Origin of the sequence: Pseudomonas maumuensis (assembly GCF_019139675.1) — a bacterium.
Lineage (GTDB): Bacteria > Pseudomonadota > Gammaproteobacteria > Pseudomonadales > Pseudomonadaceae > Aquipseudomonas > Aquipseudomonas maumuensis.
Window position 1 is genome coordinate 3976425 of sequence record NZ_CP077077.1, and the last position, 57671, is coordinate 4034095.

Consider the following 57671-nt stretch of genomic DNA (forward strand, 5'->3'; position numbering starts at 1 on the left):
AACTACAGGCGCATGCCCCGGAAGTCCTGCACAGCGTGACCCACTGCCTGGAGCAAAGCCAGGTCAAGGAGGGTCCAGGGGGCCTGCAGGTGGAGCTCGACCCCGAGCGCTTCGCCCTGGCCCCCGATATCTCCATCGACTACGCCCTCATGGAAGCGTCCGCCAAGGTGGCCGTGGTGCCGTGCGACCTCGGCTGGAGCGACATCGGCTGCTGGGAAGCGGTACGTGAACTGCGCCCGGCCGATGGGCAGGGCAACCACTGCAATGGCGAAACCGTGCTGCTAGACGTGCGCAACTGCTACATCGACTCGCCACGGCGCCTGGTCGGCGCGGTCGGCCTGGACAACCTGATCGTCATCGACACCCCCGACGCCCTGCTGATCGCCGATGCCGCGCGCAGCCAGGAGGTCAAGGTGATCGCCCAGCAGCTCAAGCGCCAGGGCCATGACGCCTACCGCCTGCACCGCACCGTGACCCGCCCCTGGGGCCTGTACACCGTGCTCGAGGAAGGGCCACGGTTCAAGATCAAGCGCATCATGGTGCGCCCTGGCGAATCGCTGTCGCTGCAGATGCATCATCACCGCAGCGAACATTGGATCGTGGTCAGCGGCATGGCCTGCGTGACCAATGGCCAGGAAGAGTTCCTGCTCGACACCAACGAGTCCACCTTCATCAAGCCTGGGCGCAGCCACCGCCTGACCAATCCCGGGGTCATCGACCTGGTGATGATCGAAGTACAGAGCGGCGAATACCTGGGCGAAGACGACATCGTACGCTTTACTGATATCTATGGACGCGCCCCGGCAGCAGCACCTGCTTGACTGCCAGAGGGCGCGTTTTGCCATCCAGGGCCGACACCCGGCCAACCGCGAGGATTCGGGCTCATGCGCATACTCTGGACCCTGCCCTACCTGCCCTGGCCCACCACCAGTGGCAGCAAGACCCGGCAATACCACCTGCTGCGCGCCCTGGCGCAGCATGGCCACCGGATCACCTTGCTGGTGCAGTCGAAGGTCCCCTTGAGCGACACCGCGCGCGAAGCCCTGGAGCCCCTGGTGGAGCGCCTGATCGTACTGCCCAGGCGAGCACTGAACAGCCCGCTCAACCTGCTCGCCTCACCTATCATCGACTATCCCATGCGGGCCATCATCAATGGCCTGGCGCCTTGCCTGCGGCATCGCTTCGAGCAACTGCTGGACGAACCCTGGGATGTGATCCAGATCGAGCACAGCTACAGCTTCCAGCCATTCGAGAGGGCCCTGCAGGCCCGCGGCCTGCCCTACATGCTCAGCGAGCATTACCTGGAATCCGTGATGGGTGCCGCCTGCCACGATCGCCTGCCGCTGTGGCTGCGGCCACTGAACGCCTTCGACCGCTGGCGCTATCGGCGCTGGGAACAACGGGTACTGCGCCAACCCAGCGAAGTGGTGGCGGTCAGCGCTCACGATGCCGACCTGATCGGCCGGATCAGCGGTCGCCCGGTGAATGTGGTGGTCAATGGCGTGGACTGCGACCACTACCAGGACGTGCGTCCTACCCCACACAGTCAGCGCCTGCTGTTCGTCGGCAACTTCGAGTACGGCGCCAACCTGGAGGCCATCGAGTGGGCGCTGGAGGAAATCCTGCCACAGGTGTGGATGAGCAATCCGGCGGTGCGCCTGGCCATCGCCGGGCACGCGCTGCCGGCCAGCTGGAAACTGCACTGGAACGACCCGCGCATCGAGTGGGTGGGTTATCGCCCCGACCTGCGCGAGCTGCAACGGCGCTCGGCGCTATTCTTCGCGCCGCTGCGCCATGCCGGCGGCTCCAAGGTGAAGATCCTTGAGGCCATGGCCGCCGGGCTTCCGGTAATCACCACCAGCAACGGCGCCTCGGGCCTGGCCATGAACAATGGCGAACACTACCTGGGCAGCGACGACAGCGGCCAGCTGGCGCTGCTGGTCAACCAATTGCTCAACCAGCCGTGGCGCATGTGCCAGCTCAGCGAAGCCGGGCGCCAGTTCGCCCGCCAGCGCCATGACTGGAGCGTCGCCGCCCAGCAACTGGAGAACGTGCATATGCGCCTGACCCAGCTGGCCCCGGCAGGCGCAGGCGCCAGCGGCGGTGTGCTAGCCAAGTAGCTCGCTGAACGGGATGAACCTGACCGCATCGCCCTGCCTTGGTGTGCTGCCCTCCAGCACCTCCACCACTCCGTCGGCCCAGGCCGCGCTGCGCAGCACACCGGAACTCTGGTTCTTGTAGATGCGCACCCGGCCCTCCTCGATGCGCGCACGCAGGTACTCGCGACGGGTTCCGGCCTTGGGCCAGTCGAATCCCGCCGGCACACTGAAACTCAGGGGTGCGACATTGCCCACACCCAGCCGGCGCAGCAGGTAAGGCCGAGTCAACAGGCCGAAGGTGACCAGGGTCGACGCCGGATTGCCCGGCAAACCGATTACCGGCACGCCCTGGTAATGGCCGAAGGTCAGCGGCTTGCCCGGTTTGATCGCCAGCTTCCACAGCGCCAGCTCGCCCGCTTCACGCAGGGCCAGGCCTAGAAAATCTGCCTCGCCCACCGACACACCGCCCGTGGACAGGATCAGGTCGACATCACCCAGCCCACCCAGGCACTGGCGAGTGCGCTCGAGGTCATCCGGGAGGATGCCGGCATCGACCACCCTGCAGCCCAGGCGTTGCAGCCAACTGACCAGCAGGCGCCGGTTGCTGTTGTAGATCTGCCCGGGGCCCAGTGGCAAACCCGGTTCGACCAGTTCATCACCAGTCGACAGCACCGCCACCCGTGGTTGGCGCCGCACTTCAAGGGTGCCGAACCCCAGGGTCGCAGCCAGGCCGAGCTGGATCGGGCCCAGCCGCGTGCCGGCGCTCATCACCGATTCGCCGACGCGGGTTTCCTGGCCCTTGGGGCGAACGTTCTGTGACAGCGCCAAAGGCTCGAGGAACCGCACCCGGCCATCCGCGAGCACCTCGGTATTTTCCTGCATCTCGACGCAATCGGCGCCTTCGGGCAGCGGCGCACCAGTGAAGATCCGGGCGCAGGTGCCAGGCTCCAGGGGCTGTGGCGCGTGGCCGGCAAAGATGCGCTGGGTTACCCGCAGCGGTTCGCCCTGCCAGTCGGCCAGGCACAGGGCGTAGCCGTCCATGGCGCTGTTGGGCCACGGCGGCAGGTCGAGGCCGGCCACCAGCTCATGGGCCAGGACCCGCCCTTCGGCCTCGGCCAGCGCGACGTGTTCGGTCTCGGTGATCGGCGCCTTTTCGGCCAGCGCCAGCAGGCGCTCCAAGGCCTCTTCCACCGGCATCAACGGCCGGGCCAACTCAGCCACGGCTGTCACAGGCCGCTGCCTGCTTCAGGTGTGGCACGAAGTTGCATGGGCGATGGCGGGCATCGAGCTGCTCGGCGAGGATGCCGTCCCAGCCCGTGCGCACGGCGTTGGTCGAGCCCGGCAGGCAGCAGACCAGGGTGCCGTTAGCCAGCCCCGCCAGGGCGCGAGACTGCACGGTGGAGGTGCCGATGTCGGCCACCGAGATCTGCCGGAACAGCTCGCCAAAACCTTCGACTTGCTTGTCCAGCAGGCACGCCACGGCCTCCGGGGTGCTGTCGCGCCCGGTAAAACCGGTGCCACCGGTGATCAGCACCACCTGCACCTGGTCATCGGCGATCCAGGTCGCGACCTGGGCGCGGATCTTGTACAGGTCGTCCTTGAGCAGCACGCGCTCGGCCAGGCGGTGGCCGGCGGCGCTCAGGCGATCGACGAACAGCTGGCCGGAGGTGTCGGTGTCGAAGGTACGGGTATCGCTGACCGTCAGCACGGCGATGTTCAGCGCTACGAAAGGGGTATCTGCCTTGGCTTTCATGGGAGTCCGTCGCAGGGGAATACAGGGTGTGCGCTGTTATATCACACGCCGCCGTGGCCCGAGCCCGACGTTGTTCTTGGTCAATGCCGGCGCGATGGCGCTATGCTGCACTGTGCAAGGAACTTGCGTGGACGCCCTGCGTCTTAATGACATCTAGCACCATCGCACTGGAGAAACACGATGATCCAACGGACCCTTCCCGCCTTTCTGCTTGCCCTGGGCCTGGGCGCCCTCGCCGGCTGCGCCTCGCCAACCGTCATCACCTTGAACGACGGCCGCGAGATCCAGGCGGTGGACACCCCGTCGTATGACGACGACTCCGGCTTCTACGAATTCGAACAGCTCGACGGCAAGCGCACGCGCATCAACAAAGACCAGATCCGTACCGTCAAGGAGCTGTGATCCAGCCCTGCTTTTTTCGCGCAACTCCTTTTTGCAACAAGGGGTTGCGTTGAAAAAATCGATGCAGTAGCATTTCGGCCATCGGAGTGTAGCGCAGCCAGGTAGCGCGTCTCGTTCGGGACGAGAAGGCCGCAGGTTCGAATCCTGTCTCTCCGACCAGATCCTGCAAAAAACCCGCCTTGCGCGGGTTTTTTGTTGCCTGCGAAAAGGCAAGCCACCGATGGGTGCGGGACAAGCCCGCTCCCACGCTTGCGCGATTACTCCGGCAACACCGGCACATGCAGCAGTTGCAGGCGCGCACTGCTCCATTCACGAGTCTTGTTGGTCAACTCGAGGTCGTTGTTCAGCTTCTGGCCGTAGGTCGGCACGATTTCCTTGAGCTTGGCCTGCCATTCGCTGGACTTGATACGGTCCTTGAAGGTCTTCTCCAGCACGGTCAGCATGATCGGCGCGGCAGTCGAGGCGCCGGGCGAGGCACCCAGCAACGCGGCGATGCTGCCATCCTCGGCAGCCACCACTTCGGTACCGAACTGCAGGACGCCACCGTGCTCTGGATCCTTCTTGATCACCTGCACGCGCTGACCGGCCTGGAGCAACTGCCAGTCTTCGTTCTTGGCGTTGGGGAAGTACTCGCGCAGGGCCGCCATGCGATCATCGAAACTGAGCATCAGTTGGCCCATCAGGTAGGTGCTCAGATCGATGTTGTCGATGCCGGCATGCATCATCGGGCTGATGTTGTGGGTGGTCAGCGAACTGAACATGTCCAGCAACGAACCATGCTTGAGGTACTTGGTGGAGAAGGTCGCGAACGGGCCGAACAGCAGCACCTCCTTGCCATCAATTACCCGGGTGTCCAGGTGCGGTACCGACATCGGCGGCGCGCCGACCGAAGCCTTGCCGTACAGCTTGGCCTTGTGGCGGGCGACCAGGTCGGCGTTGTCGGTCATCAGGAACTGGCCACCGACCGGGAAGCCGGCATAGCCCTCGGCTTCCGGGATGCCGGACTTCTGCAGCAGCTTGAGCGCGCCGCCACCAGCGCCGATGAAGACGAACTTGGCCTTGACCGTAGACGCCTTGCCACCCTGGGCCAGATCGGCCACCACCACGTTCCAGCTGCCGTCGTCGTTACGCACGATGTCGCGCACTTCGTGGCCCAGGTGCAGTTGCACATTCGGGTTGCGGGTCATGGCGGCGAACAGCTGGCGGGTAATCTCGCCGAAGTTCACGTCGGTACCGATGGCCATGCGGGTCGCGGCCACCTTCTGCTCGGGGTCGCGCCCTTCCATCACCAGCGGCACCCACTGGCGGATCTGCTCGTGGTCCTCGGTGATCTGCATGCCGCGGAACAGCGAGCTGTGCTGCAGGGCCTCGACGCGCTTGTGCAGGAACGCGACGTTCTCCTCACCCCAGACGAAGCTCATATGCGCCACGTTGTTGATGAACGAAGGCGGGTTGCTCAGCACGCCCTGCTCGACCTGGTAGGCCCAGAACTGCTTGGACACCTCGAACTGTTCGTTGACGTTGACCGCCTTGCTGATGTCGATGCTGCCGTCCTTGCCGACGCTGGTGTAGTTCAGCTCGCAGAACGCCGAATGGCCGGTGCCGGCGTTGTTCCAGGCATTGGAACTCTCTTCGGCGACCTGGTCCATGCGCTCGTAGACGTCGATTTTCCAGTTCGGTTCCAGTTCGGTGAGGTAGGTCCCCAGGCTCGCACTCATGATGCCGCCGCCGATCAGCAGCACATCGACGGACTTTTGTGGCTCCGCGGGCTTGGAGCAACCGATGACGCCCAGGCACAGGAACGTCAGCAGGATTTTTTTCATTAGCTCAATCCAATTGAAGTGAAGGATTGGCAGTCGGTGCCCCCGGTATGCACGCCCGGTTGTTGTTGTGGTTGGCAGGAGTTTCGCGAAATCGGGGCACGATCGCCTCGGGCCTTGGCCCGGGGCGCCGTAAAGCAGGGAGTGTGCCAGATTGCTCTGGGCCAGTGGTTCAGGGTTGTCGCAGCGGGATTTGCCGGGTTGGTGGCGGCAATCCGCCAACTAAACAGGCGTTTTACCTGGCTGGGTGGCGGAATTCCCCCAAAGGGCCGCTTCGCGCCCCATCGCCGGCAAGCCGGCTCCCACAGACGATCTCTATTCCCTGTGGGAGCCGGCTTGCCGGCGATGGGGCGCGAAGCGGCCCCGCACTACCGTCAGGCGGTCAGGCGGGAAGTGACTTCGCCCAGTTGCCCCGACAAGCCATGCAGGCGCTGCCCGGCCTGCTCGGTGTGCTGTACCGCCTGCTGGTTGGCGGTGGCAATGCGGGTGATCTCCACCAGGTTGCGCGAAATATCCTCGGCGACGCTGGTCTGCTCCTCGGCAGCGGTGGCGATCTGCCGGTTCATGTCGCGGATCGCCTCCACCGCCGTGGTGATGCGCTGCAGCATCTGCCCGGCCTGCTGCACCTGCTCGGCGCCCTCCTCGCTGCGTTGCTGGCCGCTCTCGATGGCCTTGACCGCCTCCACCGCGCCCGACTGCACCGCCTCGATGATCTGGTGAATCTCGGCGATCGATGCCGCAGTACGCTGGGCCAGGCTGCGCACCTCATCGGCCACCACCGCGAAACCACGCCCAGCCTCGCCGGCACGGGCAGCCTCGATGGCGGCATTGAGCGCCAACAGGTTGGTTTGCTCGGCGATGCCGCGAATCACTTCGAGCACCTTGCCGATGCGCGTGCTGTCGTTTTCCAGGTGGCGAATCACCGCTGCGGTGCCGGCGATCTCGCGGTTGACCACGGCAATGGTGTCGATGGTGCGCTGCATGACCTGCTCGCCCGCCTGGGCGCTGTGGTCGGCCTCGTCCGCCGCGAGGGCGGCATCGGCGGCATGGCGCGCGACCTCCTGGGCGGTGGCGGACATTTCGTGCATCGCCGTGGCGACCTGGTCGGTGCGCTGGAACTGATCATGGGTGCCGTGGGCCATGTCGCCGGCGATACGGCTGAGCTGGCCGCTGGCATTTTCCAACTCTTCGGCGTTGTCCTTGAGCCGCCCGACAGTGTCGGCAAGAAAATCACGCAAAGTGTTGGCAGCCAGCGCCAGGCGCCCAAGTTCATCCTCGCGACGGCTGTCGACCCGGGCGGCGAAACGCCCCTGGCTGAGCTGGGCGACGTAGTCGATCAACTGGCGGATCGGCTCGACCAGGCTGCGGTTGACCAGCCACAGACTGAACAACCCGACCAGCACCGCCGAAGCCAGCATCACCAGCACACCCAACCACACCGTGCGCTCGGCGTTGGCGCTGATGGCGCCGGCACGCCCGTGGGCGTCGGCGCGCAGTTGCTCCACCAATGCACTCATCTGGTCGCTGGTGGCGCGATCCACGCCCTTGACCGCCTGGTCGCCGGCCACCGGGTCGCCACCGGCGGCCAGGAATGCCTGACGACCTTGCTGGTAGGCCGAACCCAGCTGTCGGTGGCTGGTCTTGAGCTGCTCCAGGCGCGCCTTGAGGGCTGGATCGCTGCTATCGATCAATTGCCCCAACAATTGCTGCACCTGCTGCTCGCGGGCCTGGAACTGCTGCCAATACTTGTCCAGCTCCGCCGGCTGGCGACCACGCAGCAGCACGTTCTTCCATTCCTGCACCTGGATCTTGAACTGCAGGTTGGCTTCGTCGATCAGCTGCGAGGCACGCAACGGCCCGTCCACCAGCTCGGCGTAGCCGCGCACGCTGGACGACAGGAACTGGAAGCACACCAGGGCGATCAACAGGATCGCCACCAGGCTGCCACCGAGCAGGGAGAGAATTTGCACTCTGAGGGATTTACGCAAGATTGCGGATCTCGGAACAAGGAAGAGGGAAACGGCGCACGCCGGCACCGCCAAAAGAGGCGTCCTTGTCCTCGTTCGCTGCCCCATCAGCGCCGCCATCGGACGATGGCAACCAGGGCAGGCACCTGCGCAACAGCCGAAGCAGATAGTCTCAGGCAATTGCTACAGATTTGTTACAAAACAGCGACAGCAAGACACTCAGCCCGAGCTGAATTGCAGCGCTGCCAGGCGCGCGTAGAGTGGGCTTTGCTCGATCAATTGTCGATGGCTGCCAACTGCCGTCAGTCGGCCTTTGTCGATCACCGCGATGCGGTCGGCATGCTGCACCGTCGCCAGACGGTGGGCGATGACCAGTGTGGTGCGCCCGGCCATCAGTTGTGGCAACGCTTGCTGGATAAGGTGCTCGCTCTGCGCGTCCAGGGCGCTGGTGGCCTCGTCCAGTAGCAGAATCGGTGCATCCACCAGCAGCGCCCGGGCAATCGCCAGGCGCTGGCGCTGGCCGCCGGACAAGCCCACGCCACCCTCGCCCAAGGGTGTCTGGTAGCCCTGGGGCAGCTGGACGATGAACTCATGGGCATGGGCACCGCGCGCCGCCGCCTCGACCTCGGCCAGGCTGGCCTCGGGCCGACCGTAGCGGATATTGGCCTCGACCGTGCCGCGGAACAACGCCGGCTGCTGGGCCACCAGGGCAAACTGACGACGCAGGTCGGCAGGCGTCAGCCCGGTGATCGGCTGGCCATCGAGCAGAATCGCGCCACCTTGCGGGTCGTAGAACCGCAGCAGCAGGTCGAACAAGGTCGACTTGCCGGCTCCCGACGGTCCGACCAGGGCCACCGTCTCGCCAGGACGAATATGCAGGCTCAGACCATCGATGGCCTGGGCCGAAGGGCGTGACGGGTAGGCGAAGCGCACTTCGCGCAGTTCGATGTCGCCACTGGCGCGCCCGTTCGCCAACTCCGCCGGCCGTGTCGGTGCCAGGATTGCCGTCTGCGCCGCCAGCAGCTCGGCGATGCGCTCGGCCGCGCCAGCCGCCCGCTGCAGTTCGCCGAGCACCTCGCTCAGGGTGCCGAAGGCGCTGCCGACGATCAGGCTATAGAACACGAACGCAGCGAGCTCGCCGCCGGAGATGCGCCCGGCGATCACATCCATGCCGCCGACCCAGAGCATCACCCCCACTGCGCCAAGCACCAGCACGATCACCAGGGTAATCAGCCAGGCACGCTGGGCGATGCGCCGCCGCGCCACCTCGAACGCCGCCTCCACGGTATCGCCGAACAGCGCCTGGTCACGCGCCTGGTGGTTGTAGGCCTGCACCGTCTTGATCTGGCCAAGGGTCTCGGCGACATAGCTGCCCACATCGGCCACCCGGTCCTGGCTCTGCCGCGACAGGCTGCGCACGCGCCGGCCGAACAGCAGGATCGGCGCCAGCACCAGGGGCAGGGCCAGCACCACGATGCTGGTCAGCTTGGGGTTGGTGACGAACAGCAGGATCACCCCGCCGACCACCATCAGCGCATTGCGCAGGAACATCGACAGCGACGAGCCGATCACCGACTGTAACAAGGTGGTATCGGCGGTCAGCCGCGACTGGATCTCCGAACTGCGATTGTCCTCGAAGAAGCCTGGGTGCAGGCCGACCAAGTGATCGAACACCGCTCGCCGAATATCGGCCACACAGCGCTCGCCGATCCACGACACCAGGTAGAAACGGGCGAACGTCCCCACTGCCAGTGCCACCACCAGCAGCAAGAACAGGCCGATGGTCTGGTTGAGCTGGTGCGCCGAACCCGTCATGAAACCCTGGTCGACCAACAGGCGGATGCCCTGCCCCATGGACAGGGTGATGGCAGCGGTGACCACCAGCGCCAACAAGGCCAGCAGGGCCTGGCGACGATACGGGCGCACGAACCGCCACCCCAGGTGCAGGGCCCGGCGCTGGCGAGGAGAGATCGGATCAGGCATGGCAAGGTCTTTCGGCTGGAAGATGGCACAAGACTACCACTCGTCGATCCTGTGCAACCCCTGGGAATGCGACGCCGTCCCATGATCGGACGGGGCATCAGTGGCTATGCCCATTCGTTCTAACCACGGACTGGAGCTTTAACGCGCTTTCTGTTGGACTGATCCGGCACAACGCCGAACAAGCTGTCACAGACCAGTCACGGCAAAGCACTACCTTGAGCTTGAACCTGATAGAGGAGACAGGACATGAGCTTGCAGCACACCGATACGGCCAACAAGCAGACGCACCCGCAACCTCAGGTCTGCGGCTCGATCATCGATGCCCAGGGCCGCGAAGTTCCGATCACCGAACAAATGATCCAGAAGGCTTGCAAGGATCTGGAAGACAGTCGGGTAGAGAAAGTCCGCAAGGGCTGACCCCTGAATTGCGTGCAACCCGGCGCCTGCGCCGGGTTTTTCTTTGTGCGCGAACCTCTTCTCAGCCGTGGAAGCGGGCTGGCTCCGCAACGGCCATCAAACCAGAACCGCCCCCAGCGCACTGACCACCTGCGCCAGTTGCGGTGAATCCCCCCGCACCCGCACTGCCACCCCCTCGATCTCGCGGCGTATCGGATAATGCTTGCGCAGTAGGTCGAACGCCGTGCGCTGCTCGGCTGGGTCGTCGCTGAGGCTACGACGAAAATCCGCATCATCGCGACGTGGGTCGTATACCGCACGGCACAGGGTGGCTAAGGCCCATGCCGGGTCCGCGCCGGCATCGAACTCGATCTGCGCCAAGCCCGTCGCCGGCAACAGGTCGGCCAGACGCACCTGCTCGGGCAAGCCTTGCCAGCGGCAGAACGCCTGGTAGATCTGCGCCGTGCCACGTTGCTTGCCATCCAGGCTGTAACCGGCGATATGCGGCGTGGCCAGGGTACACAGGTCGGCCAGCGCCAGGTCCACCTGCGGCTCGCCCTCCCAGACGTCGAGCACCGCATGCACGTCCTCTCGGTCGAGCAGCAGTTCGCGCAGGGCCGCGTTATCCACTACCGGTCCGCGGCTGGCGTTGATCAGCCAGGCGCCGGCACGCAGGCGCGCCAGGCTAGGCTGGTCGAGCAGGTGCCAGGTCGAGTGCTCGCCGCCGCGTTGCAGCGGCGTGTGCAGGCTGATCACGTCGCATTGTTCGAGGATCGTCTCGAGATCGACAAAGTCGCCGCCCTCGCTGGCCTGGCGCACCGGGTCGCACACCAGCACCTTCCAGCCGAGCCCGCGCAGCACGCGCACCAGACGCCCACCGACTTCACCTGCGCCGACCACGCCATAGACGCGCTTGGCCAGGTCGGCGCCTTCGAGCTCGGCCAGGGTCAGCAGGCTGCCCAGCACGTAGTCCACCACGCCACGGGCGTTGCAGCCCGGCGCGCTGCTCCAGTGGATACCGGCTTCGGCGAAATGCTCGAGGTCGAGGTGGTCGGTGCCGATGGTGCAGGTGCCGACGAAGCGTACCCGACTGCCCTCGAGCAGTTGCCGATCCACGCGAGTCACCGAGCGTACCAGCAGCACGTCGGCATCCTTGACACAGGCGGCGTCGATGGCGCGACCGGGATAACGGCGGATTTCACCGAAATCGGCAAAGAAGGCATCGAGTAGCGGGATGTTCTCGTCGGCAACTATCAGCATGGCGCTCTCCTGTCAGGGGAGCGCAGTGTAGCGCGATCGCGGCGGGCTCAGTCGGCCTTCTTGCGGATCCAGTACAGGTAGGTTCCGGCGTCTTCTTGCTGACCGAGCAACTCGTGGCCGAGGAAGATGCAGAACTTGGGGATGTCACGGCGGGTCGACGGGTCGGTGGCGATGACCTTGAGCACGCCGCCGGAAACCAGCTCGCGCACGTGCTTGTGCAGCATCATCACCGGCTCCGGGCAGTTCAGGCCGGTGGCGTCGAGGATCGCGTCGTGGGTGAAATCGGTCATGGAAGGCTCCGCAAAATGATCGTCATTGTGGCGCATGAAGCGGGGCTGTCACAGCCCCGCGATGGCCTCAGCGCGGCTTGAGATCCAGCCGACGCAGGTGGCAGGTCACTTCCTCACGGTCGTGATACAGCTGCTTGCAGGCGATCGACACCTTTACCTTGCGTGCCTTGAACCCGGCCTCGATACGCTCCAGCAGCTTGCGAACCTCGGCATGGCGTTGCTTCATCGGCAGCTTCAGGTTGACCACCGCTTCGCGGCACAGCCCTTCGCCCAGCCAGGTCTCGATCAGCGAAGCGGTGCGCGCCGGCTTCTCGACGATATCGCAGACCATCCAGTCCACCGTCTGCTTCGGCTGCCAGGCGAAACCGTCGGCCATCAGATGGGTGACCAGGCCGGTGTCCATCAGGCTCTCGGCCATCGGCCCGTTGTCGATGGCGGTGACCAGCATGCCACGCTTGACCAGCTGGTAGGTCCAGCCGCCGGGCGAGGCGCCCAGGTCGACACCGCTCATGTCGTCGTTCAGGCGCGCATCCCATTGCTCGCGCGGGATGAACTGGTGCCAGGCTTCCTCGAGCTTGAGGGTCGAGCGGCTCGGGGCCTCGCGGGGGAACTTCAGGCGTGGGATGCCCATGGGCCACAGCGCCGAGTTGTCGGCCTCGGCCAGGCCGAGGAACACCCGGCGGCCGCTGATGAAGGTCAGCAGCAGGCGCGGACGGCGGGCGTCATCGACCAGGCGGCCGGCCTTCTCCAGGGCCTTGCGCAGCGGCACCTCGAACTTGCGGCAGAAGGTCGACAGCTCTTTACCATCGTTACTGTCGAGCACTTCCAGCCACAGGCTGCCGCACACCGGCAGCGCGGCCAGGTGCTCGAGCAGCACGCTGATGCGGTCGGTTTCCGGCAGCTCGACGTACGTGCCGCGGGCCCACTGACGCGGGAAGATCAACTGCGCGAAGCGCAGCGCCTGCATCATGCGTTCGGCGCCGCCGGGCTCGGTGCAGACGAACTCGGCGCAGGCACTCTGCGGCTTGCCCTTGGCATAGCCGGGCACGCCCAGATGGGCGGCGTGTTCGCTGATTTCGGCGCAGACCTCGCCCTCGAAGCCGGGCCGGCAATGCATGAACAGGGTATTCATTTCTCACTCCACATCACTGGCGCAGACGGCGCCAGGGCGGCGAATGATAAAGGAAGTCGGGAACCAGCGACACGCCCCATCGGTCCAGAAAAGGGTCGGGGCCGGCAAACCGGTCTAACCTGACTGTTCAGCCAGGTCCGTGCCGTGCGGACTGGTCCAGAGCGGTGACACCGGCGAGCGACCCGCAGTCGCCGGGCACCGGAGCACAAGGAGTTGTAAATGCCCTCGCTCGATAGCCTGAAAACCCTCAAGACTCTCCAGGTGGCCGACCGCGCCTACCACTATTTCAGCTTGCCCGACGCCGCCCGCCAGCTCGGCGACCTGCAGCGCCTGCCCATGTCGCTCAAGGTACTGCTGGAGAACCTGCTGCGCTGGGAAGACGGCAAGACCGTCACCGGCGACGACCTCAAGGCCCTGGCCGCCTGGCTGCAGGAGCGCCGCTCCGACCGCGAGATCCAGTACCGCCCGGCGCGTGTGCTGATGCAGGACTTCACCGGCGTGCCGGCGGTGGTCGACCTGGCCGCCATGCGGGCGGCCATGGCCAAGGCCGGCGGCGACCCGCAGCGGATCAACCCGCTGTCGCCGGTGGACCTGGTGATCGACCACTCGGTAATGGTCGACCGTTATGCCACCCCGGCCGCGTTCGCCCAGAACGTCGACATCGAAATGCAGCGCAACGGCGAACGCTACGCCTTCCTGCGCTGGGGCCAGAGCGCCTTCGACAACTTCCGGGTGGTGCCGCCGGGCACCGGTATCTGCCACCAGGTCAACCTCGAGTACCTGGGCCGCACGGTATGGACCCGCGAGGAGCAAGGCCGCACCTATGCCTTCCCCGACACTCTGGTCGGCACCGATTCGCACACCACCATGATCAATGGCCTCGGCGTGCTCGGCTGGGGCGTGGGTGGCATCGAAGCCGAGGCGGCCATGCTCGGCCAGCCGGTATCGATGCTGATCCCCGAGGTGATCGGCTTCAAGCTCACCGGCAAACTGCGCGAAGGCATCACCGCCACCGACCTGGTCCTGACGGTCACGCAGATGCTGCGCAAGAAGGGCGTGGTGGGCAAGTTCGTCGAGTTCTATGGCGACGGCCTGGCCGACCTGCCGCTGGCCGATCGCGCCACCATCGCCAACATGGCCCCCGAGTATGGCGCCACCTGTGGCTTCTTCCCGGTCGACCAGGTGACCCTCGACTACCTGCGCTTGTCCGGCCGCCCCGAGGCGACCGTGCAACTGGTCGAGGCCTACTGCAAGGCCCAGGGCCTGTGGCGCCTACCCGGCCAGGAGCCGCTGTTCAGCGACACCCTGGCGCTGGACATGAATGATGTGGAAGCCAGCCTGGCCGGGCCAAAGCGCCCGCAGGACCGCGTCGCCCTGGGCCAGGTGCGCCAGGCCTTCGACCACTTCATCGAGTTGCAACCCAAACCGCTGGCCAAGGAAGTCGGCCGGCTGGAAAGCGAAGGCGGCGGTGGCGTGGCGGTGGGCAACGCCGACCAGGCTGGCGAGATCGACTACACCCACGAAAACCAGACCCACACCCTGCGCGACGGCGCGGTGGTGATCGCCGCCATCACCTCCTGCACCAACACCTCCAACCCCAGCGTGATGATGGCCGCCGGGCTGGTGGCGAAGAAAGCCGTGGAGAAAGGCCTGCAACGCAAGCCCTGGGTGAAGAGTTCGCTCGCCCCCGGCTCCAAGGTGGTCACCGACTACTACAAGGCCGCAGGCCTGACCCCCTACCTCGATCAGCTCGGTTTCGACCTGGTCGGCTATGGCTGCACCACCTGTATCGGCAACTCGGGCCCTCTGGACGAGGCGATCGAGAAGGCCATCGGCAGCGCCGACCTCACCGTCGCCTCGGTGCTGTCGGGCAACCGCAACTTCGAAGGCCGGGTACACCCGCTGGTCAAGACCAACTGGCTGGCTTCGCCGCCGCTGGTCGTGGCCTACGCCCTGGCCGGCAGCGTGCGCGTCGACCTCAGCCAGGACCCGCTCGGTACCGGCAAGGACGGCAAGCCCGTGTACCTGCGCGACATCTGGCCAAGCCAGCAGGAAATCGCCGAGGCGGTCAGCAATGTCGACACCCGCATGTTCCACAAGGAATATGCCGAGGTGTTCGCCGGTGACGCCCAATGGCAGGCGATCGAGGTGCCCCAGGCCGCAACCTATGTCTGGCAGGACGACTCCACCTATATCCAGCACCCACCCTTCTTCGATGACATCGGCGGCCCGCTGCCGGAGATCGGTGATGTGCGCAACGCACGCATCCTCGCCCTGCTCGGCGACTCGGTGACCACCGACCACATCTCCCCGGCCGGCAACATCAAGGCCGACAGCCCCGCCGGGCGCTACTTGCGCGGCAAGGGCGTGGAACCGCGCGACTTCAACTCCTACGGCTCACGGCGCGGTAACCATGAGGTGATGATGCGCGGCACCTTCGCCAACATCCGCATCCGCAACGAAATGCTCGGTGGCGAGGAAGGCGGCAACACCTTGTATGTACCCACGGGCGAGAAACTGTCGATCTACGACGCCGCCATGCGCTACCAGCAGGATGGCACGCCGCTGGTGGTGATCGCCGGGCAGGAATACGGCACCGGCTCCAGCCGCGACTGGGCGGCCAAGGGCACCAATCTGCTGGGGGTCAAGGCGGTGCTGGCGGAGAGTTTCGAACGCATCCACCGCTCCAACCTGGTGGGCATGGGCGTGCTGCCGCTGCAGTTCAAGGCCGGGGACGACCGCAAGCGCCTGGGGCTGACCGGCAGCGAGCGCATCGATGTGCTGGGGCTGACCGATGCGCAGATCCGCCCGGGCATGAGCCTACCGCTGCGCATTACCCGCGAGGATGGGCGCCAGGAGCAGATCGAGGTGCTGTGCCGGATCGATACGCTCAATGAGGTGGAGTACTTCAAATCGGGGGGGATCCTGCATTATGTGCTGCGGCAATTGATCGCAGGCTAAGGCCCCATCGCGGGGCAAGCCCGCTCCCACGCGATGTGGGGGCTTGCCCCGCACGGGTGGTTTCAGGTGTCCTGAAGGCCAAACGAGGAGTCCTACCCTCCTCGGATTCACCGGCACTAAGGAAACGTCATGCCCCCTCTCCACTGGATCGCCCTGCTCCTGCTCGGCCTCGGCTACACCCTCGCACTGATCCACGGCAGTATCGACCTGGTCGCCCTGCCCGCCTTGCTCGCACTGCTGTGCAGCGCATTGCTCGCCCGACGCCCGGTACGCTGGCAACAAAGCCTCGGCCATCTACTGTTCATCGTTCTCGCCGTCGCCCTGGCGCTGCACTGGCTGCCCGGTTTCCATGGCGCTCGCGTCATCGACAAGGCCGTCCTGAGCGAAGGCGCGGTGCCCTTCTCGATGTATCTGAACCTCGACAAACCGCTGATCGGCCTGTGGCTGCTGCTGGCCTGCCCTTGGCTGGTAATGCTGCGCGGTCGCGGCCTGGCCATAAGCCTGGCGCTGATCCTGCCGCTTACCCTGCTCGCCTGCCTGGGCGGCGCCTGGGTCTTGGGGATGGTGGCCTGGGCACCGAAATGGCCGGACCAGGCCTGGCTGTGGCTGGCCAACAACCTGCTGCTGGTGAGCCTGACCGAGGAATTGCTGTTCCGGGGCTACATCCAGGGCAGCCTGCAACGTCTGTTCAAACATGAGGGGCTGGCGCTGCTGGTGGCCGCGCTGTTGTTCGGCCTCGCGCACCTGGGCGGTGGCTGGCAGTGGTTCTACCTGGCCACGCTGGCCGGGGTGGGATATGGTCTGGCCTATCGCCATGGCGGGTTGGCAGCGGCGGTCGTGTGCCATACCTGCGTCAACCTGGCGCACTTCGCCCTGTTCAGCTACCCGATGCTGGCTCCAAGTTGAACAATCGGTCATGATCAGACCTATTCGTCATCATTTATAAAGAAAACTGCAATATTGAAGGCAATGGTTGCGATCAGGTCGGCTGCGATAGCTCAACCGAACTGATGGCACATTGCCCCAGATCAAGGCAGTCAAATATTCATTCAATAAAACCAGAGGCTTGCCGATACTCGTCGAAAGCCTTGCGGATTGAACAGCCAATGCGTAACAACCAGCCGATTACCCAGAGAGAACGGACTTTCCCTGCCCAGCAGCGGTTGATCTCCACCACCAACGCCAAGGGCGTGATCACTTACTGCAACGATGCCTTCATCGAGATCAGCGGTTTTTCCCGCGATGAGCTGATGGGCGCACCGCACAACCTTGTGCGCCACCCCGACGTACCACCAGCCGTGTTCGCCCATATGTGGCAAACCCTGAAGCAGGGCCTGCCGTGGATGGGCATCGTCAAGAACCGCTGCAAGTCGGGCGACCACTACTGGGTCAATGCCTACGTCACGCCGATCTTCGACAGCAACCAGGTAGTCGGCTACGAGTCGGTGCGGGTCAAGCCCACCGCCGAGCAGATTCGCCGCGCCGAGGCGCTGTACCAGCGCATCAACCAGGGCAAGTCGGCCATCCCGAAACGTGACAAATGGCTGCCCGTGCTGCAGGACTGGCTGCCGTTCATCCTGATCAGCCAGGTCGGTTTCCTGATCGGCAACTGGCTGGGCCACTCCTGGGGCTTCGCCCTGGCCGCCGGCCTGTCGGTGCCGCTCGGCCTGCTTGGACTGAGCTGGCAGCAACGTGGCCTCAAGCGCCTGCTGCGCCTGGCAGAACAGACCACCTCCGACCCGCTGATCGCGCAAATGTATACCGACAGCCGCGGCGTCCAGGCACGCCTGGAAATGGCCATGCTCAGCCAGGACGCACGGATGAAGACCTGCCTGACCCGCCTGCAGGACAGCGCCGAGCAGCTCAGCGACCAGGCCCGCCAGTCCGACACCCTGGCCCACCAGAGCTCGTCGGGCCTGGAGCGCCAGCGCGTGGAAACCGAGCAGGTCGCCGCCGCCGTCAACCAGATGGCCGCCACCACCCAGGAAGTGGCCAACCATGTCCAGCGCACCGCCGACGCGACGCAGGAGGCCAATCGCCTGACCAGCCAGGGTCGCGATATCGCTGGTGAAACCCGTGACGCCATCGAGCGACTGTCGGCCGCGGTGGGCGAGACCGGGCTGACCGTCACCCAGCTGGCCAAGGACAGCGACGAGATTGGCGGCGTGGTCGATGTGATCAAGGGCATCGCCGACCAGACCAACCTGCTGGCGCTCAACGCAGCCATCGAAGCGGCGCGTGCCGGTGAGATGGGCCGCGGCTTCGCCGTGGTGGCCGACGAGGTTCGCCAGTTGGCCCAGCGCACCGCCGAGTCCACCGGGCAGATCCACACCCTGATCGCCAAGCTGCAGCAGACCGCCAACAACGCGGTGCAGACCATGGAGACCGGCCATCGCCAGGCCCAGGAAGGCGTCGAGCGGGTCATGCAGGCCGACCAGGCATTGGTGGGTATCAGCGAAGCCGTGGCCAACATCACCGACATGGCGACGCAAATCGCCGCCGCCACCGAAGAGCAGAGCGCGGTGGCCGAGGAGATCAGCCGTAACATCAGCACCATCGCCGACCTCGCCGACCAGACCGCCGGCCAAGCCCAGCGTTCGGCGCTGCTCAGCGAAGAGCTGACCAGCACGGCGGGTACCCAGTACTCGCTGGTGGAACGCTTCAACCGCTGAAGGCAAAAGGCGCCGCTCAAGCGGCGCATCGCCGGCAAGCCGGCTCCCACACTGATCGCGCCGCCCTCAGGCCAAGCGCCATCTCTGTGGTAGCCGACTTGCCGGCGATGTTTTTACCAGTCGAGCTTCAGCCGGCTCTCGAAGTAACGCACCTCACCCGTCAACGGATCCTCGAAACGCAGGCTATGGGCCAGCAGCTTGAGTGGCCGTGCGTAATCATCCTGCTCGTTGACCAGCTGCGGATAGAACGGATCGTTGCAGATCCCCGCGCCCAGCGCCGCCATATGCACGCGCAACTGGTGGGTCTTGCCGGTGACCGGTGACAGGCCATAGCGCCACAGATCGCCATTTTTCTCCAGCACACAGGCGTGGGTTTCACTGTTGTCGACCCCTTCCACCTCATGCATGCGGAAGAACGGCTCGCCATGTACCAGGCGGCTGCGATGCACCAGAGGGTAATCATGCTGCGGCATCGCCGCGGCGATGGCCTGGTAGTGCTTGTCGATGCGCCGCTCGGGGAACAGGCGCTGATAGGCGCTACGGCTTTGCTGGTTGGCGGAAAACAGCACCAGCCCGGCGGTGTGCCGGTCAATGCGGTGCAGCGGCACCAGGTGCGGGTTGCCCAGGCGCCGGATCAGCCGGCGCAGCAGCGTCTGCTCGACGTACTCGCCGGTGGGCGTCACAGGCAGGAAGTGCGGCTTGTCCGCCACCACAAGGTGCTCGTCGACATGCAGGATTTCTTCCTGCACCGGGATCACCTTCTCGTTGGGCACTTCACGGAAGTAGTGCAAGCGCATGCCCCGCCGATAGAGCGTATCCGCCGCAATAGGCTGGCCGTCGGCATTCAGCACCCGGCCCCGGGCGAAGCGGTCAAGCCATTGCTCACGCGCGATGCCCTTGAAATGATCGCACAGGCAGTCGAGCACGTTTGCCCAGGGCCCCGGAGGCAGGCATACGGTACTGGCTTGCTGGCGGGCGGGGTCGAAAGGCGTGGTCATCATCGGGCTCGGTTCTGCGTGGGCGGACATTATCTCCTACCCCCCGCCCCTCAACCAGCCTCGCTGGCCGGCTCGCAACGCGCCTTGAGCCAGCGCAGCACCTGCACCGCGTCCCAGCGCCCCGGATCGTAGAGGGCGTAGATCAGGCCCTGGTAGCCCACCACGTCCAGCGGACGGTGGAAGCCGGCGCGTTGGAACAGCGCCTCGATCTCGGCGAAGCAGGTGTTGAAATGCACCTTGCCGAACGGTGTGCGCTCGTCGGTGACGATGCCGTCGAGGCGTAGTTCCAGCACGGCCTCGCACACACGCTCGGGAGCCATGTGATTGATGCTGTACTTGAGTTGCTCGACATTGAGCATGGATTCACCTCGGATACTGTATTTATATACAGCATACGGAGCGAGCCAGCTGCTCGTCAATGCGCGACTCAGCCGAGGAAGGCCACCACCTGCTCGGCATCGAACGGCCAGCCTAGCTCGGCGCCGGTGTCGCAACGGCGCAGCACCGGGATGCTCAGCCCATAGCGTTCGAACAGCGCCTCGCTGTCGGCGATATCGACCAGCTCGACCAGCAAGCCGTGCTCGACGAAGGGCATCAGCACAGCTTCGGCCACTTCGCACAGATGGCACCCGAGGGTGCCGAACAATTGGGTTTCAGGCAGCATGCGTAAATCCGCAAGATCGCAGGAAGGGATGCTTATTCTAGGTCCGTCCCAGCCCGCGCGCACCTGACCTGCCTCAATCCTGACTGGTGGCGCCAATCCGATGCACAGACAAGTCGGCGCCCTGGAACTCCTGCTCATGACTCAGACGCAAGCCATGCAACGCCTTGATCGCCCCGTAAACGACAAAGCCACCGACCAGCGCCACCAGCACACCCGACAGGCTGCCCAACAGCTGGCTGACTAGGCTGACACCGCCCAAACCACCCAGAGCCACCTGCCCGAACACGCCGCAGGCGATGCCGCCCCACACACCGCATAGGCCGTGCAACGGCCACACACCCAGCACGTCGTCGATCTTCCAGCGGTTCTGCGCCGCAGTGAAGCACCAGACGAACAGCCCGCCTGCCACCAGGCCGGTGACCAGCGCCCCCACCGGATGCATCAGGTCGGAACCCGCGCACACCGCCACCAGGCCGGCCAGCGGGCCGTTGTGCAGGAAGCCGGGGTCGTTGCGCCCGGCCAGCAGGGCCGACAGGGTGCCACCGACCATGGCCATCAGCGAGTTGATCGCCACCAGCCCGCTCACCCCTTGCAAGGTCTGCGCGCTCATGACGTTGAAGCCGAACCAGCCGACGATCAGGATCCACGACCCCAGCGCCAGGAACGGAATGCTCGAGGGCGCGAACGCCACCAGCCGGCCATCGCGATAGCGGCCGCGGCGCGCGCCCAGCAGCAGCACCGCCGCCAGCGCCAGCCAGCCTCCCATGGCATGCACCACCACGGAGCCGGCAAAGTCGTGGAACGGCGCACCGAAGCGCGCTTGCAACCAGGCCTGCAAGCCGAAGTTGCCGTTCCACACGATGCCTTCGAAAAACGGGTAGATGAACGCCACGATCAACGCCGTTGCGCACAGTTGCGGCGCAAAGCGTGCCCGTTCGGCGATGCCGCCGGAAATGATTGCCGGAATCGCCGCGGCGAAGGTCAGCAGGAAGAAACATTTGACCAGCGCGTAGCCATGGTCGCCGGCCAGCACCGCCGCCGGCTGCAGGAAGCTCACGCCATAGGCGATCCAGTAGCCGACGAAGAAGTACACCAGCGCCGAGATGGCGAAATCGCTGAGGATCTTCGACAAGGCGTTGACCTGATTCTTGTACCGCACCGTGCCGACCTCGAGAAAGGCGAACCCCGCATGCATGGCCAGAACCAGGATCGCGCCCATGAGGATGAACAAAGTGTTGGAGCCGTGGACCAGGGAGTCCATCGCGCTGTGGGTGTTTTCCATGTAGTGGCAGACCTGCAAAAAGGCACCAGGACAGTTCAAGAACCGGCATCCATGCACCGCATCGGTGCCAGGCCCCCGCCCCGTTTCGGTGACCCGGGGGTGCCTGCGTGGTTTTTTCTTGGGTTTGTCGTGGATTGGGTTAAGGTTTAGGGGTCTCCGCATCAAGCGCGCATGATTTCGGCGCAGGCCTCGGCGGACACGCACCGCTTTTTAGCAAGCGCTGTACCAACACATCCCGCTGAACCTTCCGCGCCACCGATCACTCGAAATAGCCACACACATCCACAGGGAGAGGCCCACTCATGGCCAGCAAATCGGCAAAGACTGCACAAGACATACTGATGGCTGACTTCCAGGCTCTGGTCCGCGACACCGAAAAGCTGCTGGCCGACACGGCCAACCTGGCAGGCGACCAGGCCGATGAACTGCGCGAGCAGATCCACGATCGCCTGGTCCAGGCTCGTGAAACCCTGCAACTGACCCAGGACTCGGTGCGCGCCCGTGGCCAGGCGGCCCTGGGCAGCGCCGAGCAGTACGTGCAGGAGAATCCGTGGCAGGCCATCGGCATCGCCGCCGGCGTCGGCCTGCTGATCGGTCTGCTGGCCAAGCGCTGAGGAACCTTCATGGACAACGAAGCCATCGGCACGGGCGCCTCCGGCAGGCGCCTGGGCGCAGCTGTGCTGGGCTTGCTGCACAGCCATATCGAGCTGTTCGGTATCGAGTTGCAGGAGCAGAAGGCTCGAACCTTGAGCCTGCTGTTGTTCGCCGGTCTGGCGCTGGTGTTCGCCCTGCTGCTGCTGACCGCCCTGTCGGGCCTGGTGCTGGTGCTGCTGTGGGACAGCTACCGCCTGGCCGGAATCATCGGCCTGTGCGTGTTCTACGGGATCGCCGCGCTGTATTGCGGCCTGCGCCTGAAGGCCGCGGTGTTCGACGAGTCCTCGCCCTTCAACGCCACCCTCGAGGAGTTGGCCAAGGATCGGGAGCGCCTGCTGCCATGAGCCTGCCAGAACTACCCAACACCCGTAACCCGCGGGAGTTGCGCAAGGCGCTGCTGCGCCTGCGCATGGAAATGCACCGCCAGGAAATCCGCCACGAATCCGGGCAGTTGCTCGAACCGGTCCGTCGCCTGCGCGGTATGGGCAGCTCCTTCGGTGAAGGCCTCGGGGTCAAGCACGGCTCGCTGTGGGGCATTGGCGCCGTGGTTGCCCTGGGCTTTCTCACCGGCAAGGGGGTGCGCAGCGGCAACCTGACACGCCTGGTCCGCCTGGGTACCGGCCTGGTGCCCCTGATCCGCCTGTTCCTCGCCAGCCGTCGTCCCTGATGCCGAAGCGCGCCCGGCCCTTGCGCGGGCGCGCCGGACACAGGAAGCTATCCCGACTCTACGATCGGAGAACACGCCTTGGACTGGCAAACCCTGCTGACCCGCGAACGACTGGGCAAGGCCCTCTACAGCCCCGAGGAGCTTGGCCGCAGCCCCTTTCACAAGGACCACGACCGTATCATCTTCTCCGGGGCCTTCCGCCGCCTGGGACGCAAGACCCAGGTGCATCCGGTCTCGAGCAACGACCATATTCACACCCGCCTCACCCATTCTCTCGAAGTCAGCTGCGTAGGACGCTCGCTGGGCATGCGTGTCGGCGAGACCCTACGCGGCCAACTGCCGGACTGGTGCGAGCCCAGCGACCTGGGAATGATCGTGCAGTCGGCCTGCCTGGCCCACGATATCGGCAACCCGCCGTTCGGCCACTCCGGCGAGGACGCCATCCGCCACTGGTTCCAGCAGGCCGCCGGACGCGGCTGGCTTGACGACATGAGCGACGACCAGCGTGCCGACTTCCTCAATTTCGAAGGCAATGCCCAGGGCTTTCGCGTGCTTACGCAGCTCGAGTACCACCAGTTCGACGGTGGCATGCGCCTGACGTACGCCACGCTCGGCGCCTACCTCAAGTACCCTTGGGCAGCGCGCCACGCCGATGCCCTGGGCTATAAGAAGCACAAGTTCGGCTGCTACCAGAGCGAACTGGTACTGCTCGAACAGATCGCCGGCAAGCTTGGCCTGCCCCAGCTCGAGCACCAGCGCTGGGCGCGCCATCCTCTGGTGTACCTGATGGAGGCTGCGGACGACATCTGCTACGCCTTGATCGACCTGGAGGACGGGCTGGAGATGGACCTGCTGCAATATGCCGAAGTCGAGGCGCTGCTGCTCGACCTGGTGGGTGACGATCTGCCGGAAACCTACCGCCTGCTGGGTCCGGGCGAGTCACGCCGGCGCAAGCTGGCGATCCTGCGCGGCAAGGCTATCGAGCATTTGACCAACGCCGCAGCCCAGGCCTTCGTCGAACAACAAGGCGCTCTGCTCGCCGGCCGGCTGAGCGGCGATCTGGTCGAACACATGCATGGCCCGGCACAACGCTGCGTGCTCCAGGCCAAGGATATGGCGCGTAAAAAAATCTTCCAGGACAAACGCAAGACCCTGCACGAGATCGGTGCTTACACGACCTTGGAGATCCTGCTCAACACCTTCTGTGGCGCCGCCCTGGAACAGCACGGTGGACGCACGCCATCGTTCAAGAGCCGGCGTGTGCTGGACCTGATCGGCAACAATGCCCCCGACCCACATGGCTCATTGCATGGTGCGTTCCTGCGCATGATCGATTTCATCGCTGGCATGACCGACAGCTATGCCAGCGAAATGGCACTGGAAATGACCGGACGCTCCAGTCCGAAGTAAGGGTAAGCCGGGTGGTAGGCGAGCGTTTGCCACCCACGTTTAATTTGTATGAAAAATCCTATACTGGAAACTTGAAATTAAACTCTCCAATCACCAAGCCCTAGAAAAGTTATCAACTCCTGACAAATACCTACCAATATCTACATCGCCCGTAGCAAAGTTTTGCCTGCGCTGTAAGTTAATTCCTATATCCCGGATTTGCCACCCACTTCCCTGCCCGTCGACATTCAACTGAGCTAATGTGCCGGCTGCCTTCACCCGCAGCCTGGAATGTTGAATATGCACTCAGTCTTTATCGTTGATGACCATCCCGTAATACGCCTGGCGATTCGGATGTTGCTGGAAAACCAGGGATACCGGGTGGTCGGTGAATCGGATAATGGCGTGGACGCCATGCAGTTGATCCGCGAAACCCCACCGGACCTGGTCATTCTGGACATCAGCATCCCCAAGCTCGATGGCCTGGAAATGCTCTCGCGCCTGCAGGCCATGGCCATCCCGCTGAAGGTCCTGGTGCTGACCGCGCAATCACCTGCACTGTTCGCGATCCGCTGCATGCACTCCGGTGCGGCCGGGTATGTGTGCAAGCAGGAAGATCTCAGCGAACTGCTCAGTGCCATCAAAGCCGTACTGTCCGGCTACAACTATTTCCCTAGCCAGGCACTCAATCCACCACCGACTGGCAGCAACCAGGAGCTGGAACTGTTCCGCCAGGTCAACGACAGGGAGTTGATGGTCCTGCAGCTCTTTGCCCAGGGCCGTAGCAACAAGGAAATTGCCAAGGGCATGTTTCTCAGCAACAAGACCGTCAGCACCTACAAGAAACGCCTCATGCACAAGTTGCGTGCCAGCACATTGGTGGAGTTGATCGACGTCGCCAAACGCAACGCATTGGTCTGACATGATGACGTGGAGGTACATCGCTGTTTTACTGCTCTGCCTGGGCACGCCGCTACAAGGTGGCGGCGTGACGGTCGATATGGGCCGCACCTACACGCTGCTCAGCCGCTCCGCACCGACATCGGTCCGGCCGACCCTGACAGTGGCGCAACGCGCCTGGATCGCATCGCGCAAGGAGCTGGTGCTCGGCACCTCGGCACCCGACTACCCGCCCTTTGACATCGCCACGGGCGGGCGCGAGTACCAAGGGCTGACCGCCGACTACGCCGGCTTGATCGGCAGTGCCTTGGGCCTGCCTGTACGCGTGCAACGTTTTCCCAGTCGACCGGCGGCGGTCGCGGCGCTCAAGAGCGGCCACATCGATCTGCTGGGCAGCGCCAACGGCTATGAGGCCGTCACCCAGGGCCTGGCACTGTCACGCCCCTATGCCATCGATCAACCCGTACTGGTGACCCGCGAGGACGAGAGCCGCGCGTTGGACACCGGCCTGGCAGGCATGCGCCTGAGCATGCTGTATCACTACCTGCCGCCCGGAGAAATCCACGCCAACTACCCCAAGGCCGAGCTGCTGACCTTCGAGTCGTCCACCCAAGCCCTGAATGCGGTGGCCTTCGAGCAGGCCGACGTGTTCATCGGTGACACCATCTCCACGCACTACCTGATCAGCCAAGGTCACCTACCGCATGTGCGCATGGCCAACTTCGGCAAACATGAAGCCGTGGGCTTCAGCTTCGCCATGCGCGAGGGCGCCCATACCCTCCAGTCGCTGGTGGATGCAGCACTCGACGCCCAGTCCAGCGCCACCCGCAACGATATCTTCAAACGTTGGAGCGCCAGCAGCGGCAGTTTGTTGACCGATCGCAAGCTGCAGTTATCGACACGCGAGGAACAGTGGCTGAGCCAGCACCCGATCATGCGCGTGGCGGTCAACGACACCGCCGCGCCATTGACGTTCTTCGACAGCAATGAACGCCTACGAGGGGTCGTCGCCGACCTGCTCGAACTTATTCGCCTGCGTACCGGTCTGCGCTTCGAGATCCGCCGTGCCAGTGGCGATGGCGACATGATCAACCAGCTCGAGTCCGGGCGCGCCGACATCATCGCCAGCCTGTCCACCGATGCCCGCCGGGGCAGCCCGCTACAGGTCAGCCGCCCCTACCTTGAGAGCGCCTACGTGCTGGTCAGCCATACCGGCACAGATCAGCCAAGCAGCCTCAAGCAACTCGCGGGCAAGCGGGTCGCCGTTCCCCGCGACAGCACCGTGGCCGCCCTGCTTGCGACACGCCACCCACGGATCCGCCAGGTCGCCACCGAAAGCACCTACTACTCCATGGTACTGCTCGGCAGCGGTGCGGTGGATGCGGCGATTGCCACCCTCATCGATGCCAACCATATGCTCGCCACCAGCAACAACCTGGTCATCCGCAGCACGGTGGGCACGGAACCCGCAGCCTTTTCCATGGCGACGGCACCCGACGCCAGCGAGCTGGGCTCGATTCTCGACAAAGCACTACTGAGTATTTCGCCGGAGGAGCTGGGGGTGATCAACAGCCGCTGGCGGGACCATGGCCTGCGTGACGACGCCTACTGGCGCAGCTACCGCCGAGTATTCCTGCAAGTGGTGGGGGTGATCGCGGTCCTACTGGTGCTCGCACTGGTATGGAATGCCCGGCTGCGCCGTCAGATCAAGCAACGCCAGCGGGCTGAACGGGCACTCAACGACCAGTTGGAATTCATGGGGGCCCTGCTCAATGGTACGCCCCACCCCATGTATGTGCGTGATCGCGAGGGGTGCCTGCAAAGCTGTAACGACAGCTATTTGCAAGCCGTCGGCGCCAGCCTCGAGCAAGTCCTTGGCAAACGCCTGGAAGATGCCCCTTATAGCGACTGCGACTACACCCGCCAGATCCAGGACGACTACCAGCGAGTGATGGCGCTGGGTAAACCCTTGATCCTCGATCGCCCTTTGCGCCTGAAGGACCGCGACCTGACCATCTACCACTGGATCCTGCCATATCGCGATTCGGTGGGAGAGATGCAAGGCATCATCGGTGGCTGGATCGACATCAGCGAACGCCGCGCCCTGGTCCAGGACCTGCGCCTGGCCAAGCAGCAGGCCGATGATGCCAACCGGGCCAAGAGCACGTTCCTGGCCACCATCAGCCATGAGATCCGCACGCCGATGAACGCGCTGATCGGCATGCTGGAACTGGCCTTGAAACGCGCCGAGCAGGGTAAGCTGGATCGACCCGCGCTGGAGGTCGCCCATCATTCGGCCAGCGATCTGCTGGGGTTGATCGGTGACATCCTGGATATCGCCCGGATCGAGTCCGGGCAAATGTCCCTTGTACCAGAACCCGTCGACCTCGCGGCGTTGGTCGAGTCGGTCGGACGCGTGTTCGACGGCTTGGCCCGCCACAAAGGCCTGGTGCTGGATGTCGTGATAGCCCGCGAAGCCCGCTGTCATGCAATGCTCGACCCGCTGCGCTTCAAGCAAGTCCTGTCGAACCTGGTGAGCAATGCGATCAAGTTCACCGAACAGGGGCAAGTGCGTATTACCGTCAAGATACGCAAAGATGGCGATTCGGCATTGCCGACACTCGACCTGGAGGTCCGTGACAGCGGGATCGGAATCCACGAGCAAGACCTACAGCGCCTGTTCTCGCCCTTCGTACAGGCCAACCCCTACAGTGACGGCGCCCGGGCCGGTACCGGGCTGGGGCTGGTCATCAGCCGTGACCTGTGCGCCATGATGGGCGGCGAACTTACCCTGCAGAGTTTGCAAGGTGTCGGCACCCGTGTACGCCTGGTGATGCAGTTGCAATGCGTCGAGCCGGTCGCGGCCCTGCCGCGCCCCATCGAGCAGATCCTGCCGCCGGACGAGCAACTGAGCATCTTGGTGATCGACGACCACCCGGCCAACTTGCTGTTGATGGCTCAGCAGCTGGACTACCTGGGCCTGAATCAGGAAAGCGCCGAGGAGGGCAGCGAAGGTCTGCGCAAGTGGCGTGAGGGCTGTTTCGATGTGCTGATCGTCGACTGCAACATGCCCCAGATGAATGGCTACGCGCTGGCCAGGACCGTGCGCACGGAGGAGCGCCTGCAAAACCGGCCGCGCTGCACCATTCTTGGCTACACCGCCAACGCCCAGCCCGAGGTACGCCAGCAGTGCATCGATGCCGGCATGGACGACTGCCTGCTCAAACCCATCGGCCTGCAGGTGCTGGGGCAACGCCTGAGGGCCATCACACGGATCGACCGGCAGCGCGATGATGCCCTTGGGTCCACACCGCACTTCGACCTCAAAGGCTTGTCCACGATCGTCGGCGACAACCTCGCCGACCGCGACCGCATCCTCGAAACCTTGCTCCTGAGCCTGCGTCAAGACCTGCAGATCCTGATGGCCCTCGATCCTTGCAACGAGGGCGACGAGCTGGCATTACAGGCGCACAAAATCCTCAGCGCAGGAAGGATGCTGGATGCGAAGTCTTTGATCGAGGCTTGCGAAGCACTGGAGGAAACGAACTTGCCCCAGAGCGAACTGAAAAAACGCCGTCAGGCGCTGGCACGGCACATGCGCCGCCTGGAGAAAGCCCTGGCCAGGCAACTGCAGCGCGTGGCCGAGGCGGGATAAGGGCGGTACAGGGCGTACCGCCGAAATCGATCAGGAAGCCGGGTTGATCGGCTTTTCCGGATACCAGGCATCCAGCAGCGGGCTGACTTCAATGCTGGTCAGTTCGCTACGGCCCTTGAGCCAGGCTTCGACCGCGGCACGCTGCTCTTCGCTGACCGAGCCACGCTTGACGGAGCAGACCAGACCGAAGTCATCGCCGCCGACATAGTCCAGGCCGTTGGCATCCATGGCATCAGCCAGGAAAGCATCGAGGAAGGCATCGATGGCTTCATCGGACAGGTCTTCCTTGAAGCCCAGGTTCAGTTCGAAACCCAGCTCCTGGAATTCATCCACGCACAGTTTCTTGCGCAGGCGACGGGAACGGTTGGTAGCCATGAAACAATCCTCTCAATTAATTACGCGCGGCACTTTACCAGTTTCCGGCGCACAACGGCGCTTTTCCGTCGAATGAGGCCCATGCCGAGCACGCTTGGGGCATAATGCGCACTATATTCGTACTGGGGCCATCATTTCCTACAGCCTCATTGTCTTTTCCCCTCGCCTGCAGGGTTTATCCATTTATGATCAAGACGCTTCGCCCACTATTGTTCGCCGGCCTGTTCCTGCCCTTGTCGCTGTCCATCCAGGCCGCCACCGTCAACACCAATCTGCCCCCGAAAGTGCAACAGGCGCTCAAGACCAACAAACTGCAGGACTCGGCCCTGTCACTGGTCATGCTGCCATTGGACGGCCCGGGCACACCGACGGTGTTCAACGCAGACGTTTCGGTCAACCCTGCCTCGACCATGAAGCTGGTCACCACCTATGCCGCACTCGAGCTGCTGGGCCCTACGTTCCAGTGGAAAACCGAGTTCTACACCGACGGCACCCTGAGCAACGGCGTGCTCAATGGCAACCTGTACCTCAAGGGCGGCGGCGACCCCAAGCTGAACATGGAAAAGCTCTGGTTGCTGATGCGCGACCTGCGGGCCAATGGTGTGCGTACCGTGACCGGCGATCTGGTGCTGGATCGCAGCCACTTCGTGCAGCCCAACCTGCCACAGTTCAACGATGACGGCGGTGACGACAACAAACCGTTCCTGGTCAAGCCGGACTCGCTGCTGGTCAACCTCAAGGCATTGCGCTTCGTAGCCCGTAACGACGGTGGCAAGGTCAACGTGTCGGTCGAACCACCGATCGCCAGCATCCGCATCGACAACCAGGTCAAGGCCGTGGCGGGCAAGCAATGCACCGGCGAAGTGCGCTACAACCCGGTAATGCAGCCCGACGGTGTCAGCGTGACGGTCAGCGGCCAGCTCGCCGACGGCTGCAACTCACAGACTTACCTGGCGCTGCTGGATCACCCGACCTATGCCGCCGGGGCCGTACGGGCCATCTGGAACGAACTGGGCGGCAGCATCCAAGGCCGCGACCGCATCGAGAACGTACCCAAGAGCGCACGCCTGCTGGCTCGGGCCTTCTCGCCAGACCTGGTGGAAGTGATCCGCGACATCAACAAGTACAGCAACAACACCATGGCCCAGCAGTTGTTCCTCAGCCTTGGCGCACAGTTCCGCACCGACGCCGACGGCGACGACGCCCGTGCCGCCCAACGTGTCGTACGTCAGTGGATGGCGAAGAAAGGCATCACCGCGCCCCACCTGGTGATGGAGAATGGTTCAGGCCTGTCCCGAGCGGAGCGGGTCAGTACCCGTGAGATGGCTGCTCTGTTGCAGGCAGCCTGGAAGAGCCCATATGCGGCCGAGTTCATCAGCTCGATGCCGCTGGTGGGGATGGACGGCACCATGCGCAAGCGGCTCAAGCGCACCGCCATGAGTGGCGAAGGGCACATCAAGACCGGCACTCTGAATACCGTGCGGGCGATCGCCGGGTTCAGCCGGGACAGTAACGGGCATACCTGGGCGGTGGCGGCCATTCTCAATGACCCAAAACCTTGGGGAGCTTCGCAGGTGCTGGACCAGGTGTTGCTGGATCTTTATCGGCAGCCCAGGGCCGGGAATGGAACGGTTGGCGTGATGCCCTAATTTGAGGGGGCTTGGCCTTTCCAAGGGTTGGTTTGATGGTTGTAAGTGCCTTCATTGGCGATGGTAGCTATGCGTCCACATGAATGCACTTACACCCCCATCAAATCATCGACTGAAAGATCAATCCCACGTCAAGACAACTCCCCCTCCACCCTATCCCTACCTCCCTGCTTGGCCACATAAACCCCAGCATCTGCCCGCAACAGCAGCGCATCCGCGCCTTCCCCAACCCGCCACCCCGCCACCCCAAAACTCGCCGTCACCCGCCCGACCCCCTCCACCGGCACACTGCGCACCCCTTGCCACAGCTCCTGCGCCAGCATCCGTGCCTGCTCGGCATCGCTCCCCGGGCACAGCACCATGAACTCCTCGCCGCCCAGCCGGCAGAACACATCGGTGCGCCGCAGCCGATGCCCGATCCGCTGGCACAGGCTGCGCAGCACATGGTCTCCGACCGCGTGCCCGAACTGATCGTTGATCCGCTTGAAGTGGTCGATATCGAGCATGATCACCGCCAGGTCCAGCCCCTCACGCTGCGCCCGATCCAGTTCGTTGCGCAACCGCTCCTGGAAATAGCGCCGGTTGTAGATTCCGGTCAAGGCGTCGGTCACCGACAGTGCCCGCAACTCCTCCTCGACCCGCTTGAGATCCGAAATATCCGTCAGGTAACCATGCCAGAGCGTGCTGCCATGCTCACCGATCTCCGGCGTCGCCTCCCCCCGCACCCAGCGCAGCCCCGCTTGCGGCAGGCACACCCGGTACTCCTCGCGCCATGGCGCGAGGTACTCGGCGGAGTAACGCACCGAGCGGCGCACGCGCTCGAGATCATCCGGATGGATACGCTCGAACACCGCCGCGGCATCCTCACGCAGCACCGCCAGGTCCACCTCGTAGATGTCGTGCAGCCCCTGGCTGGCGTAGGGGAAACAGGAATGGCCATCGGCATCCAGGCGGTACTGGTAGATCCCGCCCGGCACCTCGGCACTGAGCTTCTCCAATAGACGGTCGCGGGCCGCCAGGGCTTCGTGTACCCGACGCCGCTCGGTGACGTCGATGCAGATCGCCAGGTAACCCACCCACAAGCCCTGCTCGTCCAGCACCGCGGTCACCAGCATGTTGGCCAGCAGATGGCTGCCGTCCTTGCGCACCAGCGTCCAGTCCGCCGGTTCCACGCCCCCCTCCTGTACCGTCTCGGCGAACATCGCCTGGCCCGCGCCCACCTCACGGCCAAAGCGCACGCTCAAGGCATGGGCGCGCTGGTGCAGCTCATCGGGCAACACCAGATCTTCGAGCCGCAGCTGGCCCAGCGCCTCACCGGCCGAATAGCCCAACATGCGCTCGGCGCCAGCGTTGAACGTACCGATCACACCGCGCAAGCTGGTAGCGATGATCGCGACCTGGGTCGCGGCATCAAGCACGCTGCGCAACTGGTTATGCGTCTCGCGCAGCGACTGCTCGCTGATGCGCAACTCAGCGGTACGCCGGGCCACCAGGCCCAAGGCTCGCTGGCGCTGACTGAACAGGCTGTAGAGCAGCAGCGCCAGCAGCACACTGAGCAAGCCGCCGAGCAATGCCACCACAGGTACCGCCGAGGACCGATTGGCGGCAAGAAAGCCCAGGCTGGGGCGGATATCGAGCTGGTAATGATGATCGGCCAAGTGCAACAGGTGGCTGCTGGCAAAGCCCATGCGCGCCGGCGGCAGGCCCGAGTCGAACAGCACCTCATGGCCACTTTCGGTGGACAGATCGAGGATGCGCACGACCAGATTGTCATCGGCCACCGTCGGCAGACTTTCGGCGATCAACTGATGCACACTCAGCAAGGCCATGACATAGCCTTGCGGCAACTGATCCGCCGGCGCCACGTCAGCGAACACGGGAGCGACTATCAACAGGCCGCGGGTGTAGGCCGGCTCGACGTTGATCATGTCCAGTGGCGCGGACACCGCCATGCTGCCAGGGCTCGACGCCCGGGCCAGGGTCGCGGCGCGCGAGGCCTGCCCGCCCAAGTCGAAGCCATAGGGCTGGGTCTGCCGGCTCACCGCCTGGGTGTACAGGACCGGGTAATAGTGATCGCGCACCGCCGCCGCCTGCCACCTCCCTTGGGCATCCAGGTCGCGGATCTGGTAAGGCTGCCCAAGCAAGGCGCTGGCACGCTGCTCGAAGGCCGCGCGCTGCCCGGACGCTACCCGCGGCGCCCAGGAATAGGCCTGGGTACGATGCAGCAACGGGCCGGCATAGCCATCGAATTCGCGGGGGGTGATTTCGCTGGAGTAGGCGAAGAAGCGGCGCAGGCCATCGAGGCGCTGCTCCTGCTCCTCGAAACGCTCGGCGATGCGGCTGTAGCGCTCACTGGCCAGCAGCTCGAAGCGCTGGCGCAGTTGTTGTTTGAAGAATGTCTGCGTGGCAATGGCCAGCGCGGCCGTGAGCAGCGCCCCGGCGACCAGCGCCGCCAGGGCCACGCCCCAGGCCGACAGCTCGTCACCGAACAGGCCAAGCGGCTTCGCAGGTACGCCTGGGTTCGACATAGAGGACTCTCAGCAACGTCAGCGTCCTGCGTATTGTCCCGCCCTGTCCTGCTTTATAGCCGCTGGCCAGTGGCCACGCCATGTACCTCGTCGGTTCAGCGCAAACGCAGCTGCCAGGCGCGATGGATGCGGTTGTTGCGGGCGAAGTCCGGATCCAGGGTCTGGGCGCTGATTTCCTCCACCGCATACCGCGTCGCCAGGTGCTCGTCGAGCTGGAACTTGCGGAAGTTGTTGGAGAAGTACAGCACACCACCCGGCGCCAGGCGCGCCATGGCCAGGTCGAGCAGCTGCACATGGTCGCGCTGCACGTCGAACACCCCTTCCATGCGCTTGGAGTTGGAGAAGGTCGGCGGGTCGATGAAGATCAGGTCGTAGCTGTCCTGGGCGTTCTCCAGCCAGGCCATGACGTCGCCCTGCTCCAGGCGGTTGCGCTCGGAGAAACCGTTGAGCGACAGGTTGCGCCGCGCCCAGTCCAGGTAGGTCTTCGACAGGTCGACGCTGGTAGTGCTGCGCGCGCCGCCCTTGGCTGCATGCACGCTGGCCGTGGCGGTGTAGCAGAACAGGTTGAGGAAGCGCTTGCCCGCCGCCTCACGCTGGATACGCAGGCGCATCGGGCGGTGGTCGAGGAACAGGCCGGTGTCGAGGTAGTCGGTGAGGTTGACCAGCAGCTTGACGCCGCCTTCGCTGACTTCCTGGAAGCGTCCTTCGGTGGCCTGGCGCTCGTACTGACGGGTGCCGCTCTGGCGTTCCCGACGCTTGAGCACCACGCGCTGCGGATCGACGCCGAGGGCTTGGGGAATCGCGCTCAACGCGTCGAGCAGGCGCGCCTGGGCCTTGTCCGGATCGATCGAACGGGGCGCGGCGTACTCCTGCACGTGTACCCAGTCGTGATACAGGTCGACAGCCAGGGCGTACTCCGGCATGTCGGCATCGTACACGCGGTAGCAATCGACCTTCTCGCGACGAGCCCACTTACCCAGCTGCTTGAAGTTTTTCTGCAAGCGGTTGGCGAACATCTGCGCACCTTCCGACAGGCGCGCCGGCTCGCTGGCCACCGGGGCCTGGCGGCGCGGCTCGTTCTCGCCCGCCTCGGACTGGGCCTGGCGACGATCGCCGGTGACGAACTGGTCCGGCTGGACCTTGAACAGCAGCAGCTTGCACGGCAATGCGCCGTTCCAGAAAGCGTATTGCTTGTGGCTGCGGATGCCCATGCGCTTGCCCAGCTCCGGCGCACCAGTGAACACCGCCGCGTCCCAGCCCATGCACGCCTGGCGCAGGCGCTCGCCGAGGTTCTGGTAGAGGTACAGCAGGCTGGCCTCATCGCCCAGGCGCTCGCCATAGGGTGGGTTGCTGATCACCAGGCCCTTCTGGTTCTGGTCCGGGCGCGGTTCGAAGCTGGCGACCTCACCCTGGTAGATCTTCACCCAGTCGCCCAGGCCTGCGCGCTCGACGTTATTGCGCCCCGGCTGGATCAGCCGCGGATCGGCCTCGTAGCCACGGATCCACAGCGGTGGCTTGGCCAGGCCTGCCTGAGCACGGGCCTGGGCCTCGTCGTGCAGCTTGCGCCACAGCGCCGGCACATGGCCGAGCCAGGCGCTGAAGCCCCAGCGCTCGCGCTTGAGATTGGGGGCGATGTCGGCGGCGATCATCGCCGCCTCGACCAGGAAGGTGCCCACACCGCACATCGGGTCAGCCAGGGCGCCGCCCTCGGCCGCAATGCGTGGCCAGCCCGCGCGGATCAGCACCGCCGCCGCCAGGTTTTCCTTCAATGGCGCAGCACCTTGCTGCAGGCGATAGCCGCGCTGGTGCAGGCTGTGACCGGACAGGTCGAGGGACAGGATTGCCTCGCCACGGTCCAGGCGCAGGTGTACGCGCACATCCGGGTCGACCTTCTCCACCGACGGGCGCAGGCCTTCACGGTTACGCAGCTTGTCGACGATGGCGTCCTTCACTTTCAGGGCGCCGAAGTGGGTGTTGTCGATACCCGAACCATGGCCGCTGAACTCCACCGCCAGCGTACCGTCGGCCGCCAGGTGGTCGGCCCAGTCCAGGGCATGAACACCGTCATAGAGGTCATCGGCGTTTTTCATGGAAAACCGCTTGAGCACCAGCAGCACCCGGTTGGCCAGGCGCGACCACAGGCACAGGCGATAGGCGGTTTCCATATCGGCGTCGCCGCGAATGGCCGAGGTGTGTTCACGCACCTCGCTCAGGCCCAATTGGCGGGCCTCCTCGGCGAGCAGGCCTTCAAGACCCTTGGGGCAGGTGAGATAAAGTTCGAAACGGTCCGACATGTGCAATCCAGAGCCTTTGGCTAGGTAATTGGCGAGCCGACGCATCGGCTGCCGCTGTTTGCCCGCACGCCTTTCCTGCAGGCGTTCGGGTGGCCCGGCGAAACACTCGCCAGACCTGGCCACCCGTTCGATCATGCCTTTGCCGGATGGCGTAAATGGCTTGGATCGTCGGGCAGTATGAAAATTTCGTGGAGCCAGGGTTCAGATGTGACCCTTCGTCGCATTACAAATTATTACTGTCATCATCGGGCAACGCTGGCCAATTGACGTCAACGTTGACTAAACCCTGATCATAGCGGGCTCAACGGCAAACAAGGTTGATTCGCATTTATTTACTTATCCCCTCACCCTTGGAAAGGTTACGTCCTTATGACAAATCGATCATTCACACTGTGACTCGCATTCGTTAGAACTGATCTCAGGCCGCACCGCAACGGGGCGGCACTTTCAGCCCGCGACGCCGGCAGCGGGCGCAAACCGGCAGAACGATTCTGCCCGGCCTCGGAGAGGCCGACGGGACATTACAGTCAACAAGTGAGGGCAACACCCTATGAGAAGACTTAAGCGTGATCCGTTGGAAAGAGCATATTCACGTGGCTACCAGTATGGAGTCACCGGCAAATCCCGCGAACTTTGCCCCTTCAATCTACCCTCTGTACGCCAAGCCTGGATCAACGGCTGGCGCGAAGGTCGCGGCGATAACTGGGATGGCATGACCGGCACCGCTGGCATTCATAGACTCAACGAAAATCACGCCGTTGGCTGAACGAGGACACTGAATTCGAGTCACCATGCGCGCCCTATCCGGGCGGCGGGCTGCGGCCCAGGGGCCCCTTTGAAGGGGCCCTTTTTTATGCACCTTACTTTCTCGCCACATCTTCTATACAACGTGAGAACGGCTCACTTCATGGTTTCGGCATCGCCGCAATCGCATCCACCGCTTCACGAATCAACGCCGGGCCTTTATAGATGAAGCCCGAATAGATTTGCACCAGGCTAGCCCCAGCGGCGATCTTCTCAGCCACGTGACGCCCCTCGGTAATGCCGCCAGCGGCGATGATCGGCAGCTTGCCGCCCAGCTCGCCCGCCAGCACCTTCACCGTGTGCGTGCTCTTCTGCAGCACCGGCGCGCCCGACAGGCCGCCCGCCTCGCCACCGAACGGCAGCCCTTCGACGCCTTCGCGGCCCAGGGTGGTGTTGGTGGCGATCACCGCATCCATGCCCGACTCGCGCAGCGCCGCGGCCACCAGCGCGGTCTCTTCGTCGCTCATGTCCGGTGCGATCTTGATCGCCAATGGCACGCGCTTGCCGTTGGCCGTGGCTAGCTGTTCGCGGCGCTCGGCCAGGGCATCGAGCAGTTGCTTGAGCGAGTCGCCGAACTGCAGCGAACGCAGGCCCGGGGTATTCGGCGAGCTGACGTTGACGGTGATATAGCTTGCGTCGTTGTAGACCTTTTCCAGGCAGATCAGGTAGTCGTCCTGGGCCCGCTCGACCGGGGTGTCGAAGTTCTTGCCGATGTTGATGCCCAGCACACCGGTATACTTCGAGGCGCGCACACGTGCCAACAGGTGGTCGACACCCAGGTTGTTGAAGCCCATGCGGTTGATGATGGCCGTGGCCTCAGGCAAGCGGAACAGCCGTGGCTTGGGGTTGCCCGGCTGCGGGCGCGGCGTCACGGTGCCGATTTCGACGAAGCCGAAGCCCAGCTGGGCGAAACCGTCGATGGCCGCGCCGTTTTTATCCAGGCCTGCGGCCAGGCCGACCGGGTTGGCGAAGTTCAAGCCCATCACCGTCACCGGCAACGCCGCCGGCTGCTTGCACAGCAGGCCGTTGAGTCCGAGGCGGCCACCGGCGCCGATCAGGTCCAGCGAGAGGTCGTGGGAGGTTTCCGGGGAGAGCTTGAACAGCAGCTGGCGGGCCAGGGTATACATGGGCGGGCGGACTCGCGGTGTGTGAGGGGGCGATTATAGCCAGCGCGCCGCCAGGGCGACAGGGCCATGGCACATGGGTTGCTATGTCTGCTGCATGCAGCCATCCGCGAATGCCCGAGGATTCTCGTGAACACACCTCTCCCGACAACGCCCCTGGCCTGGGTCAACGGCAGCGACGCGCCGGAAAAACCCAGCCTGGACATCGGTTTCATGGCCCTGACCGACTGCGCCTCGGTGGTGGTCGCCGCCACCCAGGGCTTCGCCCAGCCATTCGGCCTGACCCTCAACCTGCACCGCCAGGCCTCCTGGGCCGGGCTGCGCGACAAGCTGGTCAGCGGCGAACTCGACGCCGCCCACTGCCTGTATGGGCTGGTATACGCCGTACACCTCGGCATCGGCGGCGTACCCGCCAGCCCCCTGGCCGTGCTCATGGGCCTGAACCAGAACGCCCAGGCCATCAACCTCTCTCCCACGCTGCAGCGCAAAGGCGTGACCAACCCCGAGGCACTGGCGCGGCTGGTGCACCAGCAAGGCGCACGGCTGACCTTCGCCCAGACCTTTCCCACCGGCACCCATGCCCTGTGGCTGTATTACTGGCTGGCCAGCCACGGTATCCACCCATTGCGTGACGTCAGCAGCGTGGTGGTGCCCCCGGCACAGATGGCCGCCCACCTGCAGGCCGGGCGCATCGACGGCTTCTGCGTCGGCGAACCCTGGTCGGCGGACGCGCTCGCCAAGGGCCAGGGCTTTACCCTGGCCACCAGCCAGTCGATCTGGCCCGACCATCCGGAAAAAGTCCTGGCCAGCGCTCGCGGTTTCGTCGAACAGTACCCCAACAGCGCACGGGCGCTGATCCAGTCGGTGCTCGCCGCAGCGCGCTTCATCGAGCAGAGCCAGGAAAACCGCCGCAGCACCGCACAACTACTCAGCGGCAGCGCCTACCTGGACACCCCTGCCGGCAGCATCGAGCCGCGCCTGCTCGGCGACTATCAGGATGGCCTCGGCCATCGCTGGCACGACCCCCATGGCCTGCGCCTGTTCGACCAGGGCCGGGCCAACCTGCCCTACCTGTCCGACGGCATGTGGTTCATGACCCAGTTCCGCCGCTGGGGCCTGCTGCGTGACGACCCGGACTACCTCGGGGTCGCCCGCCAGGTGCAACAGCTGGCCCTGTACCGTGAAGCCGCCTCGGCACTGGGCGTGCCCTGCGCCGACCCACCCATGCGCAGCAACCTCCTGCTCGACGGCCGCCGCTGGGACGGCAGCGATCCCCATGGCTATGCGCGCAGCTTCCCCCTGCACGCCCTGGACGCGGCACCTGATGCCCGCGCCAGTCATTGAGGGGACGAGCATGCTGCGTATCCTGCTGATCGACGACACCGAAAAGAAAGTCGGTCGTCTCAAGGTGGCCCTGATCGAGGCCGGCTTCGAAGTGATCGAGGCCGGCAACCTGAGCATCGACCTGCCCGCCTGTGTCGAAACGGTGCATCCGGATGTGGTGCTGATCGATACCGAGTCACCTGGCCGCGATGTGATGGAGCAGGTGGTGCTGGTCAGCCGCGATCGCCCCCATCCGATCGTGCTGTTCACCGACGAGCACGACCCCGACGTGATGCGCCAGGCGATCCAGGCTGGAGTCAGCGCCTACATCGTCGAGGGTATCCAGGCCACGCGCCTGCAGCCGATCCTCGACGTAGCCATGGCCCGTTTCGAGAGCGACCAGGCGCTGAAGGCGCAATTGCTGGCCCGCGACCAGCAACTGGCCGAGCGCAAGCGCATCGAGCAAGCCAAGGGGCTGCTGATGAAAATGAAGGACTGCAACGAGGAAGCGGCCTACACCCTGATGCGCCGCCAGGCCATGAGCCGCCAGCAGAAGCTGATCCAAGTAGCGGAACAGATCATCGCCATGTCGGAGATGCTGGGCTAGACCGGAAGACCTTGGCCCGCCTCTTGCTCATGCAACCCCGGGTAGCCAACGGCGGTTGCCCCCAGACCCCGACAAAGACGTCGCTTCCCCGCCACTCATCCGTGGACCGGGCAGCGGCGTCTTTTCGTTTCCGCCCTGTGTTGTGCGCCCCACGAGGTGTTCGATGAATACGAGCTTCTGGAAATCCGGGCATGTGCCCACCCTGTTCGCCGCCTTCCTGTATTTCGACCTGAGTTTCATGGTCTGGTACCTGCTCGGGCCGATGGCAGTGCAGATTGCCGCCGACCTGCACCTGACCGCACAGCAACGCGGCCTGATGGTGGCCACGCCGATCCTGGCCGGTGCGTTGCTGCGCTTTGCCATGGGCGTACTGGTCGATCGCCTGTCGCCCAAGACCGCCGGGCTGATCGGCCAGGTGGTGGTGATCGTCGCCCTGGCCTGTGCCTGGCAGCTGGGCGTGCGCAGCTACGAACAAGCCTTGCTGCTGGGTGTGTTCCTTGGTTTTGCCGGGGCCTCGTTCGCCGTGTCTCTGCCGCTGGCCTCGCAGTGGTACCCGCCACAGCACCAGGGCAAGGCCATGGGCATCGCCGGGGCCGGCAACTCCGGCACGGTGTTCGCCGCCCTGCTGGCGCCAGCGTTGGCCGCCGCCTTCGGCTGGAACAATGTGTTCGGCTTTGCCCTGCTGCCGCTGCTGCTGACCCTGGTGCTGTTCGCCTGGCTGGCCCGCAATGCCCCGCAACGGCCCAAGCCCAAGGCCATGGCCGACTACCTCAAGGCCCTCGGCGACCGCGACAGCTGGTGGTTCATGTTCTTCTACAGTGTCACCTTCGGCGGCTTCATCGGCCTGGCCAGCGCCCTGCCTGGCTATTTCAGCGACCAGTACGGCCTGAGCCCGGTGACCGCCGGCTACTACACCGCCGCCTGTGTGTTCGCCGGCAGCCTGATGCGCCCGCTCGGCGGAGCCCTGGCCGATCGCTTCGGCGGCATCCGCACCCTGCTGGCGATGTACAGCGTCGCCGCCGTGTGCATCGCGGCGGTGGGCTTCAACCTGCCCAGCGCGGCGGCGGCACTGGTACTGTTCGTCAGCGCCATGCTCGGGCTGGGTGCGGGCAATGGCGCGGTGTTCCAGCTGGTGCCGCAGCGCTTCCGCCAGGAGATAGGGGTGATGACCGGGCTGATCGGCATGGCCGGCGGTATCGGCGGTTTCCTGCTCGCCGCGGGCCTTGGCACTATCAAGCAGCACACCGGCGACTACCAGCTCGGCCTATGGCTGTTCGCCAGCCTGGGCCTATTGGCTTGGTTCGGCCTGCATGGCGTCAAGCAGCGCTGGCGCACGACCTGGGGCTCGGCCGCGGTCACCGCGGCACGGGTCTGAGGCCGCGCGATGAGCCTGCAACTGAGCTTCGCTCATGCCAGCGCCACCGGGCCGCGCACGGAAAACCAGGATGCCCTGCGCCTGGTCACCCCGGCAGCGGAGCTCGCGGCCAGCAAGGGCTACCTGTGCGCACTGGCCGACGGCGTCAGCCAGTGCGCCGACGGCGGCCTGGCGGCGCGAGCCAGCTTGCAGGCCCTGGCCCTGGACTACTACGCCACGCCCGCCACCTGGAGCGTGGCCCAGGCCCTGGACCGCCTGCTCATGGCGCAGAACCGCTGGCTGCGCGCCCAAGGCAACGGCCAGCCGCTGCTCACCACCCTCAGTGCCCTGGTGCTACGCGGACGACGCTTCACCCTCGCCCATGTCGGTGACTGCCGGGTGTATCGCTGGCAGGCCGGGAAACTGCAGTGCCTGAGCGAAGACCACGTCTGGGACCAGCCCGGCATGCAGCACGTGCTCAAGCGGGCACTGGGGCTGGACCAGCAGTTACTGGTGGACTACCTGGAGGGCGACTTGTGCGAAGGCGAGTGCTTCGTACTGCTCAGCGACGGCGTGTGGGCCAGCCTCGACGAGGCACATATCCAGTCGATCCTGCGCGAGCAAACCGACTTGCAGGAAGCCGCCGACACGCTGGTGGCCAGCGCCCATCACCGCGGCAGCCAGGACAATGCCAGCGCCCTGTTGGTGCGGGTCGACCGGTTGGGCGCGAACAACCTGGGCGACACTCTGGCCCAGCTCAAGCAGTGGCCGCTGCCAGGTGCGCTGCGTGGCGGTCAGTCGATCGATGGCTGGCAGGTCGACGCTTTGCTGGCTCAGAGTCGGCAATCGCTGCTCTACCGGGTCCGCGACCCGCATGGCCAGCCTTGGCTGCTCAAGACCCTGCCGCAGTCGCGAGACCAGGAGCCAGGAGCGGCCCAGGCCCTTCTGCTGGAGGAGTGGTTCCTACGCCGGGTCGCTGGCCGCCACTTCCCAGAGGTGCATCCAGCCAGCCAACGCCAGCATCTGTATTACCTGATGCGTGAATACCCCGGCACGACACTGGCCGGGCAGTCTCTGCTACCGCTGGCGCAATGGCTGGAGGTCGCCCGCCAGCTGCTACAGACTGTCGGCGCGCTGCATCGACGCAACCTGCTGCACCGCGACATCAAGCCAGAAAACCTGCATCACGGCAGCGACGGCCAACTGCGCCTGCTGGACTTCGGGCTGGCGTATTGCCCTGGGCTTTCCGAGGATCCGCCCCATGCCTTGCCGGGCACGCCCTCGTTCCTTGCCCCGGAAGCCTTCGACGGCCTGCCACCCACGCCGCGTCAGGATCTGTATGCCGTGGGCGTGACGCTTTATCTCCTGCTCACCGGCCACTACCCCTACGGTGAGGTCGAGGCATTCCAGCGGCCACGCTTCGGTACGCCAGTGAACCCGGCGCGCTACCGCCCGGATGTGCCGGAGTGGTTGCAGCACAACCTGTTGCAGGCGGTGGCGGCAGACCCGGCGCAGCGGTTCGAGACCGCCGAGCAATGGTTGCTGTTGCTGGAACGGGGAGATCGCCAGGAACTGGACGCGCGGCCACGGCCGCTGCTGGAGCGCGAGCCTTTGAAGGTATGGCGCACGATTGGCCTGCTGTCGATGTTGTTGAACATGGTGCTGTTGCTGGTACTGCTCAAGCACTGAGCACGCAGGGGCATCACACGCCATACGCCCCCCAGAAATCGCGGACAAAGAAAAACCCGGCCGAGGCCGGGTTTTTCGTGAAGCATCAAACCAATTACTTGGCCTGGGCTTCTACCTGAGCTTCTACGCGACGGTTGACGGCGCGGCCAGCTTCGGTGGCGTTGTCGGCGACCGGACGGGTCTCGCCGTAGCCAACCGAGTCAACACGGCTCGATTCAACACCGTACTGCTGGGTCAGGACTTGCTTGACAGCGTTGGCACGACGCTCGGACAGCTTCTGGTTGTAAGCGTCTGGGCCGACGGAGTCAGTGTGACCTTCCACGGTGGTGGTGGTCTGTGGGTACTGCTTCATGAAGTCAGCCAGGTTCTTGATGTCGCCGTAGCTGTTTGGCTTGACGACCGACTTGTCGAAGTCGAACTTGACGTCCAGCTCAACGCGAACGACTTCGGCAACAGCCGGGCAGCCATCAGCGTCAACGGTAACGTTGGCTGGGGTGTCAGGGCACTTGTCGACGTTGTCGCAGACGCCGTCGTTGTCGCTGTCGGAGCAGACTTCGGCAACTGGAGCCGGCGCAGGAGCGGCTTTCTGGCCACCGCTGCCACCGAAGTTCAGACCCAGACCAACGGTCGGACCCCACTCGGTGTTGCCGTTGTCGATGTTGTACATGGCTTCTACGCCGGCACGGGCGAAGAACATGTCGGTGATGTACCACTTGGCGCCAGCGCCAACGTTGGCGAAGGTGGAGTGGTCACGGCCGCTACGGGTAGCCTGGCCCAGGCTCTCGTGAGCGAAGCCGGCGGAAACGTACGGACGCAGTGCGTCGCCTACGGTACCGAAGTGGTAGGTGGCGTCGAGCTTGGTCTTGGAGCCTTTGATGTCTTTGTTGAAGACTTCACCACGAGCGTTGTGGGTCTCGTTGTAGCCCAGGTCCAGGGAGACGTCGTCGGTCAGGAAGTAGCCGAGGCGAACACCAGGGTTGGTGCCGTCGTTCTTGAAGTTACGCTCGCTGTCGTAGAACTGCTTGGTAACGTTACCTTCGATTTCGACCGCGCCTTGGCCTTGAGCCAGAGCGCCGAGCGAAGTCACGGCTACGAGAGAGCCAATGGCCAAGCCCAAGGTGTTTTTCAATTTCATCCGTTAAATCCCCATCTGGTGATAGTTAAGCAGTCCCACCAACATCCGGGGGACAACTCGACGGCAAGTCTAGCAGAACTTGCCGGTTGGTTAGAGGTATTTGCAGGCCACTAAGTTTCAGCCACGCCTGCAAATTTCTCTCTAAGCTTGTCGAGCGCACGCTTGTAGCGCATTTTCGTGGCGCTCAGGCCCATGTGCATGATGTCCGCGATTTCCTGGAATTCCAGCTCCGCGACAAAGCGCAGCACCAGGATTTCCCGGTCGATCGGGTTCACATGCACCAGCCATTTGTCCAGCCCGCCTTTTTCTTCCGGCTTCGGTGCCTTGTCCTCGGACGCCTCTTCGACAGGGTCCAGGCTCAGCGCATCCATTAGCCGGCGTTTGCGACGCTCCTTGCGGTACTGGGTGATGCATTCGTTGTAGGTGATGCTGTAGAGCCAAGTCTTGAACTTGGATTTGCCCTCGAAGTTCTTCAACCCGTAGAGCACCTTGAGCATCACCTCCTGACAGACATCGTCGGCATCCCGATCGTTCCCCAGGTAGCGCGCACAGACATTGAACAGCGTGCGCTGGTAGCGCCGCATGAGTTCCTCATAGGCGCGGGTGACGTGAAACAGCTCCTCATGCGAACGCGCCACCAACTCCTCGTCGGTGAGCTCGCGGGGGTCATAGCGCATGGGCGGCGAATGAACTTTATTCAAAACGGATCTGGCCGACAGTCAGGTCAATGTCGCCGCACAGCCCCGTGGGCCGATTTTTGCGGCGGCATACATTAACAGCTTTTGTGCGGTTAGCGGCTATTCACGCGCTGCTCGAGCAGCTCGCGATTAGACAACGACACCAGTTCGCCATCATCGGTCAGCACGGTCGTCTTGACCGTGCCGATCTCCTCGATGTGCCCTTCGACCTCGCCAATCCGCACCTGCTGGCCAACCTGGTAGAGCTCACGCACGTAGATCCCGGCCAGGATCTGTCCGGCGATTTCGCGGCTGCCCAGGCCCATCGCCAGGGCAATTGCCAGACCAACGGTAATCAGCCCGATGACGATCACGTGGTTGAGCAGGTCGGTCTTGACCTCCAGCTGGCTGATGGCCACCGAAATACTGATGATGATCACCAGGCCCTGGACGATACGCCCGACGCCAGCGGCGTACTCCAGGCCGATGCCCTCGGCGGCGCCGCGCACAAGGCCGTTGGCCAGTTGCGCCAACAGCACGCCGGCCAGCAATACCAACGCTGCGCCGAACACCTTGGGCAGGTACAGCGCCAGCATGTCCAGGGTTGCCGAGACCCGCTCCAGGCCCAGCGATTCAGCCGCCGAAACCAGGAAGATCAACAGCACGAACCAATAGACGATCTTGCCGATCAGCGTCGAAATCGGTACCTGGATACCAATCCGGGCGAGCATCTTGGTCAGGCCGGTACCGCTCATCAGACGGTCCAGGCCGAACTTGGCCAGCACTTTCGACAGCAAGGTGTCGAGTAGCTTGGCCACGACGAAACCAAGCAGCACCACGACCAGCGCGCCGAACAGGTTGGGGATGAAGTTCGCCACCTTGGTCCAAAGGGCAGTCATGGCGGTGACCAGGCTCTGGGTCCAGAGATCGAGTTCCATATTCAATCGGCCTTATCTGCAGGGCTGCCTGCGGCAGGGTTGCGGGTAGAGTTGCGGCGCACCGGCGCGACATGCGCCGAGCCATTGTTCACGGCGATCAGCAGCGCCTGGCTCCAGCGGCCAAGCAGGCTGAACAGATCGCCCGCGCCGACCTGGCGGTTGGCGGTCTTGAGCACACGACCCAGACACGCGGCGTCGTCACGGTCCTGGCCGGACGGCGACGCCTTGAGCAGGTCGCGCAGGGATTCTTCAAACGGATCGTGCATGGGCACCTCGCGCAATGTCAGTCAAAGACGTGGGTGCCGGGCGATGGGTCACACCCGCCCCTGGGACGAATGTTTCAAATTGCCTCATTTCAGACCCAGCGCAGTCGACGGAGCAACCACCACTGCCCCGCCGCCAGCCCCAGCACGACGATGCAGGCGAACAGGAAACCATAAGGGTTTTCCGCCCCGGGAATACCGCCGACATTGATGCCCAGCAATCCGGTGATAAAGCTCATGGGCAGGAAGATGCAGGTGATGATGCCGAAACGGTACATGGTCCGGTTCATCCGCTCGCTGCGCCGCCGATCCTCGCTTTCCAGCACCAGCGCGGCTCGCTCGCGGGCCAGTTCCAGCTCCTCGAGGTAGCGGATCAGGCTGTTGTTCAGCTCGTTCCAGTAATCCCCGTCTGCCTCGGCGAACCAGCTGCATTTATTGCGCGAAAGCTGGGCATAGATATCGCGCTGGGGGGCGAGGAAACGGCGCAGGCCGGCGGCACGACGGCGAATCTGCTGCAGGCTGCCCTGGGCCGGGGAATACCGTTCGTCGGATTCTGCCTTTTCCTCTTCCAGATCGACCGCTTCGGACAAGTCGCTGACCAGCGCTTGGACCTTTTCGGTCAGCAGTTCGCCCATCAGCAACAACAGTTCGGAAGCCGTTTTCGGCCCCCTGCCCTCGTCCAATTGCTGGAGCACCTCATCACTCGCGCGCAACGGCCGTAACCGCAGAGAGATGACCCGCCGCGCCTCGGCGAAGATGCGCACAGAGACCATGTCCTCGGGTTCGGCGCCCGGGTTGAGATTGACCCCGCGCAGGAACAGCAGCATTTGCTCGTCGGCCATCTGCAACAGACGCGGACGGGTGTTCTCCTCAAGCAACAGTTCGCAAGCGAACTCGCTCAGACCGCTGTCGTGCAGCAGCCAGGTGCGGGTCTGCGGATGGCTACGGTCCCAGTGCAGCCACAGGCTCTCCTGGGGCTGCAACTGCAGGTCGTCCAGCTCGGTGCGGGCGATCGAACGCGCGCCACCCTTGCCATCGAGCACCAGGGCATGCACCAGGCCCCATTGCGCGTTGTCTTCCTCGAACATCAAAGCTCCATGGGTGTGCGGCGAATCACTCGGGCATCTTCAGCGGGCTTGGCGAGACCAGCACGCCATTGTTGTCGGCGTACACGTATTCGCCCGGGCGGAAGGTCACGCCGGCAAAGGTCACCGCGACGTTGAGGTCGCCAATGCCGCGCTTGTCGGTCTTCATCGGGTGGCTGGCCAGGGCCTGGATACCGACATCGGTCTGCGCCAGCACGTCCACGTCACGCACGCAGCCGTAGATCAGCAGGCCTTCCCAGCCATTCTTCGCGGCCTTCTCGGCGAGCATGTCGCCCAGCAGCGCCCGGCGCAGCGAGCCGCCGCCATCGACCACCAGGACCTTGCCCTTGCCATCGAGCTCGACTTGCTCCTTGACCAGGGAGTTGTCTTCGAAGCACTTGATGGTGACGATCTGGCCGCCGAACGAGTCGTGGCCGCCAAAGTTGCTGAACATGGGTTCGAGCACCTGGACCAGGTCCGGATAGGCGTCGCACAGGTCGGGCGTTACGTAATGCTGCATGGGAAACTCCTGTCAGTCACAACGAAAGCGGGTGTCGGCCAAGGCTACACCTTGGAAGGGCCGGCAGTCATCCGGGACCGAGCAGTCAGTTGAACCATCGCCGCACCGGCCGATGTTTCAACTGGCAGCCACAGGCTCCATCACCACCGTCGAGGCATGCACCGGTACCAGGGGGTCGCGCAGCCAGCGCTCCACCAAGGGCCATACCTGGGTCTGCGCCGCCTTGCTGACCAGCATGTCGACATGCCCGAACGCCTCGAAGCCCTCCTCCCGACCCAGGCGCAGGAACTGCCTGGCATCACCGCCAAACTGCTCGAACAGCTTGCGGCAGGCCCACACCGGATCCTGGAAGTCACCAGCCCCGGCCACCGCCAGCAGCGGCACCTCGACTTCGGCCAGCCCCGCCCACCAGTCCTTCTCCTTGTCGCCGAAGCGGCCGAACAGGCCATTCCAGCGCAGGCTCTCCAGGGCCAGGCCGATGGGTTCGTCTTCCGGACCACGCTTGAGGCGCGAACCGGAAATCTGTGCAAAGCGCTTGAGCAGCACGCGCGCGCCCCACTCCACCGGTGGCACTTTCAATGGCCAGTAGACCCGGCTGACCTGGGTGCCGAACAGCGCCGCACTGGCCACCAGCCCGGCGTCCAGGTAACCGCTGCCCAGCGCCGCCGCCAACGTGGTGCCGCCCAGCGAGTGGCCAATCCAGCACGGCGCCTGCCCTGCCATTTCATGAACGAAGGCGCCGATCACCGGCAGATCGTAGCGCGCATAGTCGGCCACGCGGTTCTGCCGCCAGTCGCGGTTGCGCGGCGACAGGCCGTGGCCGCGCATCTCCGGGATCCACACATCGAAACCGGCGCGTGCCAGGTAGGCGCCCAGGCCGATGCCCTTGGGCGAATACCAGAAACGCCGGTTGGAGAAGCTACCGTGCAGGAGGATGACCGGCACGCCCTGGACGCGGTCCTGATCGGCCAGGCCCAGGCGGGTGACGGCCAGCTCTACGCTCACATCCGGGCTGTTGCCGGCCTTGATCCGGTAGACGTCTTCGCTTAGGTCGCCGCGGCGCTCGGCACTGAGCAACGCGACGGGAAATTGGGTGCTGCTGCTTTGCATGGGTCACAAACTTCTAGGAGATAAAAACGTCGGAGCGGGCTTGCCCCGCGATGGCATCAGGCCAGGTGACACTAGTGTCAGCGCTGACGCCATCGCGGGGCAAGCCCGCTCCCACGATTCGATACAGGGGCCCGGCACGCGCCCCTGATCAGTACATCAGGCCGCGCCCTGGCCTTCGGCCAGGAAGAACCAGGTCTCGAGCACCGAGTCCGGGTTCAGCGACACGCTTTCGATGCCCTGTTCCATCAGCCATTTGGCCAGGTCCGGGTGGTCCGACGGGCCCTGGCCGCAGATGCCGATGTACTTCCCGGCCTTGTTGCACGCGGCGATGGCGTTGGCCAGCAGCTTCTTCACCGCAGGATTTCGCTCATCGAACAGGTGGGCGATGATGCCGGAGTCACGGTCCAGGCCCAAGGTCAGCTGGGTCAGGTCGTTAGAGCCGATGGAGAAGCCGTCGAAGTACTCGAGGAACTCTTCGGCCAGGATGGCGTTGGACGGCAGCTCGCACATCATGATCACGCGCAGGCCGTTGTCGCCGCGGGCCAGACCGTTCTCGGCGAGCAAGTCGACGACCTGGCTGGCCTCGCCCAGGGTACGCACGAACGGCACCATGATCTCGACGTTGGTCAGGCCCATCTCGTTGCGCACGCGCTTCAGCGCACGGCACTCGAGCTCGAAGCAGTCACGGAACGACTCGCTGATGTAGCGCGAGGCGCCACGGAAGCCCAGCATCGGGTTTTCTTCTTCCGGCTCGTAGAGCTTGCCGCCGATCAGGTTGGCGTATTCGTTGGACTTGAAGTCCGACAGGCGCACGATGACCTTTTTCGGGTAGAAGGCCGCTGCCAGGGTGCTGATGCCCTCGACCAGCTTCTCGACATAGAAGCCGACCGGGTCGTTGTAGCCGGCAATGCGCTTGTCGACGCTCTCTTTCAGCTCCGGTGGCAGGCCGGCGTAGTTGAGCAGCGCCTTGGGATGCACGCCGATCATGCGGTTGATGATGAACTCCAGGCGCGCCAGGCCGACACCGGCATTGGGCAACTGGGCGAAGTCGAAGGCGCGGTCCGGGTTGCCGACGTTCATCATGATCTTGAACGGCAGCTCCGGCATGGCATCGACCGAGTTCTGCTTGATGTCGAAGCCCAGTTCACCTTCGAAGATGAAGCCGGTATCGCCTTCGGCGCAGGAAACGGTGACGCCCTGGCCATCTTTCAGGACCTGGGTGGCGTTGCCGCAGCCGACGACGGCCGGGATGCCCAGTTCACGGGCGATGATCGCCGCATGGCAGGTACGCCCGCCACGGTTGGTGACGATGGCACTGGCGCGCTTCATCACCGGCTCCCAGTCCGGATCGGTCATGTCCGAGACCAGCACATCGCCTGGCTGGACCTTGTCCATCTCGGACACGTCGTTGATCACGCGGACCTTGCCGGCGCCGATGCGCTGGCCGATGGCACGGCCCTCGACCAGCACGGTGCCCTTCTCTTTCAGCAGGTAGCGCTCCATGACATTGGCGCTGGCGCGGCTCTTCACGGTCTCGGGACGGGCCTGGACGATGTACAGCTTGCCGTCGTCACCGTCCTTGGCCCACTCGATGTCCATCGGGCGCTGGTAGTGCTGCTCGATGATCATGGCCTGCTTGGCCAGTTCGTTGACTTCGGCGTCGCTCAGGCAGAAGCGCGCACGCTCGGCGCGGTCGACCTCGACGGTCTTGACCGAACGACCGGCCTTGGCCTCGTCGCCATAGACCATCTTGATCGCCTTGCTGCCCAGGTTGCGGCGCAGGATCGCCGGGCGACCGGCCTGCAAGGTGTTCTTATGCACGTAAAACTCGTCCGGGTTGACCGCACCCTGGACCACGGTTTCACCCAGGCCATAGGCACCGGTGATGAACACCACGTCGCGGAAGCCCGACTCGGTGTCCAGGGTGAACATCACGCCGGCGGTGCCGGTCTCGGAGCGGACCATGCGCTGCACGCCGGCGGACAGGGCGACCAGCTTGTGGTCGAAGCCCTGATGCACGCGGTAGGAAATGGCGCGATCGTTGAACAGCGAGGCGAACACTTCCTTGGCCGCGCGGATCACGTTGTCGACGCCACGGATGTTGAGGAAGGTCTCCTGCTGGCCGGCGAAGGAGGCGTCCGGCAGGTCTTCGGCGGTGGCCGAGGAGCGCACGGCCACGGCCATGTTGTCATTGCCTTGGGACATTTCGGCGAAGGCGGTTCGGATTTCCGAATCGAGACGCGCCGGGAAATCGGCTTCCATCACCCACTGGCGGATCTGCGCGCCGGTCTTGGCCAGGGCGTTGACATCGTCGACATCCAGCGCGTCGAGCGCCGCATGGATGCGGTCGTTGAGGCCACTTTGCTCGAGAAAATCGCGGTACGCCTGAGCCGTAGTGGCAAAGCCGCCCGGCACCGAGACACCGGCACCTGCGAGGTTACTGATCATCTCGCCCAGGGATGCGTTCTTGCCCCCCACATGCTCCACATCATGGACGCCGAGCTTATCGAGGGAAACTACGTACTCTACCAAGGTGATCTCTCCACTAACTGTATTGGAAAAGCTCAAGGGCGCCCGCCTGCCTGACTGACTGGGCCGGACGCTTGTGGCCTGGACCTGGAAAATAAGTGAGAATGCCGTGCAACCGCGTTCGGCAAACCGAACCTATCATATCCAGAAATCTTCGGCAGCTTAAGGCCCCCAGGTGCAAATGAAACGAACCGCGTTCTTCATCTCCGACGGTACCGGCATCACTGCAGAAACGCTGGGCCAGAGCCTGCTCGCACAATTCGAGAGCATTCCGTTCAATAAATTCACGCGCCCCTACATCGATACGCTGGAAAAGGCCCGGGCCATGGTCCAGCAAATCAACGCCGCGGCCGAGCGCGACGGGGTGCGTCCGATCATTTTCGACACCATCGTCAACCAGGACATCCGTGAGGTCATGGCCACGTCCAATGGCTTCATGATCGACATCTTCTCGACGTTTTTATCCCCGCTCGAGCAGGAATTGACTGCCCATTCGTCGTATTCCGTGGGTAAGTCCCACTCGATCGGTGGCAATTCCAACTACATGGAGCGTATCGAGGCGGTCAACTTCGCCCTGGACAACGACGATGGCGCGCGTACCCACTACTACGACAAGGCCGACCTGATCCTGGTGGGCGTGTCGCGTTGCGGCAAAACTCCGACCTGCCTGTACATGGCCATGCAGTTCGGCATCCGCGCCGCCAACTACCCGCTGACCGAGGACGACATGGAACGCCTGCAGCTGCCGGCGGTGCTGAAGAAGCACCACAACAAGCTGTTCGGCCTGACCATCGACCCTGACCGCCTGACCGCGATCCGCCACGAACGCAAGCCCAACAGCCGCTATTCGAGCTTCGCCCAGTGCGAGTTCGAGGTGCGTGAGGTGGAGAACCTGTTCCGTCGGGAGAACATTCCCAATATCAACTCCACGCATTTTTCGGTGGAAGAGATTTCGGCGAAGATCCTGGTGGAGAAAGGGGTGGAGCGGCGCTTCAAGTAGGCCTGCCAGGGCCTCAGGCAATGAGGCCGGAAAGCCAGTGCAAAACCCAAAGAAAAGCCCCGGCATCACTGCCGGGGCTTTTCTTCAGCTCAACGCAAGGCTCAGGACGGAATCACCACCGCCTGCCCGCTCATCGCCAGGTCGACCAGCTCGCGGTTGGCCACCGCGTACATCGCATAGTCGGTGCCGGTGGCGTTGCGCAGATCGTCGAGCATGGCGCGCCAGCGCTCGACCATCACCCGGTGCTGCTCGCACCACAGGGCCACGCGGGCGTCCATGTCGTCCGGCGCATCGGCCATCTGCAAGACCGAGATGGTGATCGCCCGCTGCTGCAGGTCGATGTCGTCGCGGAACGCCTCGCGGGCCAGGGCCTGCCAGTTGTTCTCCACCGGCAGGTTGCTGATCTCCTGCAGGTACCAGGTCAGGTCCAGCGAGCTGCCCACGGCGAAGAACGCCTTGGCCACCTGCGCCGGATCGTGCCCGGTGACGTCCGAAGCTTCGATGATCGGCAACAGGGTGTACAGGTGGGTGGTACCGGCGACCATGCGCGCCAGCAACTCCGGCACACCGGCGTCGACGAAGCCCTGGTAGCGATTCATCCAGCGCTCGCGGGTCGGGCCTTCCAGCAGTTCGTCGAGCTTGAGCCCCAACTGCGCGAGCACCGGCCCGAAGTGAGCGACATCACGACCAGCGTCCTGCTCGTTGCGACGGCTGCGCAGGAACCAGCGGGTGGCGCGGCGGCCCAGGCGCATCAGCTCGTCCATCAGGGTCAGCTGGATCTCGGCCGGGACCTGGTAGTCCAGGGCCTCGATCTGGCGGAACCAATGCGGCAGGTGGAAGATGTCGCGCACGATCACGTAGGCGCCCGCCACGTTGGCAGGGCTCATGCCGGTGGACTCCTTCAGGCGCTGCACGAAGGTGATGCCCATGTTGTTGACCAGGTCGTTGGCGATCTGGGTGCTGACGATCTCGCGCTTCAAGCGGTGGCGGCGCATGGAGTCGGCGAACTTGCTGACCAGCGACGGCGGGAACGCGGTCTCCATGTCGCGGGTCAGGTAGTCGTCGTCCGGCACCAGCGACTTGAGCAGCTGCTCCTTGAGGTCGATCTTGCTGTACGAGATCAGCACCGACAGCTCGGCGCGGGTCAGACCCTGCCCCGCCGCCAGGCGTTCGGCCAACTGCTCCTCGCTGGGCAGGAACTCGATGGCGCGGTCCAGCTTGCCACGTGCCTCCAGGTCGGCCATCAGGCGCTTGTACTCGGCGATGCGCTCACGGGCACGGCGGGCCGCCAGCGACAGCGCTTGCGTCTGCTTGTAGTTGTTGCCCAGCACCAGCCCGGCGACTTCGTCGGTCATGCTGCCCAGCAGCTGGTTGCGCTGCTTCTCGGTCATGTCGCCACCCTGCACCACTTCATTGAGCAGGATCTTGATGTTGACCTCGTGGTCGGAGCAGTCGACGCCACCGGCGTTGTCGATGAAGTCGGTGTTGGTGGCGCCGCCGTTCAGGCCGAACTCGACACGGCCGAGCTGGGTCATGCCCAGGTTGCCGCCCTCGCCCACCACCTTGCAGCGCAGCTCGTTGCCGTTGACGCGCAGGGCATCGTTGGCCTTGTCGCCGACATCGGCGTGGCTTTCGCTGCTGGCCTTGACGTAGGTGCCGATACCACCGTTCCACAGCAGGTCCACCGGGGCTTGCAGCAGGGCATGCAGCAGTTCGGTCGGGGTCAGGCGGTCGGCCTCGATGGCGAAGCGTTCCTTCATCTGCGGGCTGATAGCGATGCTCTTGGCGCTACGCGGGAAGATCCCGCCGCCTTCGGACATGATGCCGGTGTCGTAGTCGCTCCAGGCCGAGCGCGGCAGGTCGAACAGGCGCTTGCGCTCGGCAAAGCTGGTGGCCGGGTCCGGATTCGGGTCGATGAAGATGTGCAGGTGGTTGAATGCCGCCACCAGTTGCAGCTTGTCGGACATCAGCAGGCCGTTGCCGAACACGTCGCCGGCCATGTCGCCGACACCGACCACGGTGATCGGGTCTTCCTGCACGTTGATGCCGCGCTCGCGGAAGTGGCGCTGCACGCCCACCCACGCGCCGCGGGCGGTGATGCCCATCTTCTTGTGGTCATAGCCGGCCGAGCCGCCCGAGGCGAACGCATCGCCCAGCCAGAAGCCGTAGTCGATGGCGATGCCGTTGGCGATGTCGGAGAAGGTCGCAGTGCCTTTGTCGGCCGCCACCACCAGGTACGGATCGTCGTCATCGTGACGCACCACGTTGGCCGGCGGCACCACGCCACCGTCCTTGAGGTTGTCGGTGATGTCGAGCAGGCCGGAAATGAAGATGCGGTAGCACGCCACGCCTTCGGCGGCGATCTCGTCACGGCTGCCGCCCAGTGGCAGGCGGCGCGGCAGGAAGCCGCCCTTGGCGCCCACCGGTACGATCACCGAGTTCTTCACCTGCTGGGCCTTGACCAGGCCGAGCACCTCGGTGCGGAAGTCTTCCTCGCGGTCCGACCAGCGCAGGCCGCCGCGGGCGACGTTGCCGAAACGCAGGTGTACGCCTTCGACCCGGGGCGAATAGACGAAGATCTCGAACTTCGGCACCGGCTTGGGCAGCTCGGGGATCAGCTTGGGATTGAACTTGAAGCTGAAGTACGACTTGTTCTGGCCGTTGGCGTCCGGTTGGTAGAAGTTGGTGCGCAGGGTGGCCTTTATCAGGTCCAGGTAGCGGCGCAGGATGCGGTCCTCGTTGAGCACCTGAACTTCGTCCAGGGCGCTGAGGATCGCCTGCTCCAGGCGCTGCTGCTTGTCGTCCAGGTCCTCCTGGGTCAGCTTGCGCGCCAGGTAGAAGCGGGTCTTGAACAACCGGGTCAGCTCACGAGCGATGTCGGTGTGGTTGTTCAGGGTGCTGGCGATGTAGCCCAGGTCGAAGCCCAGGCGGATCTGCTTGAGGTAGCGGGCGTAGGCACGCAGCAGCGCGACGTCGCGCCATGGCAGGCCGGCGGTCAGCACCAGACGGTTGAACGCATCGTTCTCGGCGTCGCCCTTGACGATATGGACGAAGGCGTCCTGGAAGGTGTCGTTGAGTTGCTGGATGTCGAGGTTGAGGCCTTCGCTGTAGGTGAAGGCGAAGTCGTGGATCCAGAACTCACGGCCACTGGCGTGGCGCAGGCGGTAGGGGAACTCGCCGAGCACGCGCAGGCCGAGGTTTTCCAGGATCGGCAGCACGTCCGACAGCGCCAGCGGCGTATCGGCGTGGTACAGCTTGCAGTGCAGCGTGCGCTCACCGAGCTGGGTGAGCGGCTGATAGAAGCTCATGGCCAGCGGCTTGGCCTCGGACAGGTTGAGCACATGCTGCATGTCGACCACCGCCGAATGCGCGGCGAAGCGCTCGCGGTAGCCGGCCGGGAAGCCTTTCGGGAAGTCGGCGAGGATGTTGGTGCCGTGGGCCTCGCCGAAGTTCTCCACCACCAGCGCCGAGAAGTCGTCCTGCCACGAACGGCAGGCCTGGATCACTTCCTTTTCCAACTGCTGCGGGTCGATATCGATGCGGTTCTTCGGGTCGACCCGCAGGATCAGTTGCACACGGGCCAGCACCGACTCGGAGAAGAAGGTCCAGAACTCGCAGTCGGTGGCCTTCAGGCGCTCCATCAACACCTGCTGGATCTTCTGCCGCACCTCGGTGGAGTAGATCTCGCGCGGCACGTAGGCCAGGCAGTAGCAGAAGCGACCGTACGGATCCTTGCGCAAGAACACGCGGATCTTGTTGCGCTCCTGGATCTGCACGATCGACATGGCGGTGCTGAACAGCTCGTCCACCGGGGTCTGGAACAGGTCGTCGCGGGGCAGCACTTCCAGGACCTGGGCCAATTCCTTGCCCAGGTGCGCCTTCGGGTCGAAGTGCGAGCGGCGCTCGACTTCGGCGACCTTGCCGCGAATGTAGGGGATGGTATGCACGCTCTCGCCGTACACCGACGAAGTGTACAGGCCCATGAAGCGGCATTCCTTGATGACCTTGCCGTCCGCATCGATCTGGCGGATCGACACGTAGTCGGGGTAAGCCGGGCGGTGTACGCGGCTTGGCTGCGAGGCCTTGGCGAACGATAGCAGGCGCGGTTCGCGCAGGTAGGCGACGGCGTAGTCCTCGATGCGCAGGTCATCGGCGCCCAGGCCTGCACGCAGCAGGCGGGCCAGGCCGAGGAACGAAGCCTCGTCATAGACCAGGTGACCGCCGTCGGCGTCGGACTCGACGGTGAACTCCTCGTAGCCGAGGAAGGTGAAATGGTTGTCCAGCAGCCACGACAGGAAGCTCTTCACCTCGGCCTTGTCGTTCTGCGCGGGGCCGAAGGCGTTCTGCTCCACCAGGTCCAGCAGCTCGCGAATCTTGGCTTTCATCGGCTCGAAGTCGGCGACCACGCCGCGCACCTCGGCCAGCACCTGTTCCAGCTCCATGCTCAGGGTGTTGAGCTCGGCGGTGCTGGAGCAGCGGTCGATTTCCAGGTACATCAGCGACTCATGGCTGACGCCCTCGCCGAGGGTACCCTTGGGCAGCAGCTCGACCAGTTCGCCCTTGGCGCCGCGGCGCACGCTGAGCACGGTGGTCTGCAAGGTGTGAATGCTGTAGCCGCGACGGTTGAGCTCGGTGCGTACCGAGTCGACCAGGAACGGCAGGTCGTGATGCAGCACCTCGACCACGGTGTGCGTGGACTGCCAGCCGTGGCGTTCGTAATCGGGGTTGTAGACCCGTACCTGCGGGTGCTCGGCGTCGAAGCGCTCGATGATGCGCCAGGCGGACAGCGTGCAGCCGGCCAGGTCGGACAGCCTGCGCTGAGTGAGTTCGTCCAGAGAGATGATGCCGAAGAACTGTTCGGCGAACAGCGCCACTTGTGGCAGGGACTGTTCGCTGATGTGCTGCGCCAGGGCCGCTTGCAGTTGATGCTGGAAGTCGGCTTTGCTGGCTGCGGTGAAGAACGCCATCTGTGGTACTCCGCTTGGGCTTTGTTATAGGTGAAGCGTCACGTACATGCGCCTTGTACGGATCAACCATAGCCAACCCGTGGCAAGACAGAAGCGTTGGGTGCCTGCAAAAGCGACTGCCAGGTGGCTGTGCCTTTACGGGAACCCATCAACTGGGCAGCTTAACGACTGAACGGTCACTTGGGCTTGCAGCGCTGCGACAATTTCGGTCAATGCGCGGTAACTTTACGTTTATCAGTGTGCGTAAGGCTGTCAGAATTCCTTCTCATTTCCATTGATCCGAGTGCGCCATGCAATTGAAAACCGCCCTGCTCTTCGCCACCCCCTGCGACGACGAGGAAGACAACATGGCGACCCTGTGCTGCCACAGCGACAAGGGCCAGATGTTCCTGCTGACCCGCTACCCGGACGAGGACACCGTTGACCTGACCCTGGACGACGAGCCGTCGACGCTGGACGGGCTGAAGGTGACCTTGAGCGCCAGCCGCCTGCTGATCGAGGTGGCAGCCGGGGATCGCGATGCGCTGAAGGGCGACGAGGAACTGGAGATCATCCTGACCAGCGCCGGCACCGACCTGGACGAAGTGAAGGAAACCCTGCGCAACATCCTCGACGGTACCGGGACGTTCGTATCCGAGATCTAAGAGGGTCATTCGGGCCTCCTCGCGGGGCTCGAGTCTTCCGCGGTGAAGGCACAACACCATTGACAGCCGAAGGCGCGAGCAGGCATTGTCTGACAACCTGACCAATAGGCAT

Annotated in this window: 46 protein-coding genes, 1 tRNA gene and 1 pseudogene (1 of these 48 only partly in view); 22 read left to right on the plus strand and 26 right to left on the minus strand. The window is 64.3% G+C overall.

Translation table 11 applies throughout. The features are described from left to right. Both KSS90_RS17730 and KSS90_RS17735 read left to right on the plus strand, forming a co-directional pair. Nucleotides 1-821: the 3' portion of a mannose-1-phosphate guanylyltransferase/mannose-6-phosphate isomerase gene (locus tag KSS90_RS17730; RefSeq protein WP_217866629.1), read on the plus strand. The gene continues 634 nt to the left of window position 1, outside the view; 821 of the gene's 1455 nt are visible here — the last part of the coding sequence; its start codon lies beyond the left edge, outside the window; it ends in the stop codon at nt 819-821. Nucleotides 822-884: 63 nt separating this feature from the next. Then, entirely contained in the window at nt 885-2120 is a 1236-nt protein-coding gene (locus KSS90_RS17735) for a glycosyltransferase family 4 protein (protein WP_217866630.1), read from the plus strand. Here KSS90_RS17735 and KSS90_RS17740 read toward each other — a convergent pair. Continuing rightward, entirely contained in the window at nt 2109-3329 is a 1221-nt protein-coding gene (locus KSS90_RS17740) for a molybdopterin molybdotransferase MoeA (RefSeq protein WP_217866631.1), read from the minus strand. The genes KSS90_RS17735 and KSS90_RS17740 overlap by 12 nt on opposite strands. Then, nucleotides 3313-3852: a molybdenum cofactor biosynthesis protein B gene (gene moaB, locus KSS90_RS17745; protein WP_046856412.1), complete on the minus strand. Its 540-nt coding sequence runs from the start codon at nt 3850-3852 to the stop codon at nt 3313-3315. Before moaB ends, KSS90_RS17740 begins: the two co-directional genes overlap by 17 nt. A gap of 180 nt (nt 3853-4032) precedes the next feature. Here moaB and KSS90_RS17750 point away from each other — a divergent pair, with 180 nt between their 5' ends. Together KSS90_RS17750 and KSS90_RS17755 are read left to right on the plus strand one after the other, a co-directional pair. After that, nucleotides 4033-4254 (plus strand): YgdI/YgdR family lipoprotein, encoded by a 222-nt coding sequence (locus KSS90_RS17750; RefSeq protein ID WP_023632528.1) that lies wholly within the window; start codon nt 4033-4035, stop codon nt 4252-4254. A gap of 82 nt (nt 4255-4336) precedes the next feature. Next, nucleotides 4337-4413 (plus strand) — tRNA-Pro (locus KSS90_RS17755). A 98-nt stretch (nt 4414-4511) separates the two neighbouring features. Here KSS90_RS17755 and mqo read toward each other — a convergent pair. The 4 genes and pseudogenes from mqo to KSS90_RS17770 form a co-directional block, all read right to left on the minus strand. Next, on the minus strand, nt 4512-6077 hold the full coding sequence (gene mqo / locus KSS90_RS17760) for a malate dehydrogenase (quinone) (protein WP_217866632.1): 1566 nt from the start codon (nt 6075-6077) through the stop codon (nt 4512-4514). Between the two features lie 371 nt (nt 6078-6448). Beyond that, nucleotides 6449-7216 (minus strand): methyl-accepting chemotaxis protein, encoded by a 768-nt coding sequence (locus KSS90_RS25940; RefSeq protein ID WP_437180096.1) that lies wholly within the window; start codon nt 7214-7216, stop codon nt 6449-6451. Between the two features lie 165 nt (nt 7217-7381). Beyond that, nucleotides 7382-8161 (minus strand): annotated as a pseudogene (locus KSS90_RS25945) (methyl-accepting chemotaxis protein); the annotation flags it as partial. A 99-nt stretch (nt 8162-8260) separates the two neighbouring features. Continuing rightward, nucleotides 8261-10024 (minus strand): ABC transporter transmembrane domain-containing protein, encoded by a 1764-nt coding sequence (locus KSS90_RS17770; RefSeq protein WP_217866633.1) that lies wholly within the window; start codon nt 10022-10024, stop codon nt 8261-8263. 246 nt (nt 10025-10270) lie between these two features. Between KSS90_RS17770 and KSS90_RS17775 the strand changes: the two genes are divergently transcribed. Further along, a complete protein-coding gene (locus KSS90_RS17775) occupies nt 10271-10441 on the plus strand; it encodes a PA1571 family protein (protein WP_217866634.1) in 171 nt (56 codons plus the stop codon). 96 nt (nt 10442-10537) lie between these two features. Here the strand turns inward: KSS90_RS17775 and pdxB are convergent, their stop codons facing one another. The 3 genes from pdxB to rlmM form a co-directional block, all read right to left on the minus strand. Further along, on the minus strand, nt 10538-11680 hold the full coding sequence (pdxB, locus tag KSS90_RS17780) for a 4-phosphoerythronate dehydrogenase PdxB (RefSeq protein WP_217866635.1): 1143 nt from the start codon (nt 11678-11680) through the stop codon (nt 10538-10540). Between the two features lie 47 nt (nt 11681-11727). Next, on the minus strand, nt 11728-11970 hold the full coding sequence (tusA, locus tag KSS90_RS17785; protein WP_139672427.1) for a sulfurtransferase TusA: 243 nt from the start codon (nt 11968-11970) through the stop codon (nt 11728-11730). A 67-nt stretch (nt 11971-12037) separates the two neighbouring features. Then, nucleotides 12038-13102 carry a 23S rRNA (cytidine(2498)-2'-O)-methyltransferase RlmM gene (rlmM, locus tag KSS90_RS17790; RefSeq protein WP_217866636.1) on the minus strand — a complete coding sequence of 355 codons (1065 nt, stop codon included), beginning with the start codon at nt 13100-13102 and terminating at the stop codon, nt 12038-12040. 219 nt (nt 13103-13321) lie between these two features. Here rlmM and acnA point away from each other — a divergent pair, with 219 nt between their 5' ends. The 3 genes from acnA (at nt 13322) to KSS90_RS17805 (ending at nt 18735) form a co-directional block, all read left to right on the plus strand. Beyond that, a complete protein-coding gene (gene acnA / locus KSS90_RS17795; protein ID WP_217866637.1) occupies nt 13322-16063 on the plus strand; it encodes an aconitate hydratase AcnA in 2742 nt (913 codons plus the stop codon). 129 nt (nt 16064-16192) lie between these two features. Then, a complete protein-coding gene (locus KSS90_RS17800; RefSeq protein WP_217866638.1) occupies nt 16193-16969 on the plus strand; it encodes a CPBP family intramembrane glutamic endopeptidase in 777 nt (258 codons plus the stop codon). A gap of 200 nt (nt 16970-17169) precedes the next feature. Further along, entirely contained in the window at nt 17170-18735 is a 1566-nt protein-coding gene (locus tag KSS90_RS17805; RefSeq protein ID WP_217866639.1) for a methyl-accepting chemotaxis protein, read from the plus strand. Nucleotides 18736-18848: 113 nt separating this feature from the next. On the opposite strand, the gene KSS90_RS17810 is transcribed toward KSS90_RS17805, so the two are convergent. From KSS90_RS17810 to KSS90_RS17825, 4 genes are all read right to left on the minus strand, one after another. After that, nucleotides 18849-19733, minus strand: coding sequence for a pseudouridine synthase (locus KSS90_RS17810; RefSeq protein WP_217869824.1), 885 nt, complete (start codon nt 19731-19733; stop codon nt 18849-18851). Nucleotides 19734-19783: 50 nt separating this feature from the next. After that, nucleotides 19784-20092 (minus strand): transcriptional regulator, encoded by a 309-nt coding sequence (locus KSS90_RS17815; RefSeq protein WP_217866640.1) that lies wholly within the window; start codon nt 20090-20092, stop codon nt 19784-19786. Between the two features lie 68 nt (nt 20093-20160). Then, complete coding sequence (locus KSS90_RS17820) at nt 20161-20397, minus strand: glutaredoxin family protein (protein ID WP_217866641.1); 237 nt, start codon at nt 20395-20397, stop codon at nt 20161-20163. Nucleotides 20398-20470: 73 nt separating this feature from the next. Next, nucleotides 20471-21679 (minus strand): ammonium transporter, encoded by a 1209-nt coding sequence (locus KSS90_RS17825; protein WP_217866642.1) that lies wholly within the window; start codon nt 21677-21679, stop codon nt 20471-20473. A 302-nt stretch (nt 21680-21981) separates the two neighbouring features. On the opposite strand from KSS90_RS17825, the gene KSS90_RS17830 reads away from it, so the two are divergent. The 6 genes from KSS90_RS17830 to KSS90_RS17855 all read left to right on the plus strand — a co-directional run bounded on the left by KSS90_RS17830 (nt 21982) and on the right by KSS90_RS17855 (nt 28944). Continuing rightward, nucleotides 21982-22293 carry an ElaB/YgaM/YqjD family protein gene (locus KSS90_RS17830; RefSeq protein WP_023631678.1) on the plus strand — a complete coding sequence of 104 codons (312 nt, stop codon included), beginning with the start codon at nt 21982-21984 and terminating at the stop codon, nt 22291-22293. A gap of 9 nt (nt 22294-22302) precedes the next feature. After that, nucleotides 22303-22677 (plus strand): phage holin family protein, encoded by a 375-nt coding sequence (locus KSS90_RS17835; RefSeq protein WP_217866643.1) that lies wholly within the window; start codon nt 22303-22305, stop codon nt 22675-22677. Continuing rightward, nucleotides 22674-23000 (plus strand): hypothetical protein, encoded by a 327-nt coding sequence (locus KSS90_RS17840; RefSeq protein WP_217866644.1) that lies wholly within the window; start codon nt 22674-22676, stop codon nt 22998-23000. The genes KSS90_RS17835 and KSS90_RS17840 overlap by 4 nt, the downstream gene beginning before the upstream one ends. A gap of 78 nt (nt 23001-23078) precedes the next feature. After that, a complete protein-coding gene (locus tag KSS90_RS17845) occupies nt 23079-24410 on the plus strand; it encodes a deoxyguanosinetriphosphate triphosphohydrolase (RefSeq protein ID WP_217866645.1) in 1332 nt (443 codons plus the stop codon). A 279-nt stretch (nt 24411-24689) separates the two neighbouring features. Further along, entirely contained in the window at nt 24690-25310 is a 621-nt protein-coding gene (locus tag KSS90_RS17850; protein WP_217866646.1) for a response regulator transcription factor, read from the plus strand. A 1-nt stretch (nt 25311) separates the two neighbouring features. Further along, nucleotides 25312-28944, plus strand: coding sequence for a transporter substrate-binding domain-containing protein (locus tag KSS90_RS17855; protein ID WP_217866647.1), 3633 nt, complete (start codon nt 25312-25314; stop codon nt 28942-28944). 30 nt (nt 28945-28974) lie between these two features. Here KSS90_RS17855 and KSS90_RS17860 read toward each other — a convergent pair whose 3' ends face one another. Continuing rightward, nucleotides 28975-29319: a YggL family protein gene (locus tag KSS90_RS17860; protein WP_046856427.1), complete on the minus strand. Its 345-nt coding sequence runs from the start codon at nt 29317-29319 to the stop codon at nt 28975-28977. Nucleotides 29320-29504: 185 nt separating this feature from the next. Here KSS90_RS17860 and dacB point away from each other — a divergent pair, with 185 nt between their 5' ends. Beyond that, nucleotides 29505-30968: a D-alanyl-D-alanine carboxypeptidase/D-alanyl-D-alanine endopeptidase gene (gene dacB, locus KSS90_RS17865; protein WP_217866648.1), complete on the plus strand. Its 1464-nt coding sequence runs from the start codon at nt 29505-29507 to the stop codon at nt 30966-30968. Between the two features lie 131 nt (nt 30969-31099). Here dacB and KSS90_RS17870 read toward each other — a convergent pair whose 3' ends face one another. Further along, on the minus strand, nt 31100-33496 hold the full coding sequence (locus KSS90_RS17870) for a sensor domain-containing diguanylate cyclase (protein ID WP_217866649.1): 2397 nt from the start codon (nt 33494-33496) through the stop codon (nt 31100-31102). A 95-nt stretch (nt 33497-33591) separates the two neighbouring features. Next, nucleotides 33592-35790, minus strand: coding sequence for a bifunctional 23S rRNA (guanine(2069)-N(7))-methyltransferase RlmK/23S rRNA (guanine(2445)-N(2))-methyltransferase RlmL (rlmKL, locus tag KSS90_RS17875; protein WP_217866650.1), 2199 nt, complete (start codon nt 35788-35790; stop codon nt 33592-33594). A gap of 550 nt (nt 35791-36340) precedes the next feature. Between rlmKL and rmf the strand changes: the two genes are divergently transcribed. Continuing rightward, the gene (gene rmf / locus KSS90_RS17880) at nt 36341-36556 is read left to right on the plus strand and encodes a ribosome modulation factor (protein WP_003248687.1); all 216 of its coding nucleotides are present in this window, start codon (nt 36341-36343) and stop codon (nt 36554-36556) included. Nucleotides 36557-36695: 139 nt separating this feature from the next. Here the strand turns inward: rmf and KSS90_RS17885 are convergent, their stop codons facing one another. After that, nucleotides 36696-37721 carry a quinone-dependent dihydroorotate dehydrogenase gene (locus KSS90_RS17885; protein WP_217866651.1) on the minus strand — a complete coding sequence of 342 codons (1026 nt, stop codon included), beginning with the start codon at nt 37719-37721 and terminating at the stop codon, nt 36696-36698. A 66-nt stretch (nt 37722-37787) separates the two neighbouring features. Here KSS90_RS17885 and KSS90_RS17890 point away from each other — a divergent pair, with 66 nt between their 5' ends. The 4 genes from KSS90_RS17890 to KSS90_RS17905 all read left to right on the plus strand — a co-directional run bounded on the left by KSS90_RS17890 (nt 37788) and on the right by KSS90_RS17905 (nt 42691). Further along, nucleotides 37788-39062, plus strand: coding sequence for a CmpA/NrtA family ABC transporter substrate-binding protein (locus KSS90_RS17890; protein WP_217866652.1), 1275 nt, complete (start codon nt 37788-37790; stop codon nt 39060-39062). 10 nt (nt 39063-39072) lie between these two features. Further along, nucleotides 39073-39648 carry an ANTAR domain-containing response regulator gene (locus tag KSS90_RS17895; RefSeq protein WP_217866653.1) on the plus strand — a complete coding sequence of 192 codons (576 nt, stop codon included), beginning with the start codon at nt 39073-39075 and terminating at the stop codon, nt 39646-39648. A gap of 163 nt (nt 39649-39811) precedes the next feature. Then, the gene (locus KSS90_RS17900) at nt 39812-41023 is read left to right on the plus strand and encodes a nitrate/nitrite transporter (RefSeq protein ID WP_217866654.1); all 1212 of its coding nucleotides are present in this window, start codon (nt 39812-39814) and stop codon (nt 41021-41023) included. A gap of 9 nt (nt 41024-41032) precedes the next feature. Then, nucleotides 41033-42691, plus strand: coding sequence for a bifunctional protein-serine/threonine kinase/phosphatase (locus KSS90_RS17905; RefSeq protein WP_217866655.1), 1659 nt, complete (start codon nt 41033-41035; stop codon nt 42689-42691). A 94-nt stretch (nt 42692-42785) separates the two neighbouring features. Here the strand turns inward: KSS90_RS17905 and KSS90_RS17910 are convergent, their stop codons facing one another. The 8 genes from KSS90_RS17910 to ppsA all read right to left on the minus strand — a co-directional run bounded on the left by KSS90_RS17910 (nt 42786) and on the right by ppsA (nt 50951). Continuing rightward, on the minus strand, nt 42786-43826 hold the full coding sequence (locus KSS90_RS17910; RefSeq protein ID WP_023632142.1) for an OmpA family protein: 1041 nt from the start codon (nt 43824-43826) through the stop codon (nt 42786-42788). 110 nt (nt 43827-43936) lie between these two features. Further along, the gene (sigX, locus tag KSS90_RS17915) at nt 43937-44503 is read right to left on the minus strand and encodes an RNA polymerase sigma factor SigX (RefSeq protein WP_046854750.1); all 567 of its coding nucleotides are present in this window, start codon (nt 44501-44503) and stop codon (nt 43937-43939) included. A gap of 113 nt (nt 44504-44616) precedes the next feature. Beyond that, on the minus strand, nt 44617-45441 hold the full coding sequence (locus KSS90_RS17920) for a mechanosensitive ion channel family protein (protein ID WP_217866656.1): 825 nt from the start codon (nt 45439-45441) through the stop codon (nt 44617-44619). Between the two features lie 2 nt (nt 45442-45443). Beyond that, nucleotides 45444-45707: a hypothetical protein gene (locus KSS90_RS17925; protein WP_038706516.1), complete on the minus strand. Its 264-nt coding sequence runs from the start codon at nt 45705-45707 to the stop codon at nt 45444-45446. 89 nt (nt 45708-45796) lie between these two features. Beyond that, entirely contained in the window at nt 45797-46792 is a 996-nt protein-coding gene (gene cmaX, locus KSS90_RS17930) for a divalent cation transporter CmaX (RefSeq protein WP_217866657.1), read from the minus strand. 25 nt (nt 46793-46817) lie between these two features. After that, entirely contained in the window at nt 46818-47309 is a 492-nt protein-coding gene (gene rraA, locus KSS90_RS17935) for a ribonuclease E activity regulator RraA (RefSeq protein WP_023630330.1), read from the minus strand. A 117-nt stretch (nt 47310-47426) separates the two neighbouring features. Continuing rightward, a complete protein-coding gene (locus tag KSS90_RS17940) occupies nt 47427-48419 on the minus strand; it encodes an alpha/beta fold hydrolase (RefSeq protein WP_217866658.1) in 993 nt (330 codons plus the stop codon). A 156-nt stretch (nt 48420-48575) separates the two neighbouring features. Further along, nucleotides 48576-50951 (minus strand): phosphoenolpyruvate synthase, encoded by a 2376-nt coding sequence (ppsA, locus tag KSS90_RS17945; RefSeq protein WP_217866659.1) that lies wholly within the window; start codon nt 50949-50951, stop codon nt 48576-48578. A 178-nt stretch (nt 50952-51129) separates the two neighbouring features. Here ppsA and ppsR point away from each other — a divergent pair, with 178 nt between their 5' ends. Further along, nucleotides 51130-51948, plus strand: a complete 819-nt coding sequence (ppsR, locus tag KSS90_RS17950) for a posphoenolpyruvate synthetase regulatory kinase/phosphorylase PpsR (protein ID WP_217866660.1) — start codon at nt 51130-51132, stop codon at nt 51946-51948. 101 nt (nt 51949-52049) lie between these two features. Here ppsR and KSS90_RS17955 read toward each other — a convergent pair whose 3' ends face one another. Next, a complete protein-coding gene (locus tag KSS90_RS17955; protein ID WP_217866661.1) occupies nt 52050-56915 on the minus strand; it encodes an NAD-glutamate dehydrogenase in 4866 nt (1621 codons plus the stop codon). Nucleotides 56916-57205: 290 nt separating this feature from the next. Between KSS90_RS17955 and KSS90_RS17960 the strand changes: the two genes are divergently transcribed. Then, nucleotides 57206-57559 carry a hypothetical protein gene (locus tag KSS90_RS17960; protein WP_217866662.1) on the plus strand — a complete coding sequence of 118 codons (354 nt, stop codon included), beginning with the start codon at nt 57206-57208 and terminating at the stop codon, nt 57557-57559. Nucleotides 57560-57671: the final 112 nt, after the last annotated feature.

Excerpts from the sequence above, each read along its gene's own strand:
- moaB (WP_046856412.1), bottom strand. The coding sequence starts at position 3,852 with ATGAAAGCCAAGGCAGATACCCCTTTCGTAGCGCTGAACATCGCCGTG.
- KSS90_RS17835 (WP_217866643.1), top strand. The coding sequence starts at position 22,303 with ATGGACAACGAAGCCATCGGCACGGGCGCCTCCGGCAGGCGCCTGGGC.
- KSS90_RS17735 (WP_217866630.1), top strand. The coding sequence starts at position 885 with ATGCGCATACTCTGGACCCTGCCCTACCTGCCCTGGCCCACCACCAGT.
- KSS90_RS17900 (WP_217866654.1), top strand. The coding sequence starts at position 39,812 with ATGAATACGAGCTTCTGGAAATCCGGGCATGTGCCCACCCTGTTCGCC.
- KSS90_RS25940 (WP_437180096.1), bottom strand. The coding sequence starts at position 7,216 with ATGGCCCACGGCACCCATGATCAGTTCCAGCGCACCGACCAGGTCGCC.
- KSS90_RS17920 (WP_217866656.1), bottom strand. The coding sequence starts at position 45,441 with ATGGAACTCGATCTCTGGACCCAGAGCCTGGTCACCGCCATGACTGCC.
- KSS90_RS17925 (WP_038706516.1), bottom strand. The coding sequence starts at position 45,707 with ATGCACGATCCGTTTGAAGAATCCCTGCGCGACCTGCTCAAGGCGTCG.
- pdxB (WP_217866635.1), bottom strand. The coding sequence starts at position 11,680 with ATGCTGATAGTTGCCGACGAGAACATCCCGCTACTCGATGCCTTCTTT.
- tusA (WP_139672427.1), bottom strand. The coding sequence starts at position 11,970 with ATGACCGATTTCACCCACGACGCGATCCTCGACGCCACCGGCCTGAAC.
- KSS90_RS17840 (WP_217866644.1), top strand. The coding sequence starts at position 22,674 with ATGAGCCTGCCAGAACTACCCAACACCCGTAACCCGCGGGAGTTGCGC.
- KSS90_RS17825 (WP_217866642.1), bottom strand. The coding sequence starts at position 21,679 with ATGGAAAACACCCACAGCGCGATGGACTCCCTGGTCCACGGCTCCAAC.
- KSS90_RS17810 (WP_217869824.1), bottom strand. The coding sequence starts at position 19,733 with ATGACCACGCCTTTCGACCCCGCCCGCCAGCAAGCCAGTACCGTATGC.
- KSS90_RS17770 (WP_217866633.1), bottom strand. The coding sequence starts at position 10,024 with ATGCCTGATCCGATCTCTCCTCGCCAGCGCCGGGCCCTGCACCTGGGG.
- KSS90_RS17860 (WP_046856427.1), bottom strand. The coding sequence starts at position 29,319 with ATGGCTACCAACCGTTCCCGTCGCCTGCGCAAGAAACTGTGCGTGGAT.
- KSS90_RS17870 (WP_217866649.1), bottom strand. The coding sequence starts at position 33,496 with ATGTCGAACCCAGGCGTACCTGCGAAGCCGCTTGGCCTGTTCGGTGAC.
- KSS90_RS17750 (WP_023632528.1), top strand. The coding sequence starts at position 4,033 with ATGATCCAACGGACCCTTCCCGCCTTTCTGCTTGCCCTGGGCCTGGGC.
- KSS90_RS17885 (WP_217866651.1), bottom strand. The coding sequence starts at position 37,721 with ATGTATACCCTGGCCCGCCAGCTGCTGTTCAAGCTCTCCCCGGAAACC.
- KSS90_RS17775 (WP_217866634.1), top strand. The coding sequence starts at position 10,271 with ATGAGCTTGCAGCACACCGATACGGCCAACAAGCAGACGCACCCGCAA.
- rraA (WP_023630330.1), bottom strand. The coding sequence starts at position 47,309 with ATGCAGCATTACGTAACGCCCGACCTGTGCGACGCCTATCCGGACCTG.
- KSS90_RS17955 (WP_217866661.1), bottom strand. The coding sequence starts at position 56,915 with ATGGCGTTCTTCACCGCAGCCAGCAAAGCCGACTTCCAGCATCAACTG.
- KSS90_RS17960 (WP_217866662.1), top strand. The coding sequence starts at position 57,206 with ATGCAATTGAAAACCGCCCTGCTCTTCGCCACCCCCTGCGACGACGAG.
- KSS90_RS17890 (WP_217866652.1), top strand. The coding sequence starts at position 37,788 with ATGGCACATGGGTTGCTATGTCTGCTGCATGCAGCCATCCGCGAATGC.
- rlmM (WP_217866636.1), bottom strand. The coding sequence starts at position 13,102 with ATGAATACCCTGTTCATGCATTGCCGGCCCGGCTTCGAGGGCGAGGTC.
- KSS90_RS17820 (WP_217866641.1), bottom strand. The coding sequence starts at position 20,397 with ATGCTGCCTGAAACCCAATTGTTCGGCACCCTCGGGTGCCATCTGTGC.
- KSS90_RS17830 (WP_023631678.1), top strand. The coding sequence starts at position 21,982 with ATGGCCAGCAAATCGGCAAAGACTGCACAAGACATACTGATGGCTGAC.
- rlmKL (WP_217866650.1), bottom strand. The coding sequence starts at position 35,790 with ATGTCGGACCGTTTCGAACTTTATCTCACCTGCCCCAAGGGTCTTGAA.
- dacB (WP_217866648.1), top strand. The coding sequence starts at position 29,505 with ATGATCAAGACGCTTCGCCCACTATTGTTCGCCGGCCTGTTCCTGCCC.
- cmaX (WP_217866657.1), bottom strand. The coding sequence starts at position 46,792 with ATGTTCGAGGAAGACAACGCGCAATGGGGCCTGGTGCATGCCCTGGTG.
- KSS90_RS17815 (WP_217866640.1), bottom strand. The coding sequence starts at position 20,092 with ATGCTCAATGTCGAGCAACTCAAGTACAGCATCAATCACATGGCTCCC.
- acnA (WP_217866637.1), top strand. The coding sequence starts at position 13,322 with ATGCCCTCGCTCGATAGCCTGAAAACCCTCAAGACTCTCCAGGTGGCC.
- ppsR (WP_217866660.1), top strand. The coding sequence starts at position 51,130 with ATGAAACGAACCGCGTTCTTCATCTCCGACGGTACCGGCATCACTGCA.
- rmf (WP_003248687.1), top strand. The coding sequence starts at position 36,341 with ATGAGAAGACTTAAGCGTGATCCGTTGGAAAGAGCATATTCACGTGGC.
- KSS90_RS17805 (WP_217866639.1), top strand. The coding sequence starts at position 17,170 with ATGCGTAACAACCAGCCGATTACCCAGAGAGAACGGACTTTCCCTGCC.
- KSS90_RS17910 (WP_023632142.1), bottom strand. The coding sequence starts at position 43,826 with ATGAAATTGAAAAACACCTTGGGCTTGGCCATTGGCTCTCTCGTAGCC.
- KSS90_RS17800 (WP_217866638.1), top strand. The coding sequence starts at position 16,193 with ATGCCCCCTCTCCACTGGATCGCCCTGCTCCTGCTCGGCCTCGGCTAC.
- KSS90_RS17850 (WP_217866646.1), top strand. The coding sequence starts at position 24,690 with ATGCACTCAGTCTTTATCGTTGATGACCATCCCGTAATACGCCTGGCG.
- KSS90_RS17940 (WP_217866658.1), bottom strand. The coding sequence starts at position 48,419 with ATGCAAAGCAGCAGCACCCAATTTCCCGTCGCGTTGCTCAGTGCCGAG.
- KSS90_RS17855 (WP_217866647.1), top strand. The coding sequence starts at position 25,312 with ATGATGACGTGGAGGTACATCGCTGTTTTACTGCTCTGCCTGGGCACG.
- KSS90_RS17905 (WP_217866655.1), top strand. The coding sequence starts at position 41,033 with ATGAGCCTGCAACTGAGCTTCGCTCATGCCAGCGCCACCGGGCCGCGC.
- sigX (WP_046854750.1), bottom strand. The coding sequence starts at position 44,503 with ATGCGCTATGACCCCCGCGAGCTCACCGACGAGGAGTTGGTGGCGCGT.
- KSS90_RS17895 (WP_217866653.1), top strand. The coding sequence starts at position 39,073 with ATGCTGCGTATCCTGCTGATCGACGACACCGAAAAGAAAGTCGGTCGT.
- mqo (WP_217866632.1), bottom strand. The coding sequence starts at position 6,077 with ATGAAAAAAATCCTGCTGACGTTCCTGTGCCTGGGCGTCATCGGTTGC.